Raw genomic sequence first — 57,671 nt, 5'->3', positions numbered from 1 at the left:
GTCATCGAATGTATAATTAGTTGGATTAAACCCATCCGAATTGTATTGTGTAGGATTAATATAGTGATGCATCATTCCCGATTGTCTTTCGTATAGGTGAACAATCATAGGATATTTTTTACTAGATTGAAAACCTGCAGGATAAAATAGTACTCCTTTCAAGGGTTGTCCTTTTTGGTTTGTATAAGAAATCAGTTCAGCATGTCCCCAGGAGAATTTATCCTGCTGCGGATTTGTTTTCAATACCAGCTGCTCTTTTTTCATGATTTTGCTCCAAAGCTGTAATTTTGGTGAACTCTCAAACGACTCTTCTTTATACAGATATTTTTCACTTTGCTTTGCCTTTTTCAGCATGCTGATTCTTGCCTTTTTATATACCATCACATTGCACTGACCATTGCTTTCCAAGTAATAATATCCTGAGGCTTTATTATCGCCCAAGGCTTCAAGTATCGTTCCTTTAGTAAAGTTAAAAGTACGGGTTGGTAAATTAGATGAGGTATTTATGATGTCATTTTCATTTTGGTAGATTCTGAAACGAATTTTTTGCTCCCGACCTTGGGTTAGTCTTTTGGCGTTTTCCCCATCTGGAGTTACTGTCCAAATATCATACTGGTCGTACACAATAAGCTTACCGTCCTGTGTCCAACCCGGACTACCATAAGGTGGCGTTGCTCCTGGCTGATCGAATTCCAAGTTATAAACGGCTGAGGGAATTAGTGTTGTAACATTGGTCTGTTTTTTCAATATAGGATCGTATATCCACCATTTTTTATCTTTAAAGTAATTGATATACCTGCCCTGTGGTGGTGCTCCTATATTTCCAATGGAATGGAGCTGTTTCTTTACTACTAAACTGCTTTTTCCTGTATTTAAATCGGTCAGGTAGAAGTCGGGTATTGCCTCAAATTCATATTGAGGTTCATATGCTTGATTATTAAATGTCAATGCATAGTTTTGATTCCCAGTTAACAATACGTTTGGCAAATCATCTGTTCCTATTTGGACTATTTTATTTTCCTCTGGCCACCATACTGCCAATTTAGGAATATGGGAAGGGTCTAGCTGTTGACCATGATGTACGCCTGTTACAACACTACTCCATATTTGCACTATTTCGTTTTCTTCCTTTTGAGGAACTGCAGCAGCTAGGTAAAAGAAGATTCGTTTGCCATCTTCTGAAATTTCAAGCGGCACGCGAGCAAAGGGAATTACAATATGTTTGTCTTTAAAGAAATCTGTCGACAATAATGGGTCTAAAACTACTATTTTAGGTTTTTGTTCTAATTGGGTTATGTAGTATAGCTTGTGGTTTTTTAGTTTAGCGGTCACGATATTAGATTCCTGTAAAAAGGAGAGTACATCGCCTTTACTATTCCACGTAAGGTATTTAAAATCCCCTTCTTTTTCTTGAACTAATGTCGCACTATTAAAATTGGAATTCATTCGAATCAGCTTCACTGTATTTTCTTTTGGTGTTACGTAGGCTAAAAGAGTACCATCCCCATTAAAACGATATTCTGAAACTCCATTGATCGTCTGTTCTTTACCCGTTTGTAAATGGAGTATGTGGAGAGACTCTTCCTTCTGTGATTCCTGTTTCGTTAGAACTACATATTTTCCTCCAGCTACAAACTCATATTTGGAAATGTTTTGAATCCATTGCAGTACACCCGATTTTAAGTTTAGTAATGCCATTCCTTTCTTTGAATCTTGCGCAATCCACCATTTACTGTCTGGACTAAAAAGTCCATTTTCTGCTGTTGGAAAATACTTTTTCTTCGCAGTTTGTGTGTTTTGTACAAATAATGTGTCCTGTGCTGAATGATAATTCAGTTTGTAGCTTATCCAATTTCCATCTTCTGAAATTTTTTCATCTGAGAGGGTACTCCATAATGGATAGTCTGCGGGTTTAAGTTGCCTTTTTGAAAAGGATTGGCTCCAAGAAGAGCCAATCCCAAGTATCAAAAGGAGAAAAATCCAGTTCGTATTCCCTTTTAAATTCATCCTCTTATTCATTTTAATATCCTGGATTTTGATGTAGGTTTTTGTTCAGTAGTAATTCTGTTTGAGGAATGGGTAACCATTTATCGGTACTTTTCCATCCGGGCTTTAAAGGACTTAAAATCCCATCTGCTTGTTCTGTTCTTTTTAAGTCAAACCAGCGTTGCCCTAATTCAGTAAATAATTCGACCCTGCGTTCTTGTTGAATAGCCAGCAACACGTTTTGGGGAGTGTTGGCCGCCGTATCTGCTAATCCTGCTCGGTTTCGAATTAGGTTTAAATCAGCTAAAGCACCAATCCAATTATTTTGATGAGCCCTAGCTTCTGCACGGATGAGGTATTGTTCTTCTAATCGCAATATAATTGCAAATTCCTGAGAGCTTCCTGTATTGGCGATTTGTTTGTATTTGTATGAGTAGTACCATGTTTGTGTACCGTCCGTCACATTCCCCAACCAATGTTGCTTTCTTTGATCTCCAGTTTCGAATGCGTTTAGTAAATGGGTACTTATAACAGTAATTGGAGGAGGGCCGCTGCTAAAAATAAAAGTATGCGCATCATGCGTGTTCAGCCCCGAAATACCTGGGTGCAATTGCCAAATTGTTGAGGGATTTTCCTTTAGAAATACCTTATCTAGATCCGCTTCCAACTGGTATGTATTCGTATTAATTACTTGGGACGCTTCCTCTTCGGCTAGTTGCCACGCTCCTCTGTAAAGGTACACTCGTGCTAGTACTGCTGTAGCTGTGCCTTTATTTGGCCGAATACGTTCTGCAGTACCATAACTGTCGTTTAATATGCTTTTAGATAGCATTAAGTCGGTTGTAATTTTATCATATACTTCGTCTTCGGACATTCTCGAAACGGTGCTGTTCTTTTTATAATCCGTTGTATCGATGTAAGGAATATCTCCAAATAGATTTAATAAATAAAAGTGAATAAATGCTCTAAGAAACAAGCCTTCTCCTTTTAAGATATTACGCTCCTCTGTGGGAATTGTGGTTGATTTTTCAAGACCTTCTAAAAGTGCGTTTATTGCATAAATTTGACTGTAACTGCTATTCCATAAAGAACTAACCATAGGATTTGAGGAGAGTACGGTATGATTGTAAAAGTCTTCTAAAGGCGCACTGGGACTTCCATAATAGGTTAATTCATCCGAATAGTTTCCCAGTCCATTCGAAAGGCCATCTTGGTTTCCAGAAAGTATGCCGTTTTCTCTTAGTTGTGAATAGCAATTTGAAAGTGCTGCATTTGCTGTTGTAACATCTTCGAACACTGCAGTACCAGTAAGCTGTGATTGTGGCAAATCTACCTCCGTAAAACTTTCGCAGCCATTCAGCCACAAGCAAAGGAGTACTATTAATGCTATTATTAGCATTGACTGTATTAATTTATAGTATTTCATATCGCAATATTTATTGATTTTTAAAAGCTAAGGTTTAGTCCAAAAGTAAATTGACGTAAAGGAGGGGAGTAGAAAGCGGATTGATTTTCAGGATCGGCACCTTTGTACTTGGTCCATGTGAGGAGGTTTTGTCCTTGTAAATAGATTTTTGCTGTCCCCCCTTTTGTAACTTCTTTTGGAATCGTATATGAAATACTGATGCTTTTCAATCGGATGTAGGAAGCATCACTTATGGTTGCGTTACTGTTGCTGTATAAAAAATAGGCATCCAATGCTGCTGCATTAGCTCCTGTTGTATATTGCTGAATTTCGGCATCGGTACCATTTTGTGGCCAGTGATTCAAAACCGCTTGTGGCTGATTGGAGAAATCTCCTATCCAAGAAGCCGTGTATAAGTAATTACGCCCTTTTTGTTTTACGCCCTGAAATAGAAAATCCAGTACCCAATTTTTATAGCTGAGTTGGTTGCCAAATCCTCCAAATAATTGAGGTGCTGTATCTTCAATCCATTGGCGGTCTTCTGGTCCCGTAATTTTTCCGTCACCATTGTAGTCCTCAAATTGATAAACACCTGTAACTGGATCAATTCCTGTGTAGTGGTATGTTTTTTGGATACTCAATGATTTACCTATTACCAGCGAATTGGCGTAAGTAGACCCCTCTAAATCAGGGAATTCCAAGAGTTTGTTTTTAGGTAGGGTCAGGTTTAATGTAGTCGTCCAATTGAACGCTGTCTTTCTAAAATTAACCGTTCGCAATTCCAGTTCTAAACCTGTATTTTGAACTGTTGCATTTAAATTAGCTTGTAAAGAAGAAAAACCTGTAGTTCCTGGTTGTGGCACACCCACAAGTTGATTAGAAGAACGGTTGCAAAAATAGGCTGTAGTTAAGAAAATACGATCGTTGAGAAAACCAAGGTCGATTGCGGCTTCCTTTTTTTTATTGGTTTCCCAACCAAAGGAAGGATTGAAAAGACGAGTAGGTTTTATCCCAATAGTACCATTGTAATTGTTGCCAGTAATCTCATAAGTGTCTAAGAATTGGTAATCACCAATCTGGTCATTTCCACTGGTACCATAACTGATGCGTAATTTTCCGAAACTTAAGAAACTATTATTATTTATGAACGCCTCCTTTGAGAATATCCAGGCTGCACCTATAGCTCCGAAATTAGCAAAGCGATTGCCAGGGCCAAAACGACTGGAACCATCTCTTCTTCCTGTTAAGTTAATGATGTATTTACTTTTCCAATTGTAATTAATTCTACCAAAGAACGCTTGGTATTTGTAAATGGTCAACTGATCGTCAGTAATGGTCAAATAGGAAGCTGCAGCTATATTGTGCAGTAAACTGTTACTTGCAAAACCTGATCCGATTTGCGCCAATTGTTGCCCGGTTTGCTTCTGGAAAGTTGTGCCTGCCAATAGCATTAATTCTGAATTGCCTACTGTTTTCTTCCAATTGATCTGAGGTTCAATAATCCAAGAGCTACGTTTGGCATTGTTTATAATAAGTGTGGAAACTTCACTGCCCAGTCCATACGCTGGATTGTACATGGTAGAAGGAAATGTCCGATTTTCGGAGATGTGATAGTCTGTGTACCCTAGATTTGTTTTTATTTCCAAGTTTTCCAGTATGTTGTACGAAAGAACAGTATTAGCAATTAGGTTGGTTGTGTTGGCTGCATATTTGCCTTCCAAATAGCTTAACGGATTGTTCCAAGTGCCATTTTTCCAATTTAAGTTTCCTTGGGCATCGTATAGAGCTGGGGCATTTGGCGCCAAAATTGTAGCTTGGTACATCAAGTCGTTTGCGGGTAGTGTATTCTTATCAGTAGCATAGTCTGCTGTAAAGCTCATTTTAAAACGATTGTCAATAGAGCGATGCGTTAGACTGTTGTGAAACGCCAATTTTTCATATTTTGCATCCCCAGGGAAAACGGTTGTTTCGTTACGGTAGGTGCCACTTAACAAAAATTGAGTTTCGGCATTTCCACCAGAGACCGTAGTTTGAATATTGTTCGTATTTGCAGTACCTCCCAGTAATTCTTTTTGCCAATTGGTGTAGCGGTTTTGATCCCAAGTACCATTTACATCATAGGCGTACCCGGGATAGTCTGTAATTCCGTCATTAGCAAAAGCTTCCTTACGCATGGATAAATATTGTGCTGTATTTAGTAAATCCATGGTACGAGTTAGTTTTCCAAAACTGGAATACGTATTCATATCGAATTTGGTTTTTCCTTGTTTTCCTTTTTTGGTCGTTATGAGCACAACGCCGTTGGATCCTCTTGAACCGTATATTGCAGTAGCATCAGCATCTTTTAGTACTTCCATACTCTCAATATCTGATGGGTTTATATTGTTGAGAGGACTTGCTGATCCTGCCAAAATATTGCCCGATGTCATTACCGAGCCTAATGATTGCGAACTGTAAGGTACTCCATCCACAATATATAGTGGCGCATTACCATCAGTGCGAATGCTGTTTATCCCTCTGATCTGTATATCAAAACCACCACCTGGTGTTCCAGTGGCTTGTGTAATATTCACACCAGACATTCTTCCTTGCATTGCTGCTAACGGATTATTTATGGGTTGTTTTTCTATATCCTTTGCAGTGATTTTCGCAATACTTCCTGTGCGTTCACTTTCTTTAACGGAGTAGTAGCCTGCGTTGACACGGACTTCTTGTAAGGAGGTGATGTCCTCCAGTAATTGTATGTTGATCGTTTTACGACCGTTTATGAAAATTGTTGCCGTTTTGAATCCTATGAAAGTGACCACTAGCGTATCAATTGGGGTCGCTTCTATGGTGTATTTTCCATCAAAGTCAGAAATAACGGTTGATTTTGCTTTTCCTTTTATGGAAATAGTAACACCAGTTAAGGGGTTGATGCCATCCGTAATGGTACCGTTTATTTGTATTTGTTGCGGTAAGGAGTGATTTTGCCTCAGTAGCTTGTTTGCTAGAGCAGGGGTATAGGATAATGAGAACCCGATAATAATCAGGTACCAAAATGCCGATCCACCCTTGTAAAATGAATTTTTTTTCATAATATTGGGTTAGTTAATTGAAACGTTAGTTTTGTTAGCGATGGTCCTCTATTCGTCCGCCAAGAAGAGTTAGAGGGCCTTTTTTTTTTGATTTAAAGTTTAAATCTGGGTGTCGAAAAGTGACTATTTCCGACATGAGATTGTGTTTTTTATAGCATAGGCAATTGGTTTTAAAGGTTATTTAAGAAAAGCGTACTACCGTTGTTTGTTGCAGCCAAACGCAGGTAGTGCCTTTCCCAACTAATTCAATAATTATTGGTATTGCGAGACTAATAAGAAGAGGCAGTGCTAAGAATAGAAGTTGAGTTTTGCCTAAATAATTGGCATAAAAAATGGCATGGAACTCAGCTTATCGTATCAGAGGTACTGGTATACCGGGGAACAATAAGTGAGCCCACGCCATGGGACGTGAGCATCTTACTTATCTTCTCGTTCCTATAAATTACCAGTTTTCTGATACGAGATTCTAAGCGAATGCTTCAAATATTTTAAATGAAGAAACGCAAATATATAAATTCAAAAACAAATATAAAACAAATATCCGAATTGCACACTATCGTGTGCAAAATAATCATAGATATTATATTCTTTTGCTCTAATGACTAATGATAACTCACAAAGTAACAAATCTAAAGATAAGAAGCCTGTAAAGGTTTTTCTTATAGACAGGTATGTTTGTAATTTTATATGCGAGAAGTGGATGAGTGATGATGTATCTAATAGGTCTTTTGGAAAATCTCATGGTATACATGAAGGAATTGTTAGAAAAATAAAAGAAGTAGACGGCTATAAGATACCGGTATCTACACTTACTACTATATGTTTCTATAAAGGGATGAAATTGTCAGAGTTTTTTAAATTAATAGAAGAAACATATGGCGAGTTAAATGATAACTTTGAAACCGTCTTTAAGTAATTAACGGCAAACAAGATTGGTGAAGAATATTGAAATGTAGATGCTGAGAAGCATCTTTTTCTGTTTTATAACTAAATGGAGCACTTGTCAATTCGGGATTATTAGTTGTCAAAAAAGGAGTAATTGACTTCAACATAAAAAAGGAAATCTTATACCTTTTATATTTGAGGTATGGAATGGTATGAAATAATAGGGCTTGTTGTGGTATTACCTATAGGACATTATCTGCGAATGAAGATGGATAAATTCAGGAAGGATTATCATAAAAATGATAGTTGGAAGAGTAGGGGGAATGGATAGAAGATGCTGATGAGGAGTCTTTTTTTTTTACTGATAATGTGGGAAACCGTAAAGAATTACAGAAATGGTTTTGTATGTTTGGTACAGTGCAGTAAATAGCCATTTTATCGAATAAAGCAAACCTAATTTAGGCGGATTGTAGCCACTTTGTAGATACTATATAATACATTTTACCAAAAAAAAGCGAAAAAATGAAATTATCAGAAATAAAGTTAAAGAATTTCAGAAATTACAGAACAGAAACATCATTCAAAATGAATGATTTAGCGTGTATAATTGGGAAGAATGATATTGGAAAATCAACAATTTTAGAATCTTTGAGTTGTTTTTTTAATGACGAAATTGATAAAAATGATTTATCCGTAGATTCAAATACTGACACGATTGAGATAACCTGTGTTTTTGATGACTTACCAGAAATATTGATTTTAGATGCAACAGTAGAAACTTCTCTTGAAGAAGAGTCTTTGTTAAATACAAATAACAAATTAGAAATAAAAAAGTGCTTTAAAATTGGAAATACTACATCAAAATCAACTTATATAATTGCAAATCATCATATTGATGATAGGTTGAAAAACATTTTGTGCTTAAAAAATTCCCCTCTTAAAGCATTAGCAATTGAAGTTAATGCAAATTTAGAAGGCATAAATAAAACTAAAAATACATTATTAAGAAAAGCTATAAGAGAAGTTATTGATAGTGATAAAACTTTGATGGAAATAAAAGTTGATGGTAGTTTAGATACCGAAAATAATTTAAAAACCTTATGGCCAAAATTAAATGGCTATTTGCCAATATTTTCATTATTCAAAGTAGATAAATCTATTGACGATAAAGATAAAGATGTTCAAGATCCAATGAAGCAAGCAATAAAGGAAACTTTAGCAATTCCTGAAATAAAAGCTTTATTAGAACAAATTGAAATTCAGATTAAAGAAAAATCAACAGAAGTTGCAGATAGAACAATTGAAAAATTAAAAGAAATCGATTTAAGTTTAGCGGAAACTATGAAGTCAGATTTTAATAAACTACCAAGTTGGGATAAAATTTTTGATTTAACTCTATTAAACGAACAAAATATACCATTAAATAAACGTGGAAGTGGTGTTAAAAGATTAGTTTTATTAAGCTTTTTTCAAGCGCAAGCCGAAAAAAAGAAAATTGATAAAAACTCACCATCTATAATTTATGGAATTGAGGAGCCTGAAACAGCACAACATCCAAATCATCAAAAAATATTAATCAAATCACTTTGTGAATTAAGTGAACGAAATAATGTGCAAGTTCTTTTTACTACACATAGCTCAAATTTAGTTAAAGAAATTCCAATGGAATCATTAATTTACATTTCAAAAGACGAAAATAATGATAACATAATCGAATACGGAATAGACTTCGAAACTGAACAAGTGAATGAAAACACAATCGACAAAATTATTGAGGCTTTAGGAGTTTTACCTAATCCAAGTGATAAAATAAATAAGCTTTTGTTTGTAGAAGGGAATCACGATATTAATGCTTTGATTAGATATAGCAAAATATTAAATATTCACGATAACCAAATTAAAAATTTAGAAGAAAGAAACGATGTCGGTATAATAATTTCTGGCGGTTCGTGTTTAAAGTTTTATGTTGATAATAAATATTTAGATGGCTTGAACAAAGCCGAAGTTCATATTTATGATAATGATATTCCGGACTATAAAAATTATGTTGAAAAAATAAACTTAGAGCCAAATAAGACAGCATTTAATACTACCAAATTAGAGCTTGAAAGCTATTTAACCAAAGAAGCTATTGAAGAAGCTTATGCAAGTAATGGAACAATAATTAATTTACCACAAATTACAGATTTAATGGATGTTCCAAATGTTGTTGCAAGAACATTATATGAAACTACACCAGAAAAAGTTTGGGAAAATCTAGAGGAAATACAACAAAAGAAAAGGGAATCAAAAGTAAAAAAACTATTAAATACTCAAGCAGTTGAAAAGATGACAATTGAGAGATTGATTGAAAGAAATGCACTTGAAGAATTTAAAAGTTGGTTCAATAGCTTAAACTAAAAAGAAAAAACGATCTGCCAACAGCTGACGCAAGTGATTTGGGTAATTGGCTTAATGGAAAGTTAGTTTTGAAAGATAAAAAGAAATAATTAGCTAAATGATTTGCAATCCATACCAAAAAACTGCTTGAATGTATAATTGATTTAGAAAAAGAATAAACACAAGGACATTTAATCAAAGACCATTTAAAAAAGCCAAATTTATAGTGCTCAATTTTGGAATTGCTGTTAAATACAGAAATATTATTTTGTGCTAACTAATGTTTGAAAATTTATTTTTATTTAATGTAATTGTATTTTATTATAGATTTATCTTAGCTACGTTTTGAAATATCCTAACAAAGATTTTTAGTTTTTATTACTAAGGGTAATTCACGTATAATTTTATTTCTTCATATACATTTTTATGGCAAGTTCCCTAGATAACGACTTAAGATTTAATAACTCAATCGAATTGGCGCGCACGAGCAAACGCTTAATTCCAGAAATACAACATTGGTGTTCGCATTTAAAAATACAGTCTGAATATGGTGGCTTAATCGGTAAAATGGGTCTGCCAACAATGAATTATGTTTCTTGTCCACAAGCCAATGGTGGAGGCGGAATGAATTTGGAATGGGTTGCCAATGATTTTATAATTCAAAACTGTCAGAATTGTCAGTCCCACGCTGAAGTTTTTCACAAGAACTTTGGACGGATAGCAATTGAAAGGCATCGGGACTACAAAGAAAAACAGGATTGTGAGCAGGTAGAAGAAGAAAAAATAATTAACGAAGTAAGGTCAAAAATAAAAGGAAAAATCCTTGATCGTTTTAAGTCTTCAAAGACAACCGAAGTTTCAATCTTAAAGTTAGTTGATAAACTTAATGATGCCGTTGATAGATTGGCTGTGGCACAAAGTGTTTTGGAGTCGAGTAAACTGAAGCCTGCTTTTTTCAATTCATTGGCACTAGACTACTTGGTTCTATTTCTTGATGACGAAAATATTTCTCCAGAAATTTCACAAGCGTTGGTAAATGTAGTACTTCTTGCCCCAGACAAGTTATCCGATTTTTCACGGGAGCGCGTCAAAGATTCAATTGCAAGAGGGGAAAATCACAATGATCTTGTACAATTAGCTGCTTGTTTACAACTGCAGGAAAATGAGGAATTGCTTTTAATTGATATGTTATTAAAAAAGTATACAATTGAGGACATAAGGGGGCATAGCGATCCTTTTGAAAATCCCCAACCTTTTATAATAAAACACTTTAAAGAATTTTATGATTGTGCACCGGAAAATTTTATATCAGTTATAGAAAGTGCCTTAAAACATCCTGTTTCTTTAATTCGCAAAAATGTCTGCTTTATATTGTACCAATCGTATCTGGTCGATAGAAATATGGTTACCTCTTTTTTCGACAAAATGATACTGGCATTCAATGTAGATGAGGATGAGGATGGCGGAGCTGATTGGGCTATTTGTCGTACTTTAATAAAGTTTTGCTACACCGACTGTAATTTGGTTCAAAATAGCATAGATAATTGTTTCTCAAAATTATCCAAGGCTGGTAAAGTTCAGATTTTAAAATTCTATGATAATTTTTTGAAATCTGATGATCTAAGGGAATCTTTTCCCGAAGTAAGCGATATTCTTATTGATAAGATCATAGGATTCGCTGGTAAAAATGAATTAGAAGATGATTTGGAAACACCTTATTCAGTACTTAGAAATTTGACAAGGTCATATCCAGCAAAGTTTAATACTAAGTTTGAAACATTTGTCGGCTTCTTGATAACTACCCTGAAGGAGAAAAATACATTCAATTGGTACAAAGAAAATCTGGATACAAATACGGCAACGTTTAATCCGCTTACGAATTTAAATGTTTATGAAATCATGGAGAAGGAAACTAAAATTTCTTCAAAGCTTTCCAATGTTAGAGAGATGATTTCGTATGTACTAGAAGAAAATCAATACACAAACTTTGAAAACGTTATAAAAATTATCCGGAACCTAGATTCAAAAAAGGATGAAGAATCTGAATTAAAAATTTATCTGATAGATGCTGTTCGTTCTGCAAAATGTTCCAATATAAACCTGGTTCAGATTCTTCCAGATCTTTACAATTGGATCCTCGATATGAATGCATTGGCAGTAAGAATGGAAGCGCTTAAACTTTTAGCAGTTTTAGTCGAGAAGCATTTTGAAATTCTACCGCAAACACTGATTGACTTATTACAGATATTGATAAATGACACTGAAGTTGTGATAAAAAAATTGGCAATTGATGCATATGGAGAAATCCTCGTTAAAAAACCTGCTATAATTAGAGAAGATACAATCAACTTTTTAATTGACCAATATGACAGTCGATATATTGGCATCCATCAAGCTATGTCGGGCCTGACATATAAACTCTTTGAAATTTTGCCGACCGAAAAGCATGGAAAACTTTACAGTAAAATTATTTTACTGCTACACGCACACTCACAGGAAAAAGATAAAAAACAAGATCTGTACGAAAATTTGTTTCGTCAGGCTCTATTTCTTAACCGAAAGATTAACGGTGAAAAGTTTGCAACTTTTGAACGAAATATAGTTGAAAACTATTTAATACCTGATTGTTATACACATGATTTCTATAAAGGGGAGAAGGCCATTAAGACGCTAACTGATTTGCGGAGAAAAAATGATGCGTTAAATGACCTTTGGCTTCGCGCAGCATTAAATTTTATATATAAGTATCAGCCTCATAGACACGAGGGATCTATTTCTAATTCATTTAGAAAAGATTACTACAAAGAAATGTATAAACTTAAACGATCAGAAATTCTCAAAGAATTTGTGACCATAAATGACTACATAGGTAAGTATGTCGTTGACGCAGATCTTTATGACTATGATACTATAAACATGCTGAATGTTCTGGGTTATTTTAGTTTGCATACTGAGATCAGACAATTATGCGACAATATTATTTCTAAAGTTATTGAAGTTCCATCACTTACATATTTTTTCCGTGTTGTAAATGGCCACAAATTTCTATCGGAATTAGCTGCATCTAGTGAGAGTGATACTTTACCCCAGTTTTTACAAAATACAAAATAATGGCTACACTTTACGAACCGGACCTCGTTGAACTTCAAAGACAATTACGTCTTGACGTTGCGAAATTATTTTCTGCTTTTAGTCTTGATCGCGTTTCAGCCATGCTGAAGGGAAGAGAAAAAATTGAACAATTACAGATGGCGCTGCTAACTGCCACTGAGGGTAATAGGGAGAATTTAATTTTTAGAAACGAAAAGCTTTTATTGGATAGTATTTTCATACTTTTTGAATGGTGTGAAAAAACATTAATGGGAAGCAAAGATGCAGAGGCAAAACTAAATGCTGCCTTAGCAAACAGTAATTTATTCGACTTAAACACTTTTTCATATTTAGAAGTGTTTTACGATAAAATCGTGAAGATTAAGCTCCTTATTAATGAGATTGATGCCAGTCATTTGGACAATGTGAAAATTGTAGTGAAATTATTTCTTCAATTACAACATCCAACGATCGCATACTTAAACTCTGATAATTCATATAAAATTAATTTTCAGAGCAACGAGGAAATAATAGAGTCTAAACCTGAATTAATTGTGATTTCACTTGAATTTTATCTTCAAGAAACTCCGTGGGCAAATCCACAGGTGTTAAAAGCAAAGGAAATTTACACAATTACAGGGACGTTAAAATTTAATAAATTCCCTGAAAACTTTAAAGTACTGAAAATCTTGTCAGCAACAACTTCTTCCGAAATTTTTGAATTAAAGTTAGCTGATGTGGAGATCACTAATGAATTAGAGTATAACATTGAAGGAACATTATTATTTAAATATGCGCAAAGCAATTTCGAAGATAATTTATCAATCAAACTTGTTCCTTATTTAATCGGAAATGCGAAGGAGGAATTACAGCCGGTGATAATAGGTTATGATGAATTAAATGCTAAGATTCTGGATCAGAATAATATCTTGTTTCAGACAGGATTCGAAACCATTAACAAGAAAGTATTTGAGATATATACCAATCCACTTTTGGCAAAAATTGACTTACAGGATAGAAATGAATTTATAACACTCCTCAACAGTATTGCCAATTTTCAGGGATATTGTCTTCAGAGTGGCTTATATAAAAACGTTTCTTCTCTAAAAGAAGACCAATTTAGGGACAAACTTATCCAACACCTTACTGCCAATCCTCAAATTGGTGGAAAAGTTGTAAAAGAATCTCAAGTTGCCGGAGGAAGAGTAGAGATTGCATACAAAGGTCATATTGCTGAATTAAAAGTTGAAACAGCAACATCAGACCGTGCAAAACTAATGAAAAAATTTTCCTCTCAGGCGGTGGCATATGCCTCTGGCAACGGAAAGTCAGCATCTATAGTTTGCGTTTTAGATTTGACAGAAAAAATACTGCCACCGGGTTCTCCCGCAAATAATATTATTCTAAAGTCGCCTTCAATTCATGGCTTTGAAGATGTTCAATCTAATGCCCATGTTCAGGTATTTGTATTCATTGATGGCAATACTAAAAATCCTAGTGAGTATAGTAGATAATTTATTACAATTTTACACAGAGGGGGTTGTAGGGCTTTACTTCAGAGGTAAGTATTATGACAATAAGAGGAGATGGTGTCTTAATGATAGTTGGAGGAGTAGGGGGAAGGAGTGAAAAGATGCTGAGAGGTGTCTTTTTTTGCATAAAATTATTATCTTTAAGGTAATGAAAAAGATCATGAAGAATAATAGAAATGCTTTTGTAGGCTTGGTATATAAAACTCAGCCAGAGTTGAGTATATACAACAAAAAAATAAACAGATATACTTAGTTCTCATTCAAATAACTGTGTATATAAATAAGTTGTACGCAACATTGAAACCGCCCCGCCACTTATTTATTAACAGAAATTTTTAATAAATTACAAAGCCATGAAAAATTTAAAACTTGTATATCTAATCTTTATCATTACGTTTACTGCTTATGGTCAAAATGATTGCGACAAAGCGCTTGAATTTCAAGACGAAATAAATATTAATAATTCCGGTAAAACAGTAAAGGAAATACATACTTGGCTTAAATCTTCTTCTTTTAGAGAATATGCTTCCTCATTTGCTGCTGGAGGAGGTGTAGAGTTCCCAATTGATGGTATTCCTGTAGGATTTGATGCAAGTACTACTGATACAGATTATCAAAAGCTCTACGATGCGATTGATAAAGGAGATTCTTATTTTTATAGTAATGAATTCAAACAAAATCTGTATAAAAAAACACTCAAAGAAAAGGCATATGATGTATGGTTAGAATGTATAAAATTGAAAACAGCAAATCAAATTCCAACAATTAAAGAACAGAACAATATAATTGGTGAAATTACCAATGTAGGTGATGATTTTTTTATTCTTAAACTTAAATGGAAACCTACAGCTGGTATAAATACTGTTAAACTAAAAAAACCTATTATAATAGGAGCAGAATGCGTAGATAATACTTTGTTTAACAATGAGATTAGTTCTGAATTTATTAGCATCCCGTTTTATAGAGACAAACAAAAAGAGGTTCAAATAATTTTAAATACTAATGATAACAGAGGTTCCTTTAGTTTAAAACTTCCTAAAGCTAATCAAATAATTTCTGTTAACACAGAGATAAATAAATTACCGAAAGAAACATTTGAAGTAAATGGGGTTAGAGTTATCGGGCAATTTACAATTGAACCTATAAGTATATCATTTGAGATTGATGCAATAAGAAAAATAATTCTTAGTTCTGAATTAGTTGGAACAATAAAATTTAATGTTTTAGATACTAAAACAGAATTAGAGAGAGATAAAATACCTGAATCTAGACAACTAAATCTTAAAAGAGTTACCGACAGTTTTGACGAACAAAACAATTGGCGAAGAAGAGAATTTTCTGTTGATAACATTAATGGACTTGAATTTTCCAAAAAATTTTACGGAAAAAAAATAAAAAAGTCCATTATAAATAATGATTATAATTATTCTTCCTCATTAGGTCAATCTAAACGAAAAGTACCTGCTTTTAATGAAGAAACTAAATGGTCAGGAGAACGTAATTATAAAATTTACATTACAAATATAATATTCACTGAGAATTCAATGAATGGCGTTTTAGTAATTGAAACTGGGTTTCCATATTCCTCAGAAGGCGTAAAAGGACAGTCCTCATATATACCTTTTAGAGATACTGGGAAAACGACGTTTAAACAAAGTATAAATATTAACTATTAGTATTAAATCTAAAATGCAGCGTACAATACAGGTTTTGCGCTATTGCAGGTTTTGCGCTTAGTTTTAAGTTTGTTTCTTATAACTTGAAAGCGGAATTTAATATTACTGCTAACCGAATGCCAGCTTTTTGGATTTGTGATTGAATTGTGATTGCACTAGAGTTACATAATAATCTTTTATTTTTGCTCCTCCAGTGTTATAAATAGTATCGAGTAGGCTTCGGGATTCTTTTGACCAAGCTATAACATCAATTGTTTGCAATTTGTTCATTTCTTTCTTAGAAAACTGGGCTCCTAAACAGTCTTTTAGAGCTATGTTTCTGTAATAAATAATACCGGAATCCCAGAAGGAATGAAGGTTTGTACCTTGACCCTTATAATTAATCTGCATTGTATTGCCTCCTTTATCTGAACCATATCCCACATGCAATGGCTGATGTAGGTCGCCTACTAGATGGAAAATAATAAGTATTTTGGTTTTGATTTCTTCTTTAGTGAGGTTTTTATTGTTTTGCAGTTCTTTAATGGCTTGGTTTAAAATGAAAATAATATTACTTCCGGATCTTTCAAACACCTCAGCGCCTTTGTCAAAGTTTACATAATGATATGGCTTCATATAATCGTAAATATGGTCATCTTTGATATTATCCATCCAATTGGCAGCGTCTTCAATAGTCATTCCATCTAAGTATCCTAAAACTATTTTTTTAGTGTTTTTATCCAAATAATTAAAAGCCACTTCAGCAACTAGAGCGTGACCATTTTTACCCCATGCTAAAGCTTTGGTTGGTAACAAGGAAAGAGTGAATAGAATGGTAACTAGGATGTGCTTTTTCATTAGTAATGGATTTATTGAGGGGTTTTCTATTGAACAAATGTATGAATTTTTTTATTTTTGATAATATGGAAAAGCATCAAGAAAAATAGAAATGGTTTTGTATGTTTGGAGAATGATTCTCAAGTTTTTTGATTAAAAAGTGAGAGTATAAGCAAGTTAGAGGTCATACTGAAAGATAGAAGAAGTATTGATAAAAATGAAAACCTAACGCATTAAGAACAACTGTGAAGACAAAAAATAATTTAAAATGTATATATCAAAGCTATCAATAAGGAATTTTAGAAACTTTCGGAATGTATCATTAAACTTCAATAAAGGTGTTAATACCATTATTGGGGAGAATGGTTGTGGAAAGACGAACTTATTTCACGCAATTAGGATACTTGTTGATGAAAGTATGCCTAGAATAACAAAACTATATGAAAGCGATTTTAATCGATCTATAGGTGAATGGGCAGGAAATTGGATTATTATCCAAATTGAATTTAAAGAACTAGATTCCAGTGAAGAGGCACAGTCAATTGCAATGCATAAAGTTGGCACTGTAGATGACTTCGATAATTCTAAAGGTACATATTCGATGTTCTTTAGGCCGAGGATTGATATTCGACGTATTCTTTTTGAGCTTTCTGAGGATTTGAATGCATCAAAAGAAGATCTTGAAAAAGTATTAGCAGGAATTTCATTAAATGACTATGAAACAGTTTTTGCTGGCAGAGGAAATGTTGATTTTTCAGATGATACTAGTTATTCTAAATATGTAGGTGATTTTGATTCAATTATTTTTCCAGATCCCGATAATGAACAAACTGATGTTTACGGAGTAAAGATGTATGGTATTTCAATTCCAAATGAATTCGCTTGCACATTTGCAAAAGCTCTTAGAGATGTTGAATCCGATTTGCGTTCATATAGAGACAATCCTTTATTAAATCTCTTAAGAGATAAAGAAAAAAATATATCAATCGATAAAAAGGTTGAGATAGAGGAGCAAGTTACAGTATTAAATAATAATATTTCTAACCTTGATGAAGTAAAGGCAGTCTCCACAGGGATTTCGCAGAGTATTAAAGAAACTGTTGGTGAAACATATGCACCAAATGTTAATATTAAATCTGAATTACCTGCTGAAATGGAGAAATTGCTTCAGTCTTTGAAATTATGGGTTGGAGATTCTGATGAAGAAGATCATGAAGGAAGGCTATGGGAGTTAAGCTTAGGTGGCGCAAATCTTATATATCTTTCACTTAAATTGTTGGAATTTGAAAAAATAAAAAAGGAAAATAAGATAGCAAATTTTATATTAATTGAAGAACCAGAGGCACACATACATACACATATTCAGAAAACCCTATTTCAAAAATTAGACAATCAAAAAACACAAATTTTTATATCTACACACTCTACTCATATTTCATCAGTAAGTGCTATCGGTTCAATGAATATTTTGGGGAAAGGAAGAAAAAGAACTGAAGTTTATGATCCCGCAAACAATCTTGACGATAAAAATGTCATTAAATTGGAAAGATATTTAGATGCAAATAGAACTAATTTATTATTTGCAAAAGGTGTTATATTGGTTGAGGGAGATGCTGAACATATTTTAATACCTACATTAATCAAAAAAGTATTAGGAGTTACTTTAGATGAACTTGGGATTTCTTTGATAAATATAGGAAGTACAGGTTTTGAAAATCTTGCTCAATTATTCCATGAAGATAGAGTAAAAAGAAATTGTAGTATTTTGACAGATAATGACATTTCAATTGTCGAGTTACCTGACCCCTTAATAGGTGATTCAGAATACGAAAAATCCTGTAGGCAATCTGAAATATCAGGAAAGTTAAGAAAAGAAAAACTGGACGAGTATTGCAAAGAAAATATTTTTGTAAAACCATTTTATGCAAAACATACTTTTGAAGTTGACTTTTTAATGGCAGATAATACTGTGGAAATAATTAGTACAGTTGAAAAGGAATATAAAAAAGATGTTGATAAAAAACGAATAGAAAAACTTTTAAAAGATAAGGATATTGCTATATCAGGAAAGGAAGTTTTGCGCCTAGCAGAAAAGTTTGGGAAAGGTTGGTTCGCAATTATGGTTTCTGAGAATATTGATAATATTACAATAATTCCAGATTATATTTTGGATGCGATTGTATTTTCTTGCCATAATTTTAACAATGGGACATTGCTATCAATAGCTAGGTATAGGGCTAAATCACTGATTGATAGACATTTTTCAGATGATAATACCGATTACGAAAATTTATTAAAAGAGCTTAATTCTTGTGGAACCCAGTCAGAAGCAATACAATATTTTAAATCTAAGTTACCAGATGATGTTTTGACTAAATTAATAGATAGGATTAATGCTTAAAGGTTTAAATGAGCAACAAAGAGATGCAGTAACAGAGCAAGGAAGTGTTTTGTTGACAGCATGCCCAGGAAGTGGCAAGACTCGTGCACTTACTTATAAGATTGCATATGAATTAGAACGACTGACTAGTCCTAAAAAAATTATAGTAGCAGTTACATTTACAAATAGAGCCGCAGATGAAATTAAAAAGAGAATTAGAGATCTGAATGCTGATGATACTAATTTATGGGCGGGTACTATTCATTCATTCTGCCTAGAATGGATATTAAGACCATATATGTGTTATCTGAGGGAACTTAAAAACGGATTTTCAATCTCTGATGAATACAATTCAGAAAGTCTAATTAGTGAATTAAAGATAAAATATAATATAAGCTTTTGGGATTCCGTTTCAACGAGATATTTAGCTTCTGGTGAGAAAGAAGAAATAATAAATAGAGCACTTATTGATGATTATCATGAATTACTTATGATTGATAAATTAATTGATTTTGATCAGATATTACATTATTCGTATAAACTTCTTTCTTCATTTCCTAAAATATCAGAGACGCTTAAAAATATGTTTCAATTGATTTGTGTGGATGAATATCAAGATACTCAAGAATTACAATACGCTATATTAGCTAAGATAATGCATGGTAAAACAGGTAAATGTAAAATGTTTATAGTTGGTGATGCAGATCAGGCAATATATGGTTCTTTAGGAGGAGTGGCTAAAACACATAAAGAAATACAACTAGAATTTAGTACAGCATTTATTAAAAGGGAGTTATCCGGAAATTACAGGAGTAATCAACAATTAATCGATTATTATCGAAATTTTCAAACTTCGGATATAGATATTAAGGCACTAGGTGTAAATGCAAATGATTCAGCTATTATTACATACAATAAGGCTATTCACAAAGATGAATTAGTGAAGTATATTGTAAAAATAATTGGAGATAAAATTTCAGAAGGTATTCCAGAACATGAAATTTGTGTTCTTGCCCCCACTTGGTATTTGGTGATTCCAATGGGAAGAAAGTTAAAGTCGCTAATGCCAAGTGTTAATTTTGATGCGGTTGGTCTTTCTCCTCTGTTAAAAAATAAAGAAAATGTTTGGTTTAAAATTGCTAGATTATTTCTTGTGTCGCCTTCGCCAAAATCTTATTTAACTAGAAAAAGGTGGGCCACTGAACTTATAAATGAGCTAAATGATTTCGGTGTTTTATTGTTTGAAGATACTCCACATAAATCTAAAGCATTATTAAAACTTACTAATACCATCAGTTCAAATGAAAATGATGGTTTGGCTTACTTAAAAGAATGTTTTATTAATTTATTTAAACAATTAGAAGTAGATATAGATTATAATGACCATCTAAAAATACATTGGGAAACGTTCTTTCAAGGAGCTGAAAAAAGATTAGAAAATCCTGATTTTGATTTAGCAAAAGATATAGAAAGTTTCAAGAAAATGTTTAAACATGAAGAAGGTGTTGTTGTGAATACTTGTCATGGGATAAAAGGAGAAGAATTTGATACAGTTATTTCTTTCGGCTTATTACATGGAAAATTGCCAAATTGGAATGAAACAACTCCGAAAGCTGCTGAAAAATTGTTATATGTAATTTGTTCAAGAGCAAAACGCGAATTGCACTTAATTTCAGAAACAGGAAGAGTGACAGGTTCAAGAAGACCTTACAATCCGACAGCTCAATTAAATGCGGTTACATATGATTATGATTAAAGAAAACTTAAATTTATTAGAACGAAATAAACAAATTAATGATTAGATATACTCAAAAAGTAAAAGTTAAATTCTAAATTTGAAACAAATGTTTTTTTATGCTACAAACGCAGTCTTCTACAAATTTGAGAAATAGGGTAAATAAATTACACTTACCTAAGACAAAACCATTGCTTCCATTATTTGAGATTGTAAGTAATTCTATACATGCAATTGATGAAAAAAAGCTCATAGATTATACATTGACGGGCTTGATATCTATTAAGGCTATTAGAAATGGCGAAGAAGCAGCATTAATGCAGGTTTCGGATATAGAACAATATCCAATAAATTCTTTTATCATTGTTGACAATGGAATAGGACTAAATGATGACAATTTTGTTTCATTTCAAGAATTTGATAGTGAAAAAAAGTTAGACATTGGTGGAAAAGGTATAGGAAGATTAGTGTGTTTAAAAGCATTTAAAAAATTAATTATTGATAGTATTTATATAGAAAAGGATGAATTTCGATATAGGAAATTTGAGTATAAAAAATCAAAGGACGGTTTTGATAATTATGCAGATGTAAAAAGTGATAAAAGTGTATCAGGCACAAAAATTACTTTGTGTGAATATGAAAATGAATTCCAAAAACAAACTCCTAATTCTTCGCGCGAGATTGCTAGGCAGATTATCACGCATTTTCAACTTTATTATATTCAAGGAAAGCAGCCTGAAATAATAATAAAAAATCAAGACAATGCTGAAATTAACTTGACAAAGTTATTTAATCAAGAATTTGAAAAGGAAATTTTGCAGAAGGATTTTTATATAGAAGGAAATAAGTTTTCAGTATATATTTCGAAATCATTTACGGCCAAAAGTCATAAGTTACATTTTTGTGCGCACGAAAGGACAGTAAGAGAAGAAGGTTTGTCAAAATATATTTCTGATTTTAAAAATGTAATTAAAAATGCTTTAGAGGAAGGCTTCTATTTTCAAGTATTCGTCGTTGGTGAATTTCTTAATAAAAATGTAAATGAGGAACGGACTAGCTTTAACTTTTTAATTGAAGATGATAGTGAAGAATTTGATACTCAAGAAGTTTCATTGGCAAAAATCAGAAAAGGAGCATTGCAAGTGATTGAAGAATTATTAAGTGTTTTACTTAGTAAAGTAAGAAAAGAGAAGTTAGATGTTTACTTACCAATTATAGCAAAGGAATTTCCTAACTACAACACCGTTGTCAATCATAATAGAGAAAAAGTAGAAAAACTTCCTGCTGGATTGAACAAGAATGAATTAGATATCAAATTATATGAAATAGAATCAGAATGGAGAAAAAAAGTTAAAGAAGATGGCTTAGACATTATAGAAAAAAAGAAAGATGTTACCTCGCTTGAACAATATAAGGCCTTGTATGAAAAATTTTTACTTGAGTTTAATGAAATTGGTCAATCTGACTTAGCTAGATATGTTATTCATAGAAGGTCTGTAATCGATTTACTGGATAATTTGTTAGGTTGGGACGATGATAAAAAGTTCATTGATGAAGATACAATTCATAGTTTGTTTTTTCCAATTAGAGAAACCGGACAAACAGTTGTTTCGGAAAAACAAAACTTGTGGCTTCTTGATGAAAGATTGACTTTTAATTCGCTTCTTGCATCAGATAAATTATTTAAACAAGTAAGTTCATTAAATTCTGATTCTAGAGAGAGAGTAGATCTAATTATTAAAAAAGAAGAAGTTTTCGATAAAGCCACATTGTTTTCAGAGAGTAAAACGCCATTTGAGTCATTTACGATTGTTGAATTTAAAAAGCCTGGAAGAAATGATTATGTTTATGGTGATCCCGCAAAAGATCCAACATTTCAAGTAAGGAGATACATAAGAGAAACTATCGATGGGAATACTAAGATTAAAGGTAGACCAATAGAAGCCAAAAATAATACCCCTTTTTACTGCTATATCGTTGCTGATATAACTGAAACTTTACTATATATTTTATCAGAAGAAAGCTATACTCCAACCGCAGATGGAATGGGTTATTTTAAGTTTTACGATACGGCCCATTATAAAGCTTACATAGAAGTATTACCATTTACTAAAGTTATAAATGATGCAAAACAAAGGAATCGCATTCTTTTCGATAAATTAAACTTAACATTGTAATTTTACTTTTTATGTTTTTTCTTATGTGTTCAAGTAGCTTTTGAAACTTAGAACAGATAGATTGCTTTATTTGATTGTTATTTCAGACAAAATTGACTTACTTGTTTGAAATAACAAACATGTAGACTAATGATTCTCAAAGGCCACTTCGTGAATTAGTTCCATTCGAGACATTCTGTTTAAAATTACCCAATTTAGATTTTAATAACTCCATATCCTCACTCACTTTTTTATCTAATATTTTAGCATAGTGCTGCGTAGTTCTTATGTTTTTATGTCCTAGCATTTTACTCACACTTTCTATGGGTACACCATTCGTAAGTGTTACAGTCGTCGCAAAAGTATGTCGGGCAATGTGAAATGTTAGTTCTTTTTCGATTTCACAAACACCTGCAATTTCTTTTAAATAGGCATTCATTTTTTGATTGCTCAAAATAGGAAGCAGTTTGTTTTGATTGCAACTTTCTGGATGGTCCTCATATTTATCAATGATCATTTGTGTAATTGGAAGGATTGGAATTTTTGAAGCTGCTTCTGTTTTCTGACGGTGGGTGAATATCCATTTCTCCCCATCGATTCCAAGGCTTATATGCGATTTTGTTAAGTTTTTGACATCAATGTATGCTAAACCTGTAAAGCAGCTAAAAAGGAAGATATCCCGCACTAGTGATAATCGTTCTGTTTTGAAATCTTTGTTGATTATATTTTGGATTTCGTCTTCGGATAAATAGACTCTTTCTACTTCTTTGACTTTCGATTTGTAGTTGGCAAACGGATTTCTTTCTATCCAATGGTTAGCTATGCAAATCTTGATTATTTTATTGAAGTTCTTGATGTATTTTACGGCAGTGTTATTGGCGCAATTACGAACGCTTCTTAGATAGAATTCATAATCTGTAATGAAAGCATGATCTATTTTGTTAATGTCTATATCTGAAGCCTTGTATTTCCATTGCAGGAAGTCGATAGTATGCTTTAGAGAGGTGGTATAGCGCTCTAATGTTCCTGGTGCATATTCTTTACCAACCAATTCTTTGATTTTGTTGTTGTGATCCTTGAAAATGGGGATAAGCATTCGTTGGTTGTCGTTGAGATCAAAAATTTCATTCTTTAGATTTTCAGAAGTTATAATAATATCCTTTTTGTATAATTTTTTCTCAGCTTCTAAAATTTTAGATTTTAAATATTCAAGGTGACTGTTTATTGAACGAGTCTCTTCATTGTTTCCCTTCACTTTAGATCCTTCATTTGACCATTTCTCAGGATTAACAAATTTGTTGCTACTAAATTCAAATCGTTTAGATTGTACTGTGACACGTACATAAATAGGGCAGATGCCATCATTATTGACTTTTGATCTCTTTATATAAAAGAGAACGGATACGGCTGTGTTCATGGTTGGTGACCTTTTAGTTATTATTAAATTTAAACTTTGTAATACTTTCAAACAAGATGTTCAAATAGTGAAAAGGTATTTGAACAAATGTTGAACTGGTAACTTTTGAGATAGGTGTCACTTAAAAAATATAATTTCAGTGACACCTCAAAAGACACCTAAGTTTTGAGATTTAATGAATAATTTGATTTGCCGTAAATGAAAAAACCCTCCTAAATCATAAGATTTAGAAGGGTTTGCTTCGTTTAGTATTTCTACTGGCGGAGAAAGAGGGATTCGAACCCCCGGACCTGTTACAGTCAACAGTTTTCAAGACTGCCGCATTCGACCGCTCTGCCATTTCTCCAGTCTGTGCTATCATTTACTGATTGCGAGTGCAAATATAAGCACTCTATTCGGTTTACAAAAACAATTTTGATAAAAATTTTAGTTGTTTTTGAAAGTATTTTTTAATTGTTTCATTTCCTTTGATTTAGAGAAAAATTATTTTTCAGAAATAAAACAAATAAACACTAATAGCTGACGTATTCTGTTATTTCAAGACCGTAACCAATCATTCCAACACGTTTTCCTTGCTCGGTATTAGAGACCAAACGAATCTTAGAAATGTCTATATCGTGAAGAATTTGTGCTCCAATACCAAAATCTTTGCTGTCAATCTTAATTTTTGGTGCTTTTATTTCTCCTGTTGCTTGTAATGTTTTTAACTCAGCCAAACGATTTAATAAATTTACCGATTGCATATCCTGATTAATAAAGATTACAGCGCCTTTTCCTTGCTCGTTAATGACTTTAAACATATCATCCAATTGTTGGTCTGCATTATTAGTCAAAGTGCCTAATAAGTCATTATTTACTTGAGACGAATTGATTCTTGTTAAAACAGCCTCGCCTAAATTCCAATTCCCTTTTGTCAAAGCAATATGAATTTGTTTGTTGGTAGTTTGTTCGTAAGCGCGTAGACGGAAAGTTCCAAAACGGGTTTGGATATCAAAATCATCTTTTTTCACAATCAAACTGTCATGTTGCATTCTGTATGCAACAAGTGCCTCAATAGAAACTAATTTCAAATCAAATTTTTTCGCCACTTTTACTAATTGTGGTAATCTTGCCATTGTACCATCTTCATTCATGATCTCTACGATAACTCCAGCCGATTTAAATCCGGCTAGTCTAGCAAAATCAATTGCAGCTTCAGTATGACCAGTTCGTCTTAGTACACCACCTTGTTTTGCAATTAAAGGGAATATATGACCGGGTCTTGCTAAATCATGTGGTTTTGTATTAGAATCGATAAGTGATAAAACGGTTTTGGCTCTATCTGCAGCAGATATTCCTGTAGTTACGCCGTTTCCTCTTAAATCTACTGAAACAGTAAAGGCAGTTTCCATTGGATCCGTATTATTGGTAACCATTACATGCAATCCTAATTCTTTACAACGACTTTCGGTTAATGGAGCGCATATTAATCCACGTCCATGTGTAGCCATAAAGTTGATCATTTCTGGAGTTACCTTTTCGGCAGCAGCCAAGAAATCACCTTCATTTTCTCTGTCTTCATCATCAACAACAATGATTATTTTTCCTTGACGGATATCTTCAATTGCTTCTTCAATTGTATTGAGGTGTATTTTATTTTTGACCATGATTGGTTTTTATTTTTTAGAGGGAAATAATTTTTTAAATATTTTTTGAATGGGGGATAATATCACATCCATGTTTATTAATCCAATATCATTTGTGGCCCTATAGGTTAATAATATGGCTAATGGGGTAAGAATAAAGGACGACATCCAGGCTCCCATAAAAGGAGACATTCCGTTTTCTTGGGCTATTCTTTTTCCAAAAGTATTTATAAAGTGAAAGGATATGAATATTAATACAGCAAAGATGATTGGAAGTCCAAGTCCCCCTTTTCTGATGATGGCACCTAGTGGAGCACCTATAAAAAACATCATCAAACAGGCGTATGCAATTACAAACTTATCATAGAATGCCAGCACGTGATTGTTGATGTTTTTTTGTTTGTTTTCCAAATTTACTTTGGTAGCATCAATTGAATAATTGGTGCTAACGACATTGCTGCTTGCAATTTTTAAAATTTCTGATTTTTGTTCATTGGTATACAAGGACAAAATGTTATCAGGTATTTTTTTGCTTTTTGGCTCCGCTTTATCATTATAAATGTTATTACTTGATATTCCAGTTCTTAGATTTATATTTTCAGAATAAGAAATAATCTCCGTTTTATAATTTTTTTTCAAAGAATCCAAAGTATAGTTTAACTCACTTAAAGTCAACATCGTATTTGTGTTGGCGATATTGTTTTCGTCAACGTTAACCTTGTTCAATTGTGATAAATCAATATTGATGGTGTATTTTTTAAAAGAGCTTTTCGCAAATGGTAATTTGTTTCGATCTTCATATTTTTTAGGAATCAGATCTTCATAATAATTTCCGTTGTTGAGTACCAGTTGTAGAATACTGGATTTTTCGCTACTAATCAGTTCACCATCTCTTGCCTTGATTACGGTTTTGCTACCATCACCAATATTTGATTTTTTATGAATAGTAATTCCCGTTAAAGTATTTCCGTCTTTCCCTGATTTTTTATTTACCTTAATGTTGTAAAAACCAACATCGCTAAACTGGCCTTCAGTAATTGCCATTGCAGGTTTTACTTGTGCAATGTTTTTTCTAAAGTTTATAAATTTATATTCGGCATACGGAATCACATTATTAGCAAAAAAGAAGGCAACCACACTGAGTAACAAAATAAAAATAGTCAAGCCTCTCATGGCTCTTTGTAGTGAAATCCCCGAAGATTTCATTGCAGCAAACTCGTAGTTTTCGGCTAGGTTTCCAAAACTCATTATGGAAGCCAATAAAATAGATAGGGGTAATACCAACGGTATGATTCGAGGCATCGAGAATAAAAGAAATTTTATAACTAATGCAAAATCCAAATCCTTACCAGCTAGTTCCGCTATGAATAGCCAAACTGTTTGCAGTATGAATATAAAAAACAAGATTACAAATACCGTAGCAAATGTAATCAAGAATGTTTTTAATAAGTATTTGTCAAGAATTTTCACCTAATAATTTAATCTAATTTATTGATGTAGTAATTTGGATATTTACTTTCGGCAAAGATAAATTGATTTTTTGACAAAGGTTGGTTGGTTTTAAAAGAATTAACGGTTAAAGTAGTTTTTGTTCCTTTTTTACCCATTTCAATCAAATTATAGATGTGTTTTGTTTGCACATCAATTCCCAATAGGATTTCTTTTCTTTGATCTCTTGAATTGGTAGGAATCAATTTGATATATTGAATTTTTCGTCCTCTTACATCTTGCAATGCATCCATTGAATACCTGTAGCCACTATTGAAAAAAGTAAGCATTTTTGAAGGAGTAATGGCACTATCGTCTTTTTCATTTACATTTGAAATAGTAATTTCTTCATCTTCAGGAACAATAGTATACGTTTTTCTTCCATCAAAAATCTTGGTAATTCCCATGAAATTCAACACATATTGGTTGTTTTTCATCGTTACATTTCCTTTACTGTCTTGATTGATATTTTCTTTTGCGTTATTTAAAGAATATTTAAAATCAATTACAATATTATCATAACTTTTTACTTTTGCAGTCACTTGATCTAAAAGGTCTTTTGCCTTTTTGTCTTGTGCTTGTATCGAAAAGCTAAAAAGAAATATAAATGCAATTTGAATAAATGTTTTCATAATTTTAATTGTTTTGTTCATTGTTAAAAAATTGATCAAGAGAACTCATGTCTAGAATGTTAACACTACGTGCTTTACTTCCTTCAAAGGGTCCTACAATTCCAGCTGCCTCAAGTTGATCAATTAATCGGCCGGCTCTGTTGTAACCCAATTTTAGTTTTCTTTGTAACAATGATGCTGAGCCTTGTTGTGCATTCACAATGATTTCGGCCGCTTCTCTAAACAAAGTATCTCTATCGGATATATCCATATCAAGATTAATGCCACTTTCCTCTCCCACAAACTCAGGAAGTAAATAAGCGGTAGCATATGCCTTTTGTGAACCTATAAAATCAGTTATTTTTTCTACTTCGGGTGTATCAATAAAAGCACACTGTACACGGACCACATCATTCCCATTGGTGTAAAGCATGTCTCCACGTCCAATCAATTGATCTGCTCCTTGTGTGTCCAAAATTGTTCTTGAATCTATCTTCGATGTTACTCGAAAAGCGATTCTAGCAGGAAAGTTGGCTTTTATCAAACCTGTAATTACATTTACTGACGGTCTTTGAGTGGCAATAATTAAATGGATTCCAATAGCACGTGCCAATTGAGCCAAACGAGCAATAGGTACTTCAACCTCTTTTCCTGCTGTCATAATCAAATCGGCAAATTCATCCACCACCAAAACGATGTAAGGTAAAAAACGGTGTCCATTTTCAGGATTTAATTTTCTAGCTTTGAATTTATCATTGTATTCTTTGATGTTACGGACCATAGCATCTTTTAATAAAGAATAGCGATTGTCCATTTCCACACAAAGAGAATTCAAAGTGTTTACTACTTTAGCATTATCTGTAATAATTGCATCATCAGTATCAGGAAGTTTAGCGAGGTAATGTCTTTCAATTTTATTAAATAAAGTTAGCTCTACTTTTTTAGGGTCAACCAAAACAAATTTAACTTCTGCTGGATGTTTTTTGTATAATAATGAAGTAAGAACTGCATTTAAACCAACAGATTTTCCTTGTCCAGTAGCACCTGCCATCAATAAATGGGGCATTTTGGCTAGATCGACAACAAATGTTTCGTTAGAAATTGTTTTTCCTAAAGCAATTGGCAACTCCATTTCGGCTTCTTGAAATTTAGCGGAACCAATAACACTTTTCATAGAAACCATAGTTGGATTCTTATTTGGAACTTCGATACCTATTGTTCCTTTTCCAGGAATAGGAGCAATGATACGAATCCCTAATGCCGATAGTGATAAAGCAATATCGTCTTCTAGGTTTTTAATTTTCGAAATTCTAATTCCAGCCTCTGGAACTATTTCATATAAAGTTACCGATGGTCCAACAGTTGCTTTAATTTGTGCAATCTCAATTTTGTAATTGCGTAATGTATCAACAATTCGATTTTTATTTTCTTCTAATTCTTCCTGATTGATTGTAATTCCTCCAGTTGAATATTCTTTTAATAAATCGATTGTTGGGTATTTGTAATTGGATAAATCCAAAGTAGGATCAAATAGTCCAAAGTCAGAAACCAATCTTGAAGCTAGATTTTCTTCGATAAGATCTTCCTCTGGTGCTGTTTCAACAACAAAGGTATCTAAAGGTATTTCTTCAATAGGTTTGGATTGAACTGGATTTGGTTTCAAAACAGGGTCCAAATTGATTTCGGAAGAATGTGAAATGGTTGGTTTCAATGCTTCTTTATTAATTTCGAATTGGGACGCTTTTGGTTTTAATTCGATATTTTCTAATCCATTTTCTTCAGCAACGGCAAACTCTTCTAGGTTGTAAGCACTTTCACCTTTAGTTGTTGGAGCTGTGTTTAAATCCGTTTTTATTTCTTTTTTGGTATTTTCAAAAAAGGACATGATTTTTTCAGGCGATAATTTAATTTTAAAAATCACATAAATAATCAGCCCAAAAAGTAAAGTAAGTAGGGTTCCTGTTTTTCCAATATAATCTTGTAAAAATAAATTCAATTCGTACCCTACTGTTCCTCCCAGTTCAGGTAATGATGTGGCAAAAAAACCAAATAATATAGAAACAATGATAAGGGCAAATAAATCCCAAAACCAAATTCCTTTCAATTTTCTAGCTGAGATACCTACAATTAAATAAATACCTGTTAAGAAAAACAAACGGACAAATAGGAAGGAAGCCAAACCAAAACCTCTGTAAACAATAAAATCAGCTAAATAAGCACCAAATTTTCCTAACCAATTTTGGACAACTTCAGAGCGATCTGTCAGTTGAGAAACTGCACTTTGATCTTCTTGTCCATGGAGGTAAAAGGAAATAAAAGCAACTAGTAAAGCTATAGAAAATAATATAAGTAAACTCCCCAAAACAATTTTGTGTTGTTTCGTTAATTCCCATGATTTTCCAACTTTAGTTTTTGGATTACTCTTCTTGTCTACAGGTTCTTTTTTTGTTGTTTTTGCCATTCTGGGTTGTCTTATGCCTATAGAAATCGAGGCATGTATATGATTAAACCGATTATTATTGCTGTAATAGCTGCAAAAAATACAGCACCAGCAGCAATGTCTTTTATGAAACCAATTCTTTCATGATAATTAGGATGAATAAAATCTGCTATTTTTTCTACAGCAGTATTTAATCCTTCAATGCTCATTACTAAACCGATGGCCATAGTTTGAAAAAGCCATTCTGTTGATGAAATACCAAAGTAAAAACCAGCAACAGTCAACAAGATTCCAATGGAAAATTGAACCATTATACTGTGTTCCGTACTAATTAATTTTACTGCTCCTTTGAAAGCATAAGTAACGCTTTTTAATCTTCCCGTAAAGAAAGTATTGTCTTTTTGAAACTCCATTAATTTCTTATTATAGTACTGCTAATGCAGCTTCGTAATTTGGTTCATCAGCAATTTCGCCAACTTGTTCTGTATGAAGGATAGTTCCATCAGCATCCGTTACTATAAGTGCTCTAGAGTGTAAACCAGCCAATGGACCGTCAACAATTTCTAAACCATTTGCTTTACCAAAATCTCCTGCTTGAAAGTCAGATAAGTTAACAACATTTTCAATTCCTTCAGCTCCACAAAAACGTTTTTGAGCAAATGGTAAATCTCTTGAAATACATAAAACAGCTGTGTTGTCTAATTTTGCTGCACTTTCGTTAAATTTTCTAACAGATGTTGCACAAGTTCCTGTATCTATACTAGGGAAAATATTAAAGACTAATTTTTTTCCAGCAAAACTACCTAATGAAGCTACTGAAAGGTCGTTTTGTATTAATTTGAAATCAGCTAATTTAGTTCCTACTTTTGGTAATTCACCTGATGTATGTATTGGATTTCCTCCTAATGTAATTGAAGCCATTTTTTTTGTTTTTTGTTAAGGTTCAAAAGTATGAAAATTATTTAAGAATTAGGTTTTAAGCGCTAAGATTTTAGAACAATTGCAAACTGTTGTACCCGAATGTCTTTTAGGGACAATATCTTTTAAACGAAAAAAACGCACTTATTTCTAAGTGCGTTTTTTTGATTATTTTGTAAAGAATTGATTTTATTTATCTATAGAACCTAGTACTCTTTTCATAAAAGTGTTTAGTGCTTCTTTTTTATCAGTCCCATTTTTAATCATTTTGTGTACTTCAATAGCGCCGTACATATTCGAAATTAGTTCTCCTATAACATCTAATTCTTCGTCTTTCAATGAAGGAATCTCTGTCATTGCTTCTAGAACATCAATCGTTTCTATGATATAATCTTGATCGTTATCTTCTATAAATTGGGTTAGATGCTTTATTACAGGTAATTTCATTTTTTTCTTTTAGTTTAAGGTTTAAAGTTTTAAAAGTTTAAAGTTTTAGCTTGTTTGGAAATTGTTATTGCGCTTAATAGTAAACAGGTTGACAAAATCTGGAAGCGATAAAATTTAAACAAAAAAATTAAACAATTTCATTCACTAATTCAATTAGTGCTTCTTGTTTATTTGTTTGCGTTTCATTTACCAGTTTACCGTCAACAAAAGTTGCAAAAGTTGGTAAGTTACTCACGTTAGCTAGTTTTCTTGATTCTGGTGAATTTTCGGCATCTACTAGTACAAAAGTGATTGCTTCATTTTCAGTCGCTAATTTTTTAAATTTTGGTTTCATGATTCGGCAATTACCACACCATGAAGCCGAAAATTGAACAACAACTTTATTGTTTTGGTTTACTAAATCAGCTAAAGTATCTTCGGTTAAATCGATTAACATATGTTTTTTTTTAGGTTCAAAGTTGCAGAGATGCAAAGTTGCAAAGGTTTTTATTGAGTCTGAAAGTTGAATAGTTACAAAGTCTCAAAGTTTTAGAAACTTTGTAACTCAGCTACTCAAGAGCTTTGCAACTTTGAGACTTTGTAACTCCTAAGAAATTAGTTTAAGCTTAAGTATTCAGCAGTACTTTTTCTGTCAGCACTCATTGCTTCTTTACCAGCTTCCCAGTTTGCAGGGCAAACTTCACCTTTTTCTTGAATATGAGTATATGCATCAACCATACGTAAGTATTCGTTTACGTTACGACCTAATGGCATATCGTTAACACTTTCGTGGAAAATTTTCCCAGTTTCGTCAATTAAGTACGTCGCTCTAAAAGTAACATTAGATCCTTCGATCATAACTGAATCAGTTTCTTCACTATATTCAGTTGAATCAATATCAAGGATACCTAAGATGTTAGATAAGTTTCTGTTCGTATCTGCAAGAATTGGGTAAGTAACACCTTCAATTCCACCGTTGTTTTTTGGAGTATTTAACCAAGCAAAGTGTACTTCGTTTGTATCACATGAAGCACCAATTACAATTGTATTTCTTTTTTCAAATTCAGGCAAAGCCGCTTGAAAAGCGTGTAATTCTGTTGGGCAAACAAAAGTAAAGTCTTTTGGGTACCAAAATAATAATACTTTTTTGTTGTTTTTTGTAGCTTCTTCGAAAATGTTGATTTTCATGTTGTCTCCCATTTCTGAGATAGCATCAACTGCAATACTTGGGAATTTTTTTCCTACTAATGACATAATTCTATTTTTATTATTAATTTTTTGATGGTGCAAAAGTAGGGAATAACAGAGGTTATGAGTAATCAATTTCAATTATAAATTTTTATATAGTAATAGTTTTTGATTATTAATATAAACCAAAAAACCATAACTAATAGTTAGTCATGGTTTTAGTGTTTTTTATATTAAAATACTTAAAGTGTTTTTTTTACTAATTTTTCTTATCAGTTGCTAATTGTCTAATTTTAATATTGAAAGCGGCAAAAATTAAGGTCATAAAAGGGCTTAGAATATTAAAGAAAGCATACGGTAAATAATCAAACGTTGAAACACCTAATGTTCCAGATTGATAGGCACCGCAAGTATTCCACGGGATTAATACGGATGTAACAGTACCAGAATCTTCTAGTGTTCTACTTAAATTTTCGGGTGCTAAACCTTTATTTTTATACGCTTTCGCAAACATTTTTCCAGGAACTACAATAGCTAAATATTGATCGGAAGCAGTGATGTTCAGTGCCAAACAACTTCCTACAGTGGAGGCAAAAAGTCCAAATGTTGTATGTGCTAATTTCAATAAGGTCTGACTAATTCTGGCCAAAGCGCCAATTGCATCCATGATTCCGCCAAAAACCATAGCACAAAGAATCAACCAGATGGTTCCTAACATTTTTTGCATGCCACCTGAGGTGAACAGATCAGCCAAAGTTTTATTCTCCGTAGGGATAATTATTTTGCCAGTAATGGCATCCATCACAGCTTTGTATGCTGATTTAAATGTCATAGCTTCCACACCCGCAATTTGATTTAAAATGTGTGGTTGAAATATAATTGCAAAGACTGCGGCCAATAATGTTCCTGCCAAAAGCGCAATTAACGGCTCCGTTTTTTTAATGATTAGTCCAATAACAATAGCAGGAACTAAAAATAACCATGCCGATACGGTAAAAGTACCTTCAATATCATTTAATAGGCTAGCAATATTTACATCTCCTTTAATATCAACAGTTAGTCCTAAAATAATGAATAGAATTAAGGTGATAATGTAAGTTGGAATAGTAGTTAATGTCATGTATCGAATGTGAGTAAACAAATCGGTTCCAGCCATTGCAGGGGCAAGGTTAGTTGTATCTGACATGGGGGAAAGCTTGTCTCCAAAATAAGCTCCTGAAATTACTGCACCAGCGACCATTCCTAAATCAAAACCTAATGCACCACCCACACCTATTAAAGCAATACCCACAGTGGCACTGGTGGTCCAAGAACTTCCTGTGGCAATAGATATAATGGAACAAATAATTAAAGTAGCAGGTAAAAAGATAGCAGGACTTAATATTTGTAAACCATAATAAATCATAGAGGGGATAATACCACTCACGAGCCATGTTCCTGCCAATGCACCAACCATAAGTAATATGAGGATAGCACCTACCGTAGATTTAATATTCTCGGCAACTTCCTCCATCATTTTTTGGTAGGTCACTTTATTGAAAAAACCAACAATAGCAGCAACTGCAGCACCTAATAATAAAACAAATTGATTGCTTCCGCTTAAGGCTTCGTCACCATAAACCGATACATTATAACCCAAAAGTAAGATAAGAGCAAGAACTGGAATTAAGGCTTCTGTTATTGATAATTCTTTGTTTCTAATGATTTTTGTATCCATTCTATAGTGTTTGAGTTTGCAATATAGATAAAAAAAGAGGCATTAACCTAACTTCACTTTTTGTGGATAACATGGTTTTGAGGATATCAATGTTGTTTTTTAGTAATCAAAAAATAACATTGATTTTGTTTTAATATGGATGGTTTTAATTGAATTTTATTCTAATAATTCGTTGTAAAAAAGCAGATTTTATTTGATTCTAAAAATCAAACTAAATTCCTTCAATATGCACTGGCAGAGTTCCTTTACAGTCTAGATTCTCTATTAATTGTATTGCTGCGCTTTCTTGAAATTCCTTAAAATCTTGGTAGACTTGCACAAGTCCAATCGCTGAAGATATATTTTGAATTACTTGCATTGAATACGGGTTTCCAAAGACATATAATATGCATTTTTTGGACATGAATATTTTTTCTAAAAATTCCAAAACGGCCTTATCAATATCAAAATTATTCATCGGTTTTGCTTTTGGAACAAATAATGCAATAAGTAAAGTATCGTAATCACTTAGTTTTTTTTCTAATGCTAATAGTGCTTCTTCTGTGCCTATTTCTATCGCAAATTCTGATGAAGGAATAGAAGTATTTAAAGTCTTAAAAAAGACATTGTCGATAGGTTTATAAAGACTGATTTTAGCTAATTTTCCTTTTTTGGATGCATCCAAAACAATTTCGGTATTGTTGCTGTCTTTGATTTTTGTAATGCTATATTGTGCTATTTTTCGATTTAAAATTGTCGTAGTTTCAAAATCTAAAGTGGTATTAATTTCAGAATTTGAATTTAATATTCCCACTTTTTCTTTGCATTGCATCAGTCGTTTATAACTGGCTTCAATGCGTTCTGGACTAGCATTTTTTAGGATTTCTTGAATTCCTTCGGGAACATTTTCGGCAAAACACAATACATCATTTCCAGCATTAAAGGCTTCCCATTCCAGTTGACCTTTAGTATTATACAATTTTGATACACTGTGCATGTTCAACGCATCCGAAATCACCAAACCGTCATATCCTAAACGCTTTCGCAAAAGGTCTTCGATTATGTTTTTCGATAACGTGGCCGAAGTATCTTTTCCATCATTCAAAGCAGGCACCGCCAAATGACCAATCATGATTGAGTCTACTTGGTTTTCAATTCCTTTAATGAAAGGATATAGTTCATTTTCCAATAATTCATCTAAACTTTCCTTTAAAACGGGTAATCCCAAGTGCGAATCTACATTAGTATTTCCATGACCGGGGAAATGTTTAAGGCAACCTAGTACACCTACATCATTCATTCCACGCAGGTATTCAAGAGCAAAATGAGCTACTTTTTTTTTGTTTTCACCAAAAGAACGGTAACCAATTACGGGATTATTTGGGTTGTTATTGATGTCCGCTAAAGGTGCTAGATTATAATGAATTCCTACTGATTTTAAATCCAATCCAATTTGTTTTCCTACTTCATAAACCAAGTGTGATTCACTTTCCGGTAAAGCTCCTAAAGTTATAGCATAAGGATATTGTGGAGTTTTCTCTACACGCATGGCCAATCCCCATTCGGCATCAATACTCATCAAAAGTGGCGTAGGAGCACATTTTTGGTAACGAACAATTAAGTCTTTTAAACGTTGGTAACTATCGTCATTAAAAACAATTTTTTTCTTCGTTTCATAGTTGGTTGCTGCACTGGCTCTACTATGAAAAAAAGTCAATCCGCCAATGTTGTACTTTGTAATGAGTTGTTCCATTGCCTGAATGTTTTCTTCGGTGTCATTGATGAAAACGGCAGGAAAAAAAAATTGTCCTATTTTTTGTTCTAAAGTCATTTATGAAAATATTTGCTGTTATTTCTTGCCACAGATTCACAGATTTTTTAAAACTAATTAATATTAAAATCAGTGAATTAGTGGCTATTTTTTAAAATCGGCATTTTACCGCGTCTTTACGAAGTAAATCCGTTTCATCCGCGTTCCATAAACTTATGCTGATTTCTTTCCGTATTCTTTTGGGAATATCAAGAAACGAGATAAAATTAATCCTGGAATTGTAGCTAAGAAAACCCAAATAAAGAAGTTTCCATATCCTAAATATTCTTGTATGTATCCACTAATCATTCCAGGTAACATCATTCCTAACGCCATGAACCCAGTTGCAATAGAGTAGTGGGAGGTTTTTGATTCGCCATCGGCAACATAGATTAAGTACATCATAAAAGCCGCAAATCCAAAACCGTAACCAAACTGTTCTGCAATAACGGTGGCATAAATATAATACACTGATGCAGGATGAAAATGAGCAAGGAGTATAAAACCAATGATTGGTAAGTGCATGGCTAGAAACATAGGTAACATCCATTTACCAAGACCGTCTCTCGAAATTACAATTCCGCCAATAATTCCGCCAATCGTTAATGATAGCACACCAAAAGTCCCGTAAATAATCCCTACATTTTGGGTAGTTAAACCGAGTCCGCCTGCATTGATATCATCAATTAAAAAAGGAGTTAGCATTTTTAATAATTGAGATTCGCCTAATCTAAATAATAAGATAAAAGCTAATACAATACCGATTTGTTTCTTTTGAAAAAAGCTAGAAAATACGCTAGAAAAACTTGCTTTTTTAGCTTCTACTGAATTTTTTACAATCGCTTTTTCAGTTCTTGGTGTAGCAAAATAATTGTAGATAGTAATTAAAGTCATTAGTAATCCAACGATAATCATCGTATAGGACCACGCTTTTTGTTTGTCTCCATATTCTTGTTCTAGATAGCCACCAATAATTACAATTAAGCCATTTCCAGTAAGCATAGAAAGGCGATAAAAAGTACTGCGTATTCCTAGAAAAAAAGATTGTTGGTCTTTCTCCAGAGCCAATAAATAAAAACCATCACTAGCCACATCATTGGATGCTGATGCAAAAGCAGCGACCCAAAAAACAGCCAAACTAATTAAGAAAAAATGATTCATGGGAATGGATAATCCTACGATTAAAAAGGCAATTGAGATGAGCAATTGCATAGCCAAAAACCATTTTCTTTTGGTAGAATACAAATCGATAAAGGGGCTCCATAATGGTTTTATAACCCAAGGAAGATATAAAAGACTGGTGTAAATTCCAATATCTTCATTACTGATTCCCAGATTCTTGTACATGATTACCGAAACCGAAATAATAATAGCGTATGGTAGTCCCGAGGCAAAGTTTAAAATAGGTATCCAATACCAAGGTCTATTATTTACTTCCATTATTCATTGCGCTTTGGTTTGATTTTTTATCCGTTTTGGTGCTTACTTGTGTAGCCTTACTTTCATTACCAAAAAAATCAATAAAGGATACAGCATAAGTAGTATTTTTATCCTCAGTAGTCTTTGGAATAACTATAGAAATAGTATCTTTTTTTTCTTTGAAAGCAATTTTATCAATAATTTGACTAGGGTCATTAAGATCTAATTTGGCACCATTTTTAGCTTCATAAACCATAACGTAACGAATCTTGCTATTCAATGGATAATTGAGTGTATAGGTAGAACAACTACTATTACTAGTTGCATTACATACAGTGGGGATGTCAATTACTATTTTTTTAGAATTAGGGACTACATACGGAAGCGCTGGATATTTGTATTGATTTTCCAATAATAAATCGGTAACAGCTTTATTTCTGTTCACAAATGATTTCGCACTAAAAAAAGCGTTTCCATTGATGTTTTTATACGATCTAGTTACATCAATCTGGTTTGGAATTTCTGTTGGATTAAACCATCTTCGGTCTGAATCGGTATTGATTTTATAACTACCATTTCCGATGTAGACTGCGGTATTTTTTGAGTTCTCAGACCACCATTTTAATAGTTTGGTATACGAAGCGGTTTTATGATCCATACTCCAATATAATTGAGGCAAGATATAATCAACCCAGCTGTTTTCCATCCAAGCCATTGGATCAGCAAATAAATCATCATAGTTGGTTTGTCCCGATTGTGTGTCAGATCCTTTTGGATCTACTGATTTATTACGCCAAACTCCAAATGGACTGATACCAAATTGTACCCATGGTTTTCTCGTTTTTATAGCATAAGACGTATATTTTACAAAATTGTTGACATTCAATCGTCGCCAATCTTCTAAGCTTAATCCATTTCCGTATTTTTTATATGAGGCTGTGTCATTGAAATTTTCTCCTGCTATTTTGTAGGGATAAAAATAATCATCAAAATGAATGGCATCAATATCATAGTTTTTTACTACTTCATCGACAATTGCTACTAAATGGGTTTGTACTTCGGGTAGCGCCGGATTGTAATAGTATTTTCCGCCGTATTTAATCATCCATTCTGGATGTTTATAATAATCATGGGTTGGACTTAAAATAGCCGTGTTCAAGTCCATTGTTGCACGGTATGGGTTTAGCCATGCATGAAATTCGAAACCTCTATTGTGTGCTTCGGTAACCATCCATTCCAAAGGATCAAAATTATTAGCAGGTGCTTTTCCTTCTTTTCCAGTTAAGTATTTTGACCATGGAGCTAAATTTGTAGGATAGAAAGCGTCACCAACACTTCGTATTTGGACAATTACTGCATTATAGTTTAGTTTTTTATAAGTGTCTAATATTTCAATAAAATCAGCTTTTTGCTTTTCAATTGGATCTGTGCTCGTTTTAGGCCAGTCGATATTTGCTACGGTAGCAATCCAAACTGCTCTAAACTCATTTTTTGGGTTTACAGTCGTTTCCTGTGCATTTCCAACTGAAAACGCTAGGAGAAAGCTAGATAGGAGAAGTAAGAAAGATTTTTTAAGGTTCATTGGGAGGACTTTTTTATAAGTATCAAAAATAGTTTTTTTGGCGAATTATAGCTGCTAAATTACTATAAAATTATATGTAAAATAGTGCTGCAATTTCTTTGCCAAAGAATTATGATATCATTTTATTTGTGTAAGATGCCCTAGCCCCAACAGAAGTGAAACCCCTTTGCAGGTCGAAAATCACTTTTTTCTGGGGTGGGCAGAGCGACCAAAGGAAGCTCCTGAACACGCCTAGAAAAAGGATTTGAGACCCAAAAGGGTGTAGCGGATGGTGGGAATTGCTCCTGAAAATAAAAAACGAAAGGAGTGTTAGAATTTGTGATTAGGTAAAGGACTATTATTTATATTTGTACATTATCTAAAATACTGCCATTTCATGTCAATTTTCCAACAGTTCGAATCATTATCCCAATCGCTGGACGGTACACTTTTATACGACACACTTCATAAAATTTTATACGCAACAGATGCATCGGCCTACCGAATCATGCCTGAAGCTGTGGCTTTGCCCAAAACAACTGAGGATATTGTGAAATTGATGCATTTTGCTAGAAAACATAAAATTTCCTTAACACCTAGAACAGCTGGAACTTCACTAGCTGGGCAAACGGTTGGTAGCGGAATAGTAGTGGATGTTTCAAAGCATTTTACGGACATTGTTTCCTTTGATGCAGCCAAAAAAACAATCACGGTTCAGCCTGGTGTCATTCGGGATGAGCTGAATTTATATTTAAAACCGCACGGATTATTTTTTGGCCCTAATACGTCCACTTCCAGTAGATGTATGATTGGTGGAATGGTGGGAAATAACTCATCAGGGACCACATCGATTCGATACGGAGTGACACGCGATAAAATTGTCGAGATTAAAGCTGTTTTGAGTGATGGATCTCAAGTGGTTTTTGGCGAATTGAGTTCGGAGGCTTTTATCGAAAAAACCAAAGGGGATTCTTTGGAAAATGCTATTTACCGAAAGTTATACGAAGAATTATCAGTAGCAGCGACCCAAGAAGAAATTAAAAAGGAATTCCCTAAACCAGAAATTCACCGTAGAAATACCGGTTATGCGGTAGATATATTATTGAAATCAGATTTATTTGGAGGAAATGAACCTACAATTAATGTGGGTAAATTACTTTGTGGTAGCGAAGGAACACTAGCTTTTACAACTGAGGTTACGTTGAAAGTGGATGATTTGCCACCAACGAATAATGTGATGGTGGTAGCTCATTTTCATACCATTCAGGAAAGTTTAGAAGCTGTTGTGACCGCGATGAAACATCATTTATATACTTGTGAAATGATGGATGATACGATATTAAATTGTACCAAAACCAACAGAGAACAAGCTAAGAACCGATTTTTTATTCAAGGAGACCCAAAGGCGGTGATTATGATGGAAGTGGGGTCTTATGTAAGTATGGAAGATGCCGAGGCACAAGCTAATGCTTTAATAGCTGATTTGGAGTTGTATCAATTTGGATATGCTTTGCCTAAAATTTATGGTAGTGATATTGATAAAATAAACGAATTGCGTAAGGCTGGTTTGGGACTTTTAGGCAGTATTGTAGGCGATAATAAAGCAGCCGATTCTATTGAAGATACTGCAGTAGAATTGAGTGATTTGCCTAATTACATTGCTGATTTTTCGGCGATGATGGCACGCCATGGTCAAGAAGCGATTTATTATGCTCATGCTGGAGCAGGAGAAATTCACTTGCGTCCCGTTTTGAATTTAAAAACAAAGGAAGGCGTTTATCAATTTAGAAACATTGCTACCGAAGTAGCCGTTTTAGTCAAAAAATACAGAGGTTCCTTGAGTGGAGAACATGGTGATGGAATAGTGCGAGGAGAATTTCTTCCATTTATGATTGGGGAGAAAAACTATGATTTACTAAAGCACATTAAATTGGCATTCGACCCGTATTCGGTTTTAAATATAGGAAAAATTGTTAATGCCTTGAAAATGGATGAAAACCTTCGTTTTGAACCCGGAAGAGACGAACCTGAAATTAAAACGATTCAGGATTTCTCCGATAGTATGGGGATTTTAAGACTGGCAGAAAAGTGCAATGGATCTGGTGATTGTAGAAAACCAGCATCTGCAGGAGGAACATTATGTCCGAGTTATCGCGCTACCAAAAATGAAAAAGACACCACGCGTGCTAGAGCCAATGCTTTGCGAGAATATTTAACGCAATCAGAAAAAGACAATAAATTCAATCATAAAGAACTGTACGAAGTATTTGAATTGTGTGTAAGCTGTAAAGCCTGTGCCAGCGAATGCCCGTCTAATGTAGATGTAGCTTCGCTAAAAGCAGAGTTTTTATACCAATATCAAAAAGCAAATGGTTTTACGCTTCGAAATAAAATTTTTGCCAATAATGCCAAACTCAATAAGTTGGGAAGTGTATTTCCAGCGTTGACTAATTTTATGGTCAATCAGCCCTTAGTGAAAAAAGGGATGGGAGTAGCTCCAAAAAGAGAAGTGCCTTTACTAGCACCAAAATCATTTAGAAAATGGTTAGAAAGTAATAAGTCAAACAAAAAAACGGATTCGTTTGTAAACGGGCAAGTGTATTTGTTTTGCGATGAGTTTACCAATTATTATGATGTTCAAGTAGGAATTGATGCTTTTGAGTTATTAACAGAATTGGGTTACGAAGTACTAGTTGTTGATCATGAAGAAAGTGCTAGAGCGTATATCTCTAAAGGTTTTCTAGAAGAGGCAAAATCCATTGCCAATAAAAATGTTTCAATTTTCGCACCGATTGTAACAGCTGAAATCCCATTGATAGGAATTGAACCTTCAGCAATATTAACTTTTAGAGATGAATATCTCAGACTTGCAGATGATAAAGTTGCTTCCGAAAAATTGTCTAAAAACTGTTTGACTGTTGAAGAATTTTTCAAAAGAGAAATCGATGCTGCTAAGATTCATGCAGACCAGTTTTCGAATGATGGCAAACAAATTAAAATTCACGGACATTGCCACCAAAAATCATTGAGTACTATTGAAGCTACATTTGCAATGTTGAACTTGCCTAAAAACAATAAAGTGACTATTTATAACTCAGGTTGCTGTGGTATGGCGGGTTCTTTTGGTTATGAAAAAGAGCATTATGATATTAGTATGCAAATGGGGGAAGATACTTTATTTCCTAAAATTAGAGCTACTGAATCGAAAGTTGCTATTGCCGCTGCAGGAACAAGTTGTCGTCATCAAATTTATGATGGAACAAACAGAAAAGCACAGCATCCTGTTACTATATTGAGAAGTTGTTTGAAATAATTTGGATAGAAGCAGGGCCTTTTAAAAAGATAAAAAATAAGATGTTTCTTTTATTAAATTTTTATTGTCTTTTAAATAATAGTTATTGACTTTTTAATTCTGTTAAAAATGAATTTTTGACTTATTTTAACTATATAATAAAAAATATACTCTAAAATAACCGATAATTAAAATTGTTTTATACATTTGGATTTTGAATAAAACTTGCATTATTGTTAGAATAATGGCAAACAATTTACAAGATATTAATTTTTAATAAGAAATTACAACCTATGGCACTATCCAGTTTATTTAGAAAAAAAACAGTGCAAGATATCTTGGCACAGGTAGAAAAAAATAATGCTGACGGGCACAATGCATTAGGAAAACATCTTAAAGCACGAGATTTGGCTGCTTTTGGTATCGCTGCTATAATTGGTGCGGGGATTTTTAGTACCATTGGTAAAGCTAGTTTTGATGGTGGTCCAGCAGTAATATTTTTATTTTTATTTACTGCAATAGCGTGTAGTTTTGCTGCTTTTGCCTATGCTGAATTTGCATCTATGGTTCCAGTTTCTGGTAGTGCCTATACGTATTCGTATGTTGCATTTGGAGAATTAATAGCTTGGATTATTGGTTGGGCATTAATCATGGAATATGCCATTGGAAATATAACGGTCGCCATTTCGTGGAGTGATTACTTTACGAGTTTGATGGAGAACATCATAAATAATCTCAATCATCATTACCATCTTAATTTACAGGTTCTAGCCGATTGGGCTCAAATGGATTATTTAACGGCTTCTAACGGTTTCAAAGATGCGACTGCTTTAATGCAGGGAGGAAAGTCTTTTGAGAATTTAAATACGGGACTACAATCTGCTTATATGGCTTGGACCACTTCGCCAACAATAGGTTCTTTCCATTTTGTTGCTGATTTACCTGCTCTATTTATTATTGTTTTGATTACAGCCTTAGTGTACCGGGGGATGAAAGAATCTCGTAATGCCAGTAATATGATGGTATTAGTGAAACTGTGTATTATTCTATTGGTAATTGCAGTAGGTGTTTTCTATATCGATATTGATAATTGGACTCCTTTTGCTCCAAATGGAGTAAGTGGTGTATTGAAAGGAGTTTCGGCCGTGTTCTTTGCTTATATTGGGTTTGATGCCATATCTACTACAGCTGAAGAATGTGAAAATCCACAGCGTGATTTACCCAAAGGAATGATGTGGGCTATTATTATTTGTACTGTTTTGTACATTATAATTGCTTTGGTCTTAACAGGAATGGTGAGCTATGCGGATTTGAATGTGGGGGATCCTTTACTGTTTGTTTTCAAAAAATTAGATTTAAAAATCATGTCGGCTATTATTGGAGTAAGTGCCGTAATTGCGATGGCGAGTGTATTGTTAGTTTTCCAAATGGGACAACCACGTATCTGGATGAGTATGAGTCGTGATGGGCTGTTGCCAAAACGATTTTCAAGGGTACACCCAAAATACAAAACTCCTTCGTATGCTACTGTAGTAACTGGGTTTGTAGTGGCTATTCCTGCTTTGTTTTTGAACTTAACTATGGTAACTGACTTATGTAGTATAGGTACTTTATTTGCCTTCGTATTGGTTTGTGCTGGAGTTTTAGTTTTGCAAAATAAGAAAGATATTCCTAGAGGGAAATTTAAAACGCCGTATGTGAATTCTAAGTATGTAATCCCATTTATGCTGGCTGCAGGAATATTCTATGCATTGCAATTTAACCATAAAGGAACAATGGATTTTATTACTAATGAAACCCAAATTAATAAAGCGGAAGATATTATTACTTCATTGAATAAAGAAGAATCTCAAAAAGTGTATGCCTATCTCGTAAGTATAGACACAGACAAGAATAGTGTAGGTAAACCAGATTTAGAAAATTTATTGAGTAAATACCAAGACGATGATGCAAAATACGCTACCGTTGTTGCTGGTTTACCAATTGATACTAACTTAAAATACGAAAGTGGTTTTAGCTTGTTCAAACATAAAATTCCAATGTGGATTTTCCTATTCGCCTTAATTGGATTGACAATTTGGTCTTTCAAAGATAATTTATCATTGATTCCGTTATTAGGATTAGTAAGTTGTTTGTATATGATGGCCGAATTAAGCGTTTGGAACTGGATCTACTTTACTATTTGGTTGCTAATCGGTTTGGTGATTTACTTTGGCTTCAGCCGAAAAAATAGTAAACTCAGTCATTTGTAGTTTTCTAAAACTAATATCTTTTATAGAAACCGTTTTGATTGATTTCAGAACGGTTTTTTATTAATGTAGCCAAATTAATACAAAATTAAACATGATTAATTCAACCCAAATAAGAAAAGCCACAAAAAATGATTTTGATTCAGTATGGGAAATTTTCAAAGAAGTGATAAAAACAGCCGATACTTATGTTTTTGATCCCAATACTCCCAAAGAGGATTTAAATAAAAATTGGTTTGCTCCTTATATGGATACTTTTGTTGCTATTGATGAAAATCAAGCAGTTTTAGGAACTTATATTATCAAACCCAACCAAATTGATTTAGGGAATCACATTGCCAATTGTAGCTATATGGTCAACCCTAAATACCATGGTAAGGGAACTGGAAAACTATTGTGTGAGCATTCCATAAAATTTGCAAAAGAAAAAGGTTATTTGGCAATTTAGTTTAATATTGTTGTCAGTACTAATCTAGCAGCAGTTGCATTGTGGCAAAAGTTTGGTTTCGAAATCATAGGTACAACTCCTAAGGGTTTTAGACATAAAACGTTGGGACTAGTAGATACTTATATCATGTATAAAGAAGTGTAAAAATAATAATATAGAATTATATAATAAGCAATAAAAGAATGTCAGTATATAAAAAATTAGCCAACTTAGGAGGCAGGTTCATAGGGAAAAGCAAACTCTTTAAATATGGTTTCAATTATTCACCTATGTATCGTAGGAGCACGGCGAGGATTGTAAATATATCAGAGGATTTGTTGAATGTAACCATTAAACTTCCTATTAGTTATAAAAACAAGAATTATGTAAACTCCATATTTGGCGGGAGCATGTTTTCAGCAGTAGATCCTATTCCTATGATTCAATTGATGCATCTTTTGGGTGATGATTTTGTGGTTTGGGACAAATCGGCCGAAATATATTTTAAGAAACCAGCTAAAGAAAATTTGTATGCTGATTTTAATTACACCGTTAAAGAAGTAGAGGAGATATTAAGTAGAGTGGCAACCGAGAATGAAATTGAAGTTACTAAAGTGACTCAACTTACTAATCTTGATCGTACTACTGTTTATTGCGAAGTTAAAAAAACGATTTACATTGCCGAAAAATCTTTCTTTAGAGAAAAAAAGAGATTGAGAAACCGAGAATAACACTTGAATTAAAATTTGAAATCCGCTCAAGATTGCTCTCAAACGGATTTAACCAAAGTAAACAACTAAAAAAAAATTATAAGATAGAAAGTTCCTGCATGCAGGTTTTCATCATTTGATACGTTCTTTCAATGTCATTGTCTAGACCAATTGAGAACCGAATTAAACCATCTGTCAATCCCATTTCGGCTTGCTCATCAAGAGGAATTTCACTTGATGTGGAAGTTCCAGGAGCGCTAAACAACGTTTTGTAAAATCCTAAGCTTACCGCTAAGTATCCTAAATTGCGCGCTTGCATTAACTCCATTAATTCATTGGCTTTCGCCAAAGTGCCTACGTCTAGTGTCATCATTCCTCCAAAACCATATTCTGGATTTATCATCGATGCATATAGTTTATGACTTGGATGGCTAGCTAAACCAGGGTAAACCGTCTTTAAACCGTCTTTTTCAAAACGTGCAGCTAAGTAAGCCGCATTGTGGCTGTGTTGTTTTATTCTCAAATGCAACGTGCGCATATTTTTCATGACACTCGCGGAGCGCATGCTGTCCATTGTAGGCCCAAGAAGCATACTTGCACCACTATTTACATCCTTCAAACTATTTATAAATTCTTGCGAAGCACAAGTCACACCACCCACTGTATCGCTACTTCCGTTGATGTATTTGGTTAATGAATGAATTACAATATCAGCACCAAGTTTTATTGGAGTTACAGATAAAGGTGAAAAGGTATTGTCCACCACTAATGTCAAATTGTGTTTTTTCGCAATTTTAGACAAACCAGCAATATCAGCTACTTCTAGTAAAGGATTACTTACTGTTTCACAGTACAGCACTTTTGTATCTGGCGTGATAGCCGCTTCTACTACATCCAGTTTTGTAATGTCTACAAAAGTAGTTTTGATCCCTAGTCGCGGAGCAAAATTTTTCAAGAAAGCATACGTTCCGCCATAAATTGTTCTACTTGAAACGATATGATCACCAGCTCCACATAGTTGTAACAAGGTAGGCGTGATGGCTCCCATTCCTGATGCAGATACATTAGCGGTTTCTGTCCCCTCCATCGCTGCTAGCGCTTTGTCCAAATATAAATTACTAGGCGAGGAGTGACGCGAGTACAAGTAGCAACCTTCCATGTTTCCTTCAAAAGTATCAAACATGGTTTTTGCTGATAAAAAGGTATAAGTTGAAGAGTCAGAAATCGATGGGTTTACACCACCAAATTCGCCAAAATACTGTAAGTCTTGAATGTTGTCTGCAGGGTTGAATTTCATGTTGGTTTATTTTTTTGATTATTATTTTATGATGTCGAGTATAATTGGCTTTAAGCCACTAAAAAAGAATTCTACAGCAATCACCATTACTATAAGTCCCATTAATCGCATCATGACATTGATTCCCGTTTGCCCGATGAGTTGAATGATTTTTGTTGAACTTAATAAAATGAGATAGGTTGTGAAAACAACTATTGCGATTGTAGTTAAAAGGATTATTATTTTGGCATAAGTATTGGCATCCTCCATTAAAACAATAGCATTGGTAATGGCGCCTGGTCCACAAATCATAGGAATAGCCAATGGGGTAATTGAAATATCATTGACATATGTTTTTACTTCGTTTTTTTTAATTTTTACAGCACTTAATCTCGCCTGTAACATATCCATTCCCATCATAAAGAAAATAACGCCACCCACTACTTTAAAACTATTAACAGAGATTCCGAAAAATTTAAAGAGGAGTTGCCCTGATAATGCAAAAGCTATAATGATAATAAAAGAAACTAAAGATGCTTTTTTGGCAGTGTGATTTCTTTCCTGATCCGATAAGTCGTTGGTCATGGTTAAAAAAATCGGCATGGTACCCAATGGATTAATCAAGGTAAAGAAAGAGGTCAAACATAAAAGTCCAAAAGTGATTAATTCATCCATTATTTATGGGTTTATTTATTAATGTAAAGTACGTTTATATAGTTTTTATTATCAATATTTACTGTTTAACTTAGTTTTTTAAATTACTATATCTATTTTTAATAGATTTTTTTTCTATTTTTGATGTGATTTAATGGCTTTCGCCAAAAAAACTACAAAATGACATTAGACCCAACCGACAAAAAACTCCTCTTTTTACTACAAACCGATAGTAAAAGAACCAATAAAGAATTGTCATTAAAGCTCAATCTTTCCGTTACTGCGGTTTATGAACGTATAAAAAAATTAGAGCGCGAAGGGATTATTGATAAGTATGTAGTTGTTCTTAATAAATCAAAAGTAGAGAAGGGCTTTGTTGTTTTTTGCCATTTAAAACTCATTCAACATTCGCATGAATTTCTAACGCATTTTGAAAGTGAAGTGGTAAAGCTCCATGAAGTGTTAGAATGCCACCATGTAAGTGGTGATTATGATTATATATTAAAAATTGTTGTAAAAGACATGGAAGCCTACAGAGAATTTTTGGTGACTAAATTGACTACACTGCAACACATAGGTAGTACACAAAGTACTTTTATGATAAGCGAAGTAAAAAACACAACTGTGGTAACGATTTGATATTTTTTTTTCATAATAACACCAATTTTAAAGATAAATAATCAGTGTTAGCCCAAAATCTTAACAAAAAAGCTCGAACTTTAAACTTTAAACAAAACTTAATTCCTTAATTTTGTAGCTCGAAAAATTAATATACATATAAAAAATATACTATGAGTTCATTTGACGTAGTCATTATAGGTTCTGGTCCAGGAGGATATGTGTCAGCAATTCGTTGTGCACAACTAGGTTTCAATACAGCAATTATCGAGAAATATTCCACATTAGGCGGAACTTGTCTTAATGTAGGATGTATTCCTTCTAAAGCTTTATTGTCATCTTCACATCATTATGCTGAAATAGCACATTTTGCTGATCATGGAATCGAACTTTCAGGGGAAGTAAAAGTAAATTTGGAGAAAATGATTGCTCGTAAACAAGCAGTTGTGGACCAAACTTCAGGAGGTGTAAAATACCTAATGGATAAAAACAAAATTACAGTATTGGAAGGAATGGGATCTTTTGTAGATGCGACTCATGTTGCCGTTGCAAAAGCGGATGGAACAACTGAAACAATTGAAGCTAAAAACATCATTATTGCTACTGGTTCTAAACCATCTTCTTTACCTTTTATCAAAATTGATAAAGAAAGAATCATCACTTCTACGGAAGCATTAAAATTACCAGAAGTTCCTAAACATTTAGTGATTATTGGTGGTGGAGTTATTGGTATTGAATTAGGTCAAGTATATTTACGCTTAGGAGCGCAAGTTTCAGTAGTGGAATACATGGATCGTATTATTCCAGGAATGGATAGTTCATTATCTAAAGAATTGACTAAAGTATTAAAGAAACAAGGAATGAAATTCTACGTTTCTCATAAAGTAAAATCTGTTGAAAGAAATGGTGATGCTGTAACTGTTCAAGCTGAAAATGCTAAAGGAGAAACCATTACTCTTGAAGGTGATTACGCATTAGTTTCTGTAGGGCGTCGTCCTTACACAGACGGATTAAATGCAGATAAAGCAGGAGTAAAAATTTCTGATAGAGGACAAGTAGAAGTAAATGATCATTTACAAACTAATGTTTCTAATATCTATGCTATTGGTGATGTAGTTCGTGGAGCAATGTTAGCACACAAAGCAGAGGAAGAAGGAGCAATGGTTGCTGAAATCTTAGCAGGGCAAAAACCACATATTGATTACAACTTGATTCCAGGTGTGGTGTATACTTGGCCAGAAGTGGCTGCAGTAGGTCAAACAGAAGAGCAATTAAAAGCTTCTGGAGTTGAATATAAAGTAGGAAGTTTTCCTTTCAAAGCATTAGGTCGTGCTAGAGCAAGTGGAGATTTAGATGGATTTGTAAAAATTCTTGCCGATGCAAAAACAGATGAAGTTCTAGGAGTTCATATGATTGGAGCTAGAACAGCTGATTTAATCGCTGAAGCAGTGGTTGCAATGGAATTCAAAGCATCAGCCGAAGATATTTCAAGAATGTCACATGCACATCCTACTTTTGCGGAAGCAATAAAAGAAGCGGCATTAGCAGCTACTGATAACAGAGCATTACACGTATAAATTTACGTTTTGGATATATAAAAAAAACCGCTTTAAGCGGTTTTTTTTGTGCCAAAATTAAATTATTCAGCTCTAAATAAACCTTTATAGTTTTCCCAATGAGAGAAGATTAAAAATACATTACCTAGAAATACAAAGATGGCCAGAGGTAAGTTCTCTGGTGTTAGGAAGTAATTAATTAATAGAATATTGATTGTTACAGGTAGTATTACAAGGTTGGCTAAGGTCATGTATTTCCCTGTGACAAAGGATAATCCACTTAATAATTCTACTATTTTTGCTAATGGTAATAAATAAGTTGAAGCGACTAGGCCAAGTTGGAATGCCTTGAACTCTCCTGTTGAAGCTACTTCGGGAGTTAGGTGAAAAAAATAACTAATTGAAGTGTAAAGAAACAAAAGTCCAAGCATAATCCGAATAATAATGGTAGCAATTTTCATAATATTTAGGTTTAATTGGTTAAATAACTAAAATGCATTATTGTGGAATCTCACTTTCATTCATATAAAACAGGTCCCATTGATGCCCGTCTAAATCTGCAAAACTATGTCCGTACATCCATCCATAATCTTGCGGTTCCATATATTGCTTTCCACCAGCTTCAATTGCTTTTTTTACCAGTTCATCTACTTTTTCTCTGCTTTCAACATCTATGGAAAGTAAGACTTCGGTATATTTTTGTGCATTACAAAGTTCTTTTTTGGTAAAGTCTTTAAAACGTTCTTCTTGTACAAGCATTGTAAATATATTTTCTCCAACAATCATACAAGCTGATTTATCGTCAGTAAACTGAGGATTAAAAGTAAAACCTAGCTTAGAAAAAAATATCTTTGATGCCTCTAGGTTTTTAACAGCTATATTTATGAATATTTTACTAGCCATAATTCAATCCTTTTAAAGTGATTAAATTCAGTATCTTACTGTAAATTTACAAAAAAAATGGACTGATTTTTCTTATAATGATATATTAAAGCTTTTTTTTTATCGTAATTTTGAGTTTTAAAGAAAATATTTTTGAGAACATCAGTTTATAAGTCCATTTCAAATCCAAAATTGTTAAAAAAACAACTTTTAATTTGGTCCCAACAATTCCGTGAAATTACTTTTATGGATAGTAATGATTATCCCCAGGAATATTCAAATTACGACTGTATTTTGGCCATAGACGCACTTACATCCATAAAAACGGATACTCATAATGCCTTTGAAGATTTAAAACAATACCAACAAATCACTAAAGATTGGATTTTTGGATACTTATCCTATGATTTAAAAAATGATGTAGAAGAATTGTGTTCTAATAAATATGACGGATTAGATTTTCCTGATTTATTTTTCTACCAACCCAAAAAAATATTTTTGTTAAAAGGAGATCAGCTTGAAATGCAGTATCTCAATATGTGTGATGATGAATTGGAAGAAGACTTCGCTGAAATATTTGAAAGTGTAATAGTAGAAGAGCAAAAAGAAAATACGCTATATATTCAACAACGCGTTTCTAAAGAAGCTTATCTAGAAAAAGTCTCCAAAATGCTAGATTATATTCATCACGGAGATTTGTATGAGGCCAATTTTTGTATGGAGTTTTATGCTGAATATACTAGTATAAATCCGTTAGAAAAATTTTTAAAACTCAATAAAATTTCGCAACCACCTTTTGCCGTTTTTTTTAAAAATAACACTCAATTTTTATTGTCTGCTTCACCTGAACGGTATTTGAAAAAAGAAAATGAGAATCTTATTTCCCAACCTATAAAAGGAACAGCTAAGCGTTTTTTAGATCCTGTTGAAGATGAACTTTCTAAAAATAATCTCGCTTTAGACCCAAAAGAAAGGGCCGAAAACATTATGATCACGGACCTCGTTAGAAACGATTTATCGCATACAGCTCAAAAAGGTTCCGTTGTAGTAAAAGAGTTATGTGGCATGTATTCTTTTATGCAAGTACACCAAATGATCTCTACTGTTACTTCCAAATTGGATTTTCAATATTCTGCAATTGATGCCATTAAATCGACTTTCCCAATGGGAAGTATGACCGGTGCTCCCAAAATTGCTGCGATGAAAATTATTGAAGAACTCGAGGAAACAAAACGTGGGATGTATAGTGGAGCAGTTGGGTATTTCACTCCAAATGGCGACTTTGATTTTAATGTAGTTATTCGTAGTATTTTATACAATCAAGAAAAAAAATACGTTTCTTTTTCTGTGGGAAGTGCTATTACATCGTTATCAATTCCAGAATCAGAGTACGAAGAATGTTTACTCAAAGCAAAAGCCATGCGCGAAGTTTTGGAATAAGTGAAATTCATAAATCGATTTCAGATTTTAATCTTTATTTTTGAAGCATGTTAGATAAACTTAAAAATCATATTGCGCATCACTTTCCCTTTTTGGAAAATAAAAAACTTTTTCTGGCTACAAGTGGTGGTTTGGATAGTATGGTGATGGCTCATTTATTTCAGCAATTGGACTATAAAATAGCTTTGGCACACTGTAATTTTCAGTTGAGGGGAGTAGAGAGTTTTGGAGATCAAAAATTTGTTCAAGATTTCGCTGAAGCAAATGATATTCCCGTTTTTATAACGCAATTTGATACTCAGGCTTTCGCCAAAGATTACAAACTGTCTACTCAGGTTGCAGCAAGAGATTTGCGATACAATTGGTTCTATGAACTTTTAGAAACCGAAAACTATGATTATATCCTCACAGCACATCATGCGGATGATAATATTGAAACCTTCCTGATTAATTTGAGTAGAGGAACAGGACTAGAAGGTTTAACTGGTATTCCAGCTGAAAACGGAAATATTATTCGGCCGCTTTTGTTATTTTCTAGAGAAGAAATTGCTCATTATGCTGAAGAAAATAAGATTGAATGGCGTGAAGACAGCAGCAATGCCTCAGATAAGTATTTACGAAATAAGATTCGTCATGATTTAGTTCCTTTATTAAAAGAACTGAATCCACATTTTATTGAATCATTTCAAAAAACACAATCGTATTTGCAAGAATCAGTAGCGATGGTAGAAGACGCTTCTATCATGGTATATCAACAAGTAGTGCGACAAGAGGAAGATGAAATGCATTTTAATTTGAACCAGCTAAAGCGATTGCCTAATTATAAATCGTATTTGTACCAATGGTTGCATGAATTTGGTTTTTCGGCTTGGGATGATGTATATGATTTGGTGGATAGTCAATCTGGAAAAAAAATTTTTTCATCAGAATTTAGATTATTGAAAGATAGAGATTCTTTAATTCTAAGTCCGATAAATTTTGAAACTGAAAACGAAGAATATTGTATCGAAAAAGGAGTCCAAGACGTTAAGATTCCCTTAAATCTTTCGTTTTGTAAAGTAGATGACATTTCCATTAGCTCAAATACGGCTATATTTGTTGATGAAGATAAATTAGAATACCCCTTAGTTTTGCGTAGGTGGAAAGAAGGGGATAATTTTCAGCCATTTGGCATGGAAGGCAAGACTAAAAAACTAAGTAAGTTTTTTAAAGATGAAAAGTTTTCCTTATTAGAAAAAGAAAATTGCTGGATTTTATGGTCTGGTGATTCTATTGTTTGGGTTATTGGTTACAGACAAGATGAACGTTTTAGAATAAATAGTACGACACAAAATATATTAAAAATAGATTTAGAATAATGAAGAAAATTATTTTTTTACTACTTACTTTTTTGGCTTTTGCCAATGTAAATGCACAAATTTTGGATCCCGTTAAATGGACTACTAAAATTGAAAAAAAATCAGAGAATACCTATCTACTAACTTTTAATGGAGTTATAGAAAAAGAGTGGCATATGTATTCTCAATTTACACCTGATGGGGGACCACTGCCATTGGAAGTGATTTTTAAAAATGCAAATGGAAATTTTAGTCTTGTAGGCAAAGCCAAAGAAAGTAAAACAAGAACAGCTTACAATGATATTTTTGAAGTAAATGAAACCTTCTTTGAAAGAAAAGCGCAAATTCAACAAGAAATTAAGATCACAAATTCAAAAGTTTCTAAAGTTGAAGCAGAATTGAATTATCAAGTTTGTAAAGAGGTTTGCATCAATTTAGAAAAGAAATTTACTTTTGTATTACCTGCGGCGTCTGTTGCGGTAGTATCAGAAACTCCAAAAACCGAAACAGTTGCAGCTCCTGCTTTATTAGATACTATAAAAGAAGACACATTGGCTCCAAGTCTTGGTGCCAGTAATATTATGGAAGCAACTCCTGAAAAAACGGTGGAAGCAACTCCAAAACCAGATTCTAAAAGAGGACTTTGGTCTATCTTTTTTATTGCTTTTCTTTCAGGGTTCGCCGCTTTGTTGACGCCTTGTGTATTCCCAATGATTCCTATGACGGTAAGTTTCTTTACTAAACAAAGTAAAACAAAGGCTAAGGGAATCAGAAATGCTATTATTTACGGAATTGCTATTATTGTTATTTACGTGATGCTGGGATTTGTAGTAACCTGGGTTTTTGGCGCCGATGCGCTGAATGCTTTATCAACAAATGTGTGGTTTAATATTATATTTTTTGTTTTATTGGTTGTTTTTGCAGCGTCATTTTTAGGGGCTTTCGAAATTATGTTACCTAATTCTTGGGCCAATAAAGTAGATGATCAAGCTGATAGAGGCGGAATGATAGGGATTTTATTTATGGCATTGGCATTAGCTATTGTTTCTTTTTCTTGTACGGGACCTATTGTAGGGACTTTATTGGTTGAAGCAGCTTCAAAAGGAGGTATTGCACCAATTGTTGGGATGTTTGGTTTTTCATTGGCATTGGCATTGCCTTTTATGCTTTTTGCAATGTTCCCAGGCTGGTTGCATTCTTTACCAAAATCAGGAGGCTGGTTGAATACCGTAAAAGTAGTTTTAGGATTTTTGGAACTGGCTTTGGCTTTTAAATTTTTGTCGAATGCTGATTTAGTTTTACAATTACATTTATTAGAAAGAGAAGTATTCTTGGCGATTTGGATTGCTATTTTTGGAACGTTAGCATTCTATTTATTCGGTAAAATTACCTTACCACATGATAGTCCATTAACACACCTTTCGGTAGGAAGACTATTAATGGGATTGGTTGTTTTAAGTTTTACTATTTATTTAATTCCAGGACTTTGGGGAGCTCCATTAAAAATTATTAATGCTTTCCCACCTTCTATTGAATATAGTGAAAGCCCTTTTGGTGTAGGTGGTTCTAGCACTATTTCTGCAGCAACTGTTTTGCCTGATGGTGCTAAAAGGGGACCTCATGGAATCGTAGTTTTTGATGATTATGAAAAAGGATTGGCTTATGCTAAATCAGTTAATAAACCTATTATGCTTGATTTTACAGGTTATGCTTGTGTGAATTGCCGTAAAATGGAAAATAATGTTTGGTCTGATTCGACTATTTTACCTATTCTAAATAATGATATTGTGTTAATTTCTTTATATGTAGATGACAAAAGGGATTTGCCAAAAGACCAACAATTTGTATCGAAAACAACGGGTTCAACAATTGAAACAGTAGGAGATAAATGGACTGATTTTATGATATCTAAGTATGAAACGAATACACAACCTTTATATGTTTTAACTGATTTAGAAGGGAATAGTTTAAATAAAACAAAACCAACTATAAGTTATGTAAGTATAGGAGAGTATGAGACTTGGTTAAAATCAGGAATTTCAAATTTTAAAAAATAAGTAATTGATTTATAAATGAATAGTTTGTTTTAATTAGTAAAAACAAAAAAACGTCTCTAAATGAGGCGTTTTTTATATCAACTTATAAAATTAATTACAAATCAAGCTAAGGCCTATTGTATTTTATCATGAATAGCAATCATAAAATTTTCGTCCCGTTTATTTTAAATAAAATTTAGATGTAAAATAAATTGAAATAACAGCAACCAATACAAGCAGTTTGGAAAGTCACAGTAAATAAAAAGAGGCCTCAAAATATATTTTGAGACCTCTTTTTATTTATTAAGTTTAAAAATTATTAGATACGAAAACCTGATCTAACACCACCAGAAACAAATATGGCATCCATTCTTGATTTTTGTCCATTGGTAAACATATACATTCCGGGATCATCAGTATAATCCATGTAATTCATCGTCATTTCAACTGGAGTTCCGGGACAAGTACTATAATGAGGGTAAACTGGTACACCATAATTTGCAGTGTTATGCGTAGGAGTATCAGATACTAAATCATCTCCACAAGTTGCATCACCCCAAATATGACGTAGGTTCATCCAGTGACCTACTTCGTGAGTTGCAGTTCTTCCTAAGTTGTAAGGTGCATTTGCTGTACCTGACAAACCAAAGTAGTTTGGATCAATTACTACTCCATCAGTAGCGCTTTTACCACCAGGGAATTGTGCGTAACCTAAAATTCCACCACCAATTGTACAAACCCACATATTAAGCTTGTTTGAAGGTGACGTAGGGTCTAATCCTCCTTTTTTCGTACTTTTCATAGCATCTCTAGTACCCCAAGAAGTTTTTTTAGTCGATTTTCTATTGATTGTTTCTAAGACAAATGAAATCCCTACATTCGCTTTGTCTCCAGAAAATAAAGCAGGAACATCATTATAATCTGAATTTCCAGCATTAAAATCTGCATTCAAAACATCTATTTGGGATTGAATTTGTGCATCAGAAATATTTTCTTCTGCAGTTTTATACAAAACATTAACTACTACTGGTATTTCAATTTTTCCGTTTACTAAACGACCTGTCAGCATAGTTTTTTGTATGGACTGTTCAATTTGATTCATCCTTAAAGCTAATGTTGGGTCAGCTGCTAATTGTGCTTCAAGTACATCTTGTGATGCACATTTACGCTGCGTAATTGCGTTTGTAGAAAGAGAACTTGCATCTGATGATTCATTTTGGCAAGAAAATAGCATCATACATGCCACGGCTGATAAAATAATTTTTTTCATAATGGTTTGTTATAAATTAATGATTTTGGTTAATATAATAACAATTTTATAACATTTTTATCTAAAATAAAAATTATAGCTAATAAAAAAGTATTTTATTATTCATGCCGATTGTATTATTAAAAGTTTTTTTTAATTTTTAGATCTTTATTTCATTATTATAATGCAAATGTATATAGGTATTATAAAGATACAGCTTTTTTTAAAC

At 33.3% G+C, this 57,671-nt stretch carries 39 protein-coding genes and 1 tRNA gene (1 of these 40 running past the window's edge); 16 read left to right on the top strand and 24 right to left on the bottom strand.

Annotated features, from left to right (window positions below; translation table 11 throughout):
* The 3 genes in view from AB3G39_RS11940 to AB3G39_RS11930 are tightly spaced (at most 20 nt apart) and all read right to left on the bottom strand, a layout consistent with a single transcriptional unit that may run on beyond the window.
* A protein-coding gene (locus AB3G39_RS11940) for a prolyl oligopeptidase family serine peptidase (RefSeq protein WP_369769391.1) crosses the window boundary here: on the bottom strand, window positions 1-2,007 show its 5' portion. It extends 606 nt beyond the left edge of the window; the window shows 2,007 of its 2,613 coding nt (coding positions 1-2,007); its start codon is at window positions 2,005-2,007; the stop codon falls past the left edge of the window.
* A 13-nt stretch (window positions 2,008-2,020) separates the two neighbouring features.
* Window positions 2,021-3,412 carry a RagB/SusD family nutrient uptake outer membrane protein gene (locus tag AB3G39_RS11935; RefSeq protein WP_367769157.1) on the bottom strand — a complete coding sequence of 464 codons (1,392 nt, stop codon included), beginning with the start codon at window positions 3,410-3,412 and terminating at the stop codon, window positions 2,021-2,023.
* 20 nt (window positions 3,413-3,432) lie between these two features.
* Window positions 3,433-6,468 (bottom strand): SusC/RagA family TonB-linked outer membrane protein, encoded by a 3,036-nt coding sequence (locus AB3G39_RS11930; RefSeq protein WP_369753578.1) that lies wholly within the window; start codon window positions 6,466-6,468, stop codon window positions 3,433-3,435.
* A gap of 1,407 nt (window positions 6,469-7,875) precedes the next feature.
* On the opposite strand from AB3G39_RS11930, the gene AB3G39_RS11925 reads away from it, so the two are divergent.
* The 4 genes from AB3G39_RS11925 (at window position 7,876) to AB3G39_RS11910 (ending at window position 16,030) form a co-directional block, all read left to right on the top strand.
* Window positions 7,876-9,753, top strand: a complete 1,878-nt coding sequence (locus tag AB3G39_RS11925) for an ATP-binding protein (RefSeq protein WP_369753579.1) — start codon at window positions 7,876-7,878, stop codon at window positions 9,751-9,753.
* Window positions 9,754-10,158: 405 nt separating this feature from the next.
* Window positions 10,159-12,843, top strand: coding sequence for a hypothetical protein (locus tag AB3G39_RS11920; protein WP_369753580.1), 2,685 nt, complete (start codon window positions 10,159-10,161; stop codon window positions 12,841-12,843).
* Window positions 12,843-14,336 carry a hypothetical protein gene (locus tag AB3G39_RS11915; RefSeq protein WP_369753581.1) on the top strand — a complete coding sequence of 498 codons (1,494 nt, stop codon included), beginning with the start codon at window positions 12,843-12,845 and terminating at the stop codon, window positions 14,334-14,336. Before AB3G39_RS11920 ends, AB3G39_RS11915 begins: the two co-directional genes overlap by 1 nt.
* A 371-nt stretch (window positions 14,337-14,707) precedes the next feature.
* Window positions 14,708-16,030, top strand: coding sequence for a hypothetical protein (locus AB3G39_RS11910; RefSeq protein ID WP_369753582.1), 1,323 nt, complete (start codon window positions 14,708-14,710; stop codon window positions 16,028-16,030).
* 108 nt (window positions 16,031-16,138) lie between these two features.
* On the opposite strand, the gene AB3G39_RS11905 is transcribed toward AB3G39_RS11910, so the two are convergent.
* Window positions 16,139-16,867 (bottom strand): S1/P1 nuclease, encoded by a 729-nt coding sequence (locus tag AB3G39_RS11905; RefSeq protein ID WP_369753583.1) that lies wholly within the window; start codon window positions 16,865-16,867, stop codon window positions 16,139-16,141.
* A gap of 247 nt (window positions 16,868-17,114) precedes the next feature.
* Between AB3G39_RS11905 and AB3G39_RS11900 the strand changes: the two genes are divergently transcribed.
* From AB3G39_RS11900 to AB3G39_RS11890, 3 genes are all read left to right on the top strand, one after another.
* Entirely contained in the window at window positions 17,115-19,247 is a 2,133-nt protein-coding gene (locus AB3G39_RS11900) for an ATP-dependent endonuclease (protein ID WP_369753584.1), read from the top strand.
* Window positions 19,240-20,982 (top strand): UvrD-helicase domain-containing protein, encoded by a 1,743-nt coding sequence (locus AB3G39_RS11895; protein ID WP_369753585.1) that lies wholly within the window; start codon window positions 19,240-19,242, stop codon window positions 20,980-20,982. Before AB3G39_RS11900 ends, AB3G39_RS11895 begins: the two co-directional genes overlap by 8 nt.
* 98 nt (window positions 20,983-21,080) lie before the next feature.
* Window positions 21,081-23,138, top strand: a complete 2,058-nt coding sequence (locus AB3G39_RS11890) for a hypothetical protein (protein ID WP_369753586.1) — start codon at window positions 21,081-21,083, stop codon at window positions 23,136-23,138.
* 136 nt (window positions 23,139-23,274) lie between these two features.
* On the opposite strand, the gene AB3G39_RS11885 is transcribed toward AB3G39_RS11890, so the two are convergent.
* The 15 genes from AB3G39_RS11885 to AB3G39_RS11815 form a co-directional block, all read right to left on the bottom strand.
* Window positions 23,275-24,534, bottom strand: coding sequence for a site-specific integrase (locus AB3G39_RS11885; RefSeq protein WP_369753587.1), 1,260 nt, complete (start codon window positions 24,532-24,534; stop codon window positions 23,275-23,277).
* 258 nt (window positions 24,535-24,792) lie between these two features.
* Window positions 24,793-24,880, bottom strand: a tRNA-Ser gene (locus AB3G39_RS11880).
* 166 nt (window positions 24,881-25,046) lie between these two features.
* A complete protein-coding gene (gene ribB, locus AB3G39_RS11875; protein WP_367769201.1) occupies window positions 25,047-26,180 on the bottom strand; it encodes a 3,4-dihydroxy-2-butanone-4-phosphate synthase in 1,134 nt (377 codons plus the stop codon).
* Window positions 26,181-26,189: 9 nt separating this feature from the next.
* The gene (locus AB3G39_RS11870) at window positions 26,190-27,629 is read right to left on the bottom strand and encodes an LptF/LptG family permease (protein WP_367769203.1); all 1,440 of its coding nucleotides are present in this window, start codon (window positions 27,627-27,629) and stop codon (window positions 26,190-26,192) included.
* Window positions 27,630-27,637: 8 nt separating this feature from the next.
* Window positions 27,638-28,279: an outer membrane lipoprotein carrier protein LolA gene (locus AB3G39_RS11865; RefSeq protein WP_367752519.1), complete on the bottom strand. Its 642-nt coding sequence runs from the start codon at window positions 28,277-28,279 to the stop codon at window positions 27,638-27,640.
* Between the two features lie 4 nt (window positions 28,280-28,283).
* The gene (locus AB3G39_RS11860; protein ID WP_369753588.1) at window positions 28,284-30,719 is read right to left on the bottom strand and encodes a DNA translocase FtsK; all 2,436 of its coding nucleotides are present in this window, start codon (window positions 30,717-30,719) and stop codon (window positions 28,284-28,286) included.
* 17 nt (window positions 30,720-30,736) lie between these two features.
* On the bottom strand, window positions 30,737-31,111 hold the full coding sequence (locus AB3G39_RS11855; protein ID WP_369765257.1) for a diacylglycerol kinase family protein: 375 nt from the start codon (window positions 31,109-31,111) through the stop codon (window positions 30,737-30,739).
* Window positions 31,112-31,121: 10 nt separating this feature from the next.
* Window positions 31,122-31,619 carry a thiol peroxidase gene (gene tpx / locus AB3G39_RS11850; protein WP_367769211.1) on the bottom strand — a complete coding sequence of 166 codons (498 nt, stop codon included), beginning with the start codon at window positions 31,617-31,619 and terminating at the stop codon, window positions 31,122-31,124.
* 186 nt (window positions 31,620-31,805) lie between these two features.
* Window positions 31,806-32,063: a hypothetical protein gene (locus tag AB3G39_RS11845; RefSeq protein WP_367752527.1), complete on the bottom strand. Its 258-nt coding sequence runs from the start codon at window positions 32,061-32,063 to the stop codon at window positions 31,806-31,808.
* A gap of 127 nt (window positions 32,064-32,190) precedes the next feature.
* Window positions 32,191-32,499: a thioredoxin family protein gene (locus AB3G39_RS11840; protein ID WP_369765256.1), complete on the bottom strand. Its 309-nt coding sequence runs from the start codon at window positions 32,497-32,499 to the stop codon at window positions 32,191-32,193.
* A 158-nt stretch (window positions 32,500-32,657) separates the two neighbouring features.
* Window positions 32,658-33,296 (bottom strand): peroxiredoxin, encoded by a 639-nt coding sequence (locus tag AB3G39_RS11835; protein ID WP_367752531.1) that lies wholly within the window; start codon window positions 33,294-33,296, stop codon window positions 32,658-32,660.
* Window positions 33,297-33,489: 193 nt separating this feature from the next.
* Entirely contained in the window at window positions 33,490-34,947 is a 1,458-nt protein-coding gene (gene nhaC, locus AB3G39_RS11830) for a Na+/H+ antiporter NhaC (RefSeq protein WP_369765255.1), read from the bottom strand.
* 211 nt (window positions 34,948-35,158) lie between these two features.
* Entirely contained in the window at window positions 35,159-36,757 is a 1,599-nt protein-coding gene (locus tag AB3G39_RS11825) for a glycoside hydrolase family 3 protein (protein ID WP_369765254.1), read from the bottom strand.
* Window positions 36,758-36,910: 153 nt separating this feature from the next.
* The gene (locus tag AB3G39_RS11820; RefSeq protein ID WP_367769223.1) at window positions 36,911-38,176 is read right to left on the bottom strand and encodes an MFS transporter; all 1,266 of its coding nucleotides are present in this window, start codon (window positions 38,174-38,176) and stop codon (window positions 36,911-36,913) included.
* On the bottom strand, window positions 38,163-39,737 hold the full coding sequence (locus AB3G39_RS11815) for a glycoside hydrolase family 10 protein (RefSeq protein ID WP_369765253.1): 1,575 nt from the start codon (window positions 39,735-39,737) through the stop codon (window positions 38,163-38,165). Before AB3G39_RS11815 ends, AB3G39_RS11820 begins: the two co-directional genes overlap by 14 nt.
* A gap of 376 nt (window positions 39,738-40,113) precedes the next feature.
* Here AB3G39_RS11815 and AB3G39_RS11810 point away from each other — a divergent pair, with 376 nt between their 5' ends.
* From AB3G39_RS11810 to AB3G39_RS11795, 4 genes are all read left to right on the top strand, one after another.
* Window positions 40,114-43,029, top strand: coding sequence for an FAD-binding and (Fe-S)-binding domain-containing protein (locus tag AB3G39_RS11810; RefSeq protein ID WP_369769389.1), 2,916 nt, complete (start codon window positions 40,114-40,116; stop codon window positions 43,027-43,029).
* A 272-nt stretch (window positions 43,030-43,301) separates the two neighbouring features.
* Complete coding sequence (locus tag AB3G39_RS11805) at window positions 43,302-45,260, top strand: amino acid permease (protein ID WP_369765251.1); 1,959 nt, start codon at window positions 43,302-43,304, stop codon at window positions 45,258-45,260.
* Between the two features lie 91 nt (window positions 45,261-45,351).
* On the top strand, window positions 45,352-45,705 hold the full coding sequence (locus AB3G39_RS11800) for an N-acetyltransferase family protein (protein WP_369765250.1): 354 nt from the start codon (window positions 45,352-45,354) through the stop codon (window positions 45,703-45,705).
* 182 nt (window positions 45,706-45,887) lie between these two features.
* A complete protein-coding gene (locus AB3G39_RS11795; protein ID WP_367752547.1) occupies window positions 45,888-46,415 on the top strand; it encodes a PaaI family thioesterase in 528 nt (175 codons plus the stop codon).
* A gap of 76 nt (window positions 46,416-46,491) precedes the next feature.
* Here the strand turns inward: AB3G39_RS11795 and AB3G39_RS11790 are convergent, their stop codons facing one another.
* Together AB3G39_RS11790 and AB3G39_RS11785 are read right to left on the bottom strand one after the other, a co-directional pair.
* A complete protein-coding gene (locus AB3G39_RS11790) occupies window positions 46,492-47,691 on the bottom strand; it encodes an aminotransferase class I/II-fold pyridoxal phosphate-dependent enzyme (RefSeq protein ID WP_369753597.1) in 1,200 nt (399 codons plus the stop codon).
* A 21-nt stretch (window positions 47,692-47,712) separates the two neighbouring features.
* Window positions 47,713-48,345 carry a MarC family protein gene (locus AB3G39_RS11785; RefSeq protein ID WP_369753599.1) on the bottom strand — a complete coding sequence of 211 codons (633 nt, stop codon included), beginning with the start codon at window positions 48,343-48,345 and terminating at the stop codon, window positions 47,713-47,715.
* 159 nt (window positions 48,346-48,504) lie between these two features.
* Between AB3G39_RS11785 and AB3G39_RS11780 the strand changes: the two genes are divergently transcribed.
* Together AB3G39_RS11780 and lpdA are read left to right on the top strand one after the other, a co-directional pair.
* Complete coding sequence (locus AB3G39_RS11780) at window positions 48,505-48,963, top strand: Lrp/AsnC family transcriptional regulator (RefSeq protein ID WP_367752553.1); 459 nt, start codon at window positions 48,505-48,507, stop codon at window positions 48,961-48,963.
* Between the two features lie 152 nt (window positions 48,964-49,115).
* Complete coding sequence (gene lpdA / locus AB3G39_RS11775; protein ID WP_367752555.1) at window positions 49,116-50,519, top strand: dihydrolipoyl dehydrogenase; 1,404 nt, start codon at window positions 49,116-49,118, stop codon at window positions 50,517-50,519.
* A gap of 62 nt (window positions 50,520-50,581) precedes the next feature.
* Here lpdA and AB3G39_RS11770 read toward each other — a convergent pair whose 3' ends face one another.
* Together AB3G39_RS11770 and AB3G39_RS11765 are read right to left on the bottom strand one after the other, a co-directional pair.
* Window positions 50,582-50,959, bottom strand: a complete 378-nt coding sequence (locus AB3G39_RS11770) for a DoxX family membrane protein (protein ID WP_367752557.1) — start codon at window positions 50,957-50,959, stop codon at window positions 50,582-50,584.
* A 37-nt stretch (window positions 50,960-50,996) separates the two neighbouring features.
* Window positions 50,997-51,401 (bottom strand): VOC family protein, encoded by a 405-nt coding sequence (locus AB3G39_RS11765; RefSeq protein WP_369765249.1) that lies wholly within the window; start codon window positions 51,399-51,401, stop codon window positions 50,997-50,999.
* A gap of 132 nt (window positions 51,402-51,533) precedes the next feature.
* Between AB3G39_RS11765 and AB3G39_RS11760 the strand changes: the two genes are divergently transcribed.
* From AB3G39_RS11760 to AB3G39_RS11750, 3 genes are read left to right on the top strand one after another with little or no spacing between them, the layout of a single operon-like run.
* Window positions 51,534-52,820 carry an anthranilate synthase component I family protein gene (locus AB3G39_RS11760; RefSeq protein ID WP_369765248.1) on the top strand — a complete coding sequence of 429 codons (1,287 nt, stop codon included), beginning with the start codon at window positions 51,534-51,536 and terminating at the stop codon, window positions 52,818-52,820.
* Between the two features lie 47 nt (window positions 52,821-52,867).
* Window positions 52,868-54,178, top strand: coding sequence for a tRNA lysidine(34) synthetase TilS (gene tilS / locus AB3G39_RS11755; RefSeq protein ID WP_369765247.1), 1,311 nt, complete (start codon window positions 52,868-52,870; stop codon window positions 54,176-54,178).
* The gene (locus tag AB3G39_RS11750; protein ID WP_369765246.1) at window positions 54,178-56,214 is read left to right on the top strand and encodes a protein-disulfide reductase DsbD family protein; all 2,037 of its coding nucleotides are present in this window, start codon (window positions 54,178-54,180) and stop codon (window positions 56,212-56,214) included. Before tilS ends, AB3G39_RS11750 begins: the two co-directional genes overlap by 1 nt.
* Window positions 56,215-56,512: 298 nt before the next feature.
* Here AB3G39_RS11750 and AB3G39_RS11745 read toward each other — a convergent pair whose 3' ends face one another.
* On the bottom strand, window positions 56,513-57,463 hold the full coding sequence (locus AB3G39_RS11745) for a zinc metalloprotease (protein ID WP_367752567.1): 951 nt from the start codon (window positions 57,461-57,463) through the stop codon (window positions 56,513-56,515).
* Window positions 57,464-57,671 lie beyond the last annotated feature (208 nt).

This window comes from Flavobacterium sp. WC2416, assembly GCF_041200095.1.
Lineage (GTDB): Bacteria > Bacteroidota > Bacteroidia > Flavobacteriales > Flavobacteriaceae > Flavobacterium.
This window is presented reverse-complemented; position numbering and strand designations above follow the sequence as displayed.

Excerpts from the sequence above, each read along its gene's own strand:
- AB3G39_RS11765 (WP_369765249.1), bottom strand. The coding sequence starts at position 51,401 with ATGGCTAGTAAAATATTCATAAATATAGCTGTTAAAAACCTAGAGGCA.
- AB3G39_RS11900 (WP_369753584.1), top strand. The coding sequence starts at position 17,115 with ATGTATATATCAAAGCTATCAATAAGGAATTTTAGAAACTTTCGGAAT.
- AB3G39_RS11815 (WP_369765253.1), bottom strand. The coding sequence starts at position 39,737 with ATGAACCTTAAAAAATCTTTCTTACTTCTCCTATCTAGCTTTCTCCTA.
- AB3G39_RS11905 (WP_369753583.1), bottom strand. The coding sequence starts at position 16,867 with ATGAAAAAGCACATCCTAGTTACCATTCTATTCACTCTTTCCTTGTTA.
- AB3G39_RS11780 (WP_367752553.1), top strand. The coding sequence starts at position 48,505 with ATGACATTAGACCCAACCGACAAAAAACTCCTCTTTTTACTACAAACC.
- tpx (WP_367769211.1), bottom strand. The coding sequence starts at position 31,619 with ATGGCTTCAATTACATTAGGAGGAAATCCAATACATACATCAGGTGAA.
- AB3G39_RS11925 (WP_369753579.1), top strand. The coding sequence starts at position 7,876 with ATGAAATTATCAGAAATAAAGTTAAAGAATTTCAGAAATTACAGAACA.
- AB3G39_RS11890 (WP_369753586.1), top strand. The coding sequence starts at position 21,081 with ATGCTACAAACGCAGTCTTCTACAAATTTGAGAAATAGGGTAAATAAA.
- AB3G39_RS11835 (WP_367752531.1), bottom strand. The coding sequence starts at position 33,296 with ATGTCATTAGTAGGAAAAAAATTCCCAAGTATTGCAGTTGATGCTATC.
- AB3G39_RS11825 (WP_369765254.1), bottom strand. The coding sequence starts at position 36,757 with ATGACTTTAGAACAAAAAATAGGACAATTTTTTTTTCCTGCCGTTTTC.
- AB3G39_RS11930 (WP_369753578.1), bottom strand. The coding sequence starts at position 6,468 with ATGAAAAAAAATTCATTTTACAAGGGTGGATCGGCATTTTGGTACCTG.
- AB3G39_RS11935 (WP_367769157.1), bottom strand. The coding sequence starts at position 3,412 with ATGAAATACTATAAATTAATACAGTCAATGCTAATAATAGCATTAATA.
- AB3G39_RS11790 (WP_369753597.1), bottom strand. The coding sequence starts at position 47,691 with ATGAAATTCAACCCTGCAGACAACATTCAAGACTTACAGTATTTTGGC.
- ribB (WP_367769201.1), bottom strand. The coding sequence starts at position 26,180 with ATGGTCAAAAATAAAATACACCTCAATACAATTGAAGAAGCAATTGAA.
- AB3G39_RS11840 (WP_369765256.1), bottom strand. The coding sequence starts at position 32,499 with ATGTTAATCGATTTAACCGAAGATACTTTAGCTGATTTAGTAAACCAA.
- AB3G39_RS11865 (WP_367752519.1), bottom strand. The coding sequence starts at position 28,279 with ATGAAAACATTTATTCAAATTGCATTTATATTTCTTTTTAGCTTTTCG.
- AB3G39_RS11845 (WP_367752527.1), bottom strand. The coding sequence starts at position 32,063 with ATGAAATTACCTGTAATAAAGCATCTAACCCAATTTATAGAAGATAAC.
- AB3G39_RS11915 (WP_369753581.1), top strand. The coding sequence starts at position 12,843 with ATGGCTACACTTTACGAACCGGACCTCGTTGAACTTCAAAGACAATTA.
- AB3G39_RS11785 (WP_369753599.1), bottom strand. The coding sequence starts at position 48,345 with ATGGATGAATTAATCACTTTTGGACTTTTATGTTTGACCTCTTTCTTT.
- AB3G39_RS11895 (WP_369753585.1), top strand. The coding sequence starts at position 19,240 with ATGCTTAAAGGTTTAAATGAGCAACAAAGAGATGCAGTAACAGAGCAA.
- lpdA (WP_367752555.1), top strand. The coding sequence starts at position 49,116 with ATGAGTTCATTTGACGTAGTCATTATAGGTTCTGGTCCAGGAGGATAT.
- AB3G39_RS11810 (WP_369769389.1), top strand. The coding sequence starts at position 40,114 with ATGTCAATTTTCCAACAGTTCGAATCATTATCCCAATCGCTGGACGGT.
- AB3G39_RS11860 (WP_369753588.1), bottom strand. The coding sequence starts at position 30,719 with ATGGCAAAAACAACAAAAAAAGAACCTGTAGACAAGAAGAGTAATCCA.
- AB3G39_RS11745 (WP_367752567.1), bottom strand. The coding sequence starts at position 57,463 with ATGAAAAAAATTATTTTATCAGCCGTGGCATGTATGATGCTATTTTCT.
- AB3G39_RS11885 (WP_369753587.1), bottom strand. The coding sequence starts at position 24,534 with ATGAACACAGCCGTATCCGTTCTCTTTTATATAAAGAGATCAAAAGTC.
- AB3G39_RS11855 (WP_369765257.1), bottom strand. The coding sequence starts at position 31,111 with ATGGAGTTTCAAAAAGACAATACTTTCTTTACGGGAAGATTAAAAAGC.
- tilS (WP_369765247.1), top strand. The coding sequence starts at position 52,868 with ATGTTAGATAAACTTAAAAATCATATTGCGCATCACTTTCCCTTTTTG.
- AB3G39_RS11805 (WP_369765251.1), top strand. The coding sequence starts at position 43,302 with ATGGCACTATCCAGTTTATTTAGAAAAAAAACAGTGCAAGATATCTTG.
- AB3G39_RS11750 (WP_369765246.1), top strand. The coding sequence starts at position 54,178 with ATGAAGAAAATTATTTTTTTACTACTTACTTTTTTGGCTTTTGCCAAT.
- AB3G39_RS11820 (WP_367769223.1), bottom strand. The coding sequence starts at position 38,176 with ATGGAAGTAAATAATAGACCTTGGTATTGGATACCTATTTTAAACTTT.
- AB3G39_RS11920 (WP_369753580.1), top strand. The coding sequence starts at position 10,159 with ATGGCAAGTTCCCTAGATAACGACTTAAGATTTAATAACTCAATCGAA.
- nhaC (WP_369765255.1), bottom strand. The coding sequence starts at position 34,947 with ATGGATACAAAAATCATTAGAAACAAAGAATTATCAATAACAGAAGCC.
- AB3G39_RS11910 (WP_369753582.1), top strand. The coding sequence starts at position 14,708 with ATGAAAAATTTAAAACTTGTATATCTAATCTTTATCATTACGTTTACT.
- AB3G39_RS11800 (WP_369765250.1), top strand. The coding sequence starts at position 45,352 with ATGATTAATTCAACCCAAATAAGAAAAGCCACAAAAAATGATTTTGAT.
- AB3G39_RS11770 (WP_367752557.1), bottom strand. The coding sequence starts at position 50,959 with ATGAAAATTGCTACCATTATTATTCGGATTATGCTTGGACTTTTGTTT.
- AB3G39_RS11795 (WP_367752547.1), top strand. The coding sequence starts at position 45,888 with ATGTCAGTATATAAAAAATTAGCCAACTTAGGAGGCAGGTTCATAGGG.